The 40,642-nt window shown below is 40.9% G+C and carries 38 protein-coding genes and 3 pseudogenes (1 of these 41 running past the window's edge); 30 read left to right on the top strand and 11 right to left on the bottom strand.

Translation table 11 applies throughout. From position 1 onward, the window contains the following. Together WAX46_RS15725 and WAX46_RS03475 are read right to left on the bottom strand one after the other, a co-directional pair. A pseudogene (locus WAX46_RS15725) lies at positions 1–164 on the bottom strand (IS3 family transposase); the annotation flags it as partial. Between the two features lie 42 nt (positions 165–206). Then, positions 207–431 carry a hypothetical protein gene (locus WAX46_RS03475; RefSeq protein WP_336493358.1) on the bottom strand — a complete coding sequence of 75 codons (225 nt, stop codon included), beginning with the start codon at positions 429–431 and terminating at the stop codon, positions 207–209. Positions 432–872: 441 nt separating this feature from the next. On the opposite strand from WAX46_RS03475, the gene ftsE reads away from it, so the two are divergent. From ftsE to WAX46_RS03460, 3 genes are all read left to right on the top strand, one after another. Continuing rightward, positions 873–1,559, top strand: a complete 687-nt coding sequence (gene ftsE / locus WAX46_RS03470; protein ID WP_226567264.1) for a cell division ATP-binding protein FtsE — start codon at positions 873–875, stop codon at positions 1,557–1,559. Then, positions 1,552–2,442, top strand: a complete 891-nt coding sequence (gene ftsX, locus WAX46_RS03465; RefSeq protein ID WP_226567260.1) for a permease-like cell division protein FtsX — start codon at positions 1,552–1,554, stop codon at positions 2,440–2,442. Before ftsE ends, ftsX begins: the two co-directional genes overlap by 8 nt. Before the next feature lie 105 nt (positions 2,443–2,547). Continuing rightward, on the top strand, positions 2,548–3,816 hold the full coding sequence (locus tag WAX46_RS03460; RefSeq protein WP_226567259.1) for a murein hydrolase activator EnvC family protein: 1,269 nt from the start codon (positions 2,548–2,550) through the stop codon (positions 3,814–3,816). A 53-nt stretch (positions 3,817–3,869) separates the two neighbouring features. Here WAX46_RS03460 and WAX46_RS03455 read toward each other — a convergent pair. Continuing rightward, positions 3,870–4,329 (bottom strand): annotated as a pseudogene (locus tag WAX46_RS03455) (hypothetical protein). A gap of 151 nt (positions 4,330–4,480) precedes the next feature. On the opposite strand from WAX46_RS03455, the gene ctpB reads away from it, so the two are divergent. The 3 genes from ctpB (at position 4,481) to WAX46_RS03440 (ending at position 7,881) form a co-directional block, all read left to right on the top strand. Further along, positions 4,481–5,929: a carboxy-terminal processing protease CtpB gene (ctpB, locus tag WAX46_RS03450; RefSeq protein ID WP_336493357.1), complete on the top strand. Its 1,449-nt coding sequence runs from the start codon at positions 4,481–4,483 to the stop codon at positions 5,927–5,929. A gap of 342 nt (positions 5,930–6,271) precedes the next feature. Beyond that, complete coding sequence (locus WAX46_RS03445) at positions 6,272–6,625, top strand: swarming motility protein SwrAA (protein ID WP_226567257.1); 354 nt, start codon at positions 6,272–6,274, stop codon at positions 6,623–6,625. Between the two features lie 68 nt (positions 6,626–6,693). Further along, complete coding sequence (locus WAX46_RS03440) at positions 6,694–7,881, top strand: PDZ domain-containing protein (protein WP_226567256.1); 1,188 nt, start codon at positions 6,694–6,696, stop codon at positions 7,879–7,881. Positions 7,882–8,174: 293 nt separating this feature from the next. On the opposite strand, the gene WAX46_RS03435 is transcribed toward WAX46_RS03440, so the two are convergent. The 3 genes from WAX46_RS03435 to WAX46_RS03425 are packed head-to-tail and all read right to left on the bottom strand — an operon-like array spanning position 8,175 to position 11,283. Beyond that, positions 8,175–9,590 (bottom strand): HAMP domain-containing sensor histidine kinase, encoded by a 1,416-nt coding sequence (locus WAX46_RS03435; protein ID WP_226567255.1) that lies wholly within the window; start codon positions 9,588–9,590, stop codon positions 8,175–8,177. Further along, entirely contained in the window at positions 9,587–10,273 is a 687-nt protein-coding gene (locus WAX46_RS03430) for a response regulator transcription factor (protein WP_226567254.1), read from the bottom strand. The genes WAX46_RS03435 and WAX46_RS03430 overlap by 4 nt, the downstream gene beginning before the upstream one ends. Next, entirely contained in the window at positions 10,270–11,283 is a 1,014-nt protein-coding gene (locus WAX46_RS03425) for a YncE family protein (RefSeq protein ID WP_336493356.1), read from the bottom strand. The genes WAX46_RS03430 and WAX46_RS03425 overlap by 4 nt, the downstream gene beginning before the upstream one ends. Before the next feature lie 1,191 nt (positions 11,284–12,474). On the opposite strand from WAX46_RS03425, the gene WAX46_RS03420 reads away from it, so the two are divergent. The 3 genes from WAX46_RS03420 to uvrA all read left to right on the top strand — a co-directional run bounded on the left by WAX46_RS03420 (position 12,475) and on the right by uvrA (position 17,876). After that, the gene (locus WAX46_RS03420; protein WP_226567251.1) at positions 12,475–12,720 is read left to right on the top strand and encodes a CsbA family protein; all 246 of its coding nucleotides are present in this window, start codon (positions 12,475–12,477) and stop codon (positions 12,718–12,720) included. A 286-nt stretch (positions 12,721–13,006) separates the two neighbouring features. Further along, positions 13,007–14,992 carry an excinuclease ABC subunit UvrB gene (uvrB, locus tag WAX46_RS03415; protein WP_336493355.1) on the top strand — a complete coding sequence of 662 codons (1,986 nt, stop codon included), beginning with the start codon at positions 13,007–13,009 and terminating at the stop codon, positions 14,990–14,992. A 7-nt stretch (positions 14,993–14,999) separates the two neighbouring features. Continuing rightward, positions 15,000–17,876, top strand: coding sequence for an excinuclease ABC subunit UvrA (gene uvrA / locus WAX46_RS03410; RefSeq protein WP_336493354.1), 2,877 nt, complete (start codon positions 15,000–15,002; stop codon positions 17,874–17,876). Positions 17,877–17,909: 33 nt separating this feature from the next. Here the strand turns inward: uvrA and WAX46_RS03405 are convergent, their stop codons facing one another. Then, a complete protein-coding gene (locus WAX46_RS03405) occupies positions 17,910–18,140 on the bottom strand; it encodes a hypothetical protein (RefSeq protein ID WP_226567248.1) in 231 nt (76 codons plus the stop codon). A 195-nt stretch (positions 18,141–18,335) separates the two neighbouring features. Here WAX46_RS03405 and WAX46_RS03400 point away from each other — a divergent pair, with 195 nt between their 5' ends. From WAX46_RS03400 to WAX46_RS03380, 5 genes are all read left to right on the top strand, one after another. Further along, entirely contained in the window at positions 18,336–18,671 is a 336-nt protein-coding gene (locus WAX46_RS03400) for a hypothetical protein (RefSeq protein ID WP_226567247.1), read from the top strand. A gap of 11 nt (positions 18,672–18,682) precedes the next feature. Continuing rightward, on the top strand, positions 18,683–19,774 hold the full coding sequence (locus WAX46_RS03395; RefSeq protein WP_226567246.1) for a DUF4097 family beta strand repeat-containing protein: 1,092 nt from the start codon (positions 18,683–18,685) through the stop codon (positions 19,772–19,774). A 6-nt stretch (positions 19,775–19,780) separates the two neighbouring features. Beyond that, a complete protein-coding gene (locus tag WAX46_RS03390) occupies positions 19,781–19,981 on the top strand; it encodes a PspC domain-containing protein (protein WP_226567245.1) in 201 nt (66 codons plus the stop codon). Further along, positions 19,974–20,360: a phage holin family protein gene (locus WAX46_RS03385; RefSeq protein ID WP_226567244.1), complete on the top strand. Its 387-nt coding sequence runs from the start codon at positions 19,974–19,976 to the stop codon at positions 20,358–20,360. Before WAX46_RS03390 ends, WAX46_RS03385 begins: the two co-directional genes overlap by 8 nt. A 67-nt stretch (positions 20,361–20,427) precedes the next feature. Beyond that, the gene (locus WAX46_RS03380; protein ID WP_336493353.1) at positions 20,428–24,282 is read left to right on the top strand and encodes a metallophosphoesterase; all 3,855 of its coding nucleotides are present in this window, start codon (positions 20,428–20,430) and stop codon (positions 24,280–24,282) included. Positions 24,283–24,313: 31 nt separating this feature from the next. Here the strand turns inward: WAX46_RS03380 and WAX46_RS03375 are convergent, their stop codons facing one another. The 3 genes from WAX46_RS03375 to nagA are packed head-to-tail and all read right to left on the bottom strand — an operon-like array spanning position 24,314 to position 26,973. Further along, a complete protein-coding gene (locus WAX46_RS03375) occupies positions 24,314–25,039 on the bottom strand; it encodes a GntR family transcriptional regulator (RefSeq protein ID WP_336493352.1) in 726 nt (241 codons plus the stop codon). An 18-nt stretch (positions 25,040–25,057) separates the two neighbouring features. Then, on the bottom strand, positions 25,058–25,783 hold the full coding sequence (gene nagB / locus WAX46_RS03370) for a glucosamine-6-phosphate deaminase (RefSeq protein WP_226567241.1): 726 nt from the start codon (positions 25,781–25,783) through the stop codon (positions 25,058–25,060). After that, entirely contained in the window at positions 25,783–26,973 is a 1,191-nt protein-coding gene (gene nagA, locus WAX46_RS03365; RefSeq protein ID WP_336493351.1) for an N-acetylglucosamine-6-phosphate deacetylase, read from the bottom strand. Before nagA ends, nagB begins: the two co-directional genes overlap by 1 nt. A gap of 176 nt (positions 26,974–27,149) precedes the next feature. Between nagA and hprK the strand changes: the two genes are divergently transcribed. From hprK to WAX46_RS03330, 7 genes and pseudogenes are all read left to right on the top strand, one after another. After that, the gene (gene hprK, locus WAX46_RS03360; protein ID WP_226567239.1) at positions 27,150–28,073 is read left to right on the top strand and encodes an HPr(Ser) kinase/phosphatase; all 924 of its coding nucleotides are present in this window, start codon (positions 27,150–27,152) and stop codon (positions 28,071–28,073) included. A 20-nt stretch (positions 28,074–28,093) separates the two neighbouring features. Further along, the gene (gene lgt, locus WAX46_RS03355; protein WP_226567238.1) at positions 28,094–28,918 is read left to right on the top strand and encodes a prolipoprotein diacylglyceryl transferase; all 825 of its coding nucleotides are present in this window, start codon (positions 28,094–28,096) and stop codon (positions 28,916–28,918) included. A 15-nt stretch (positions 28,919–28,933) separates the two neighbouring features. Next, positions 28,934–29,893: a nucleoside recognition domain-containing protein gene (locus tag WAX46_RS03350; protein WP_226567237.1), complete on the top strand. Its 960-nt coding sequence runs from the start codon at positions 28,934–28,936 to the stop codon at positions 29,891–29,893. Further along, positions 29,874–30,524 (top strand): pyrophosphatase PpaX, encoded by a 651-nt coding sequence (gene ppaX / locus WAX46_RS03345; protein ID WP_226567236.1) that lies wholly within the window; start codon positions 29,874–29,876, stop codon positions 30,522–30,524. The genes WAX46_RS03350 and ppaX overlap by 20 nt, the downstream gene beginning before the upstream one ends. A 1-nt stretch (position 30,525) precedes the next feature. Next, positions 30,526–31,044, top strand: a complete 519-nt coding sequence (locus tag WAX46_RS03340) for an acyltransferase (protein ID WP_226567235.1) — start codon at positions 30,526–30,528, stop codon at positions 31,042–31,044. Positions 31,045–31,113: 69 nt separating this feature from the next. Continuing rightward, positions 31,114–31,542 carry an Rrf2 family transcriptional regulator gene (locus tag WAX46_RS03335; protein ID WP_226567234.1) on the top strand — a complete coding sequence of 143 codons (429 nt, stop codon included), beginning with the start codon at positions 31,114–31,116 and terminating at the stop codon, positions 31,540–31,542. A gap of 61 nt (positions 31,543–31,603) precedes the next feature. After that, positions 31,604–32,106: pseudogene (locus tag WAX46_RS03330) on the top strand (NAD(P)-dependent oxidoreductase); the annotation flags it as partial. 26 nt (positions 32,107–32,132) lie between these two features. On the opposite strand, the gene WAX46_RS03325 reads toward WAX46_RS03330, so the two are convergent. Continuing rightward, positions 32,133–32,894: a C39 family peptidase gene (locus WAX46_RS03325; protein WP_226567233.1), complete on the bottom strand. Its 762-nt coding sequence runs from the start codon at positions 32,892–32,894 to the stop codon at positions 32,133–32,135. A 227-nt stretch (positions 32,895–33,121) separates the two neighbouring features. Here WAX46_RS03325 and WAX46_RS03320 point away from each other — a divergent pair, with 227 nt between their 5' ends. The 9 genes from WAX46_RS03320 to WAX46_RS03280 form a co-directional block, all read left to right on the top strand. Next, positions 33,122–34,297 (top strand): ATP phosphoribosyltransferase regulatory subunit, encoded by a 1,176-nt coding sequence (locus WAX46_RS03320; protein ID WP_226567232.1) that lies wholly within the window; start codon positions 33,122–33,124, stop codon positions 34,295–34,297. Further along, positions 34,290–34,937, top strand: coding sequence for an ATP phosphoribosyltransferase (gene hisG, locus WAX46_RS03315; RefSeq protein ID WP_226567231.1), 648 nt, complete (start codon positions 34,290–34,292; stop codon positions 34,935–34,937). Before WAX46_RS03320 ends, hisG begins: the two co-directional genes overlap by 8 nt. Continuing rightward, entirely contained in the window at positions 34,934–36,223 is a 1,290-nt protein-coding gene (hisD, locus tag WAX46_RS03310) for a histidinol dehydrogenase (protein ID WP_226567230.1), read from the top strand. The genes hisG and hisD overlap by 4 nt, the downstream gene beginning before the upstream one ends. Beyond that, positions 36,220–36,804 (top strand): imidazoleglycerol-phosphate dehydratase HisB, encoded by a 585-nt coding sequence (hisB, locus tag WAX46_RS03305; protein WP_226567229.1) that lies wholly within the window; start codon positions 36,220–36,222, stop codon positions 36,802–36,804. The genes hisD and hisB overlap by 4 nt, the downstream gene beginning before the upstream one ends. Then, positions 36,804–37,442 carry an imidazole glycerol phosphate synthase subunit HisH gene (gene hisH, locus WAX46_RS03300; protein WP_226567228.1) on the top strand — a complete coding sequence of 213 codons (639 nt, stop codon included), beginning with the start codon at positions 36,804–36,806 and terminating at the stop codon, positions 37,440–37,442. Before hisB ends, hisH begins: the two co-directional genes overlap by 1 nt. Further along, entirely contained in the window at positions 37,439–38,176 is a 738-nt protein-coding gene (gene hisA, locus WAX46_RS03295) for a 1-(5-phosphoribosyl)-5-[(5-phosphoribosylamino)methylideneamino]imidazole-4-carboxamide isomerase (protein WP_336493350.1), read from the top strand. Before hisH ends, hisA begins: the two co-directional genes overlap by 4 nt. Then, complete coding sequence (gene hisF, locus WAX46_RS03290) at positions 38,173–38,931, top strand: imidazole glycerol phosphate synthase subunit HisF (protein WP_226567226.1); 759 nt, start codon at positions 38,173–38,175, stop codon at positions 38,929–38,931. The genes hisA and hisF overlap by 4 nt, the downstream gene beginning before the upstream one ends. Continuing rightward, positions 38,928–39,554, top strand: coding sequence for a bifunctional phosphoribosyl-AMP cyclohydrolase/phosphoribosyl-ATP diphosphatase HisIE (hisIE, locus tag WAX46_RS03285; protein WP_226567225.1), 627 nt, complete (start codon positions 38,928–38,930; stop codon positions 39,552–39,554). Before hisF ends, hisIE begins: the two co-directional genes overlap by 4 nt. Before the next feature lie 92 nt (positions 39,555–39,646). After that, a protein-coding gene (locus WAX46_RS03280; protein ID WP_336493349.1) for a tetratricopeptide repeat protein crosses the window boundary here: on the top strand, positions 39,647–40,642 show its 5' portion. It continues 465 nt past the right edge of the window; 996 of the gene's 1,461 nt are visible here — the first part of the coding sequence; the start codon lies at positions 39,647–39,649; its stop codon lies off the right edge, out of view.

The raw sequence follows: 40,642 nt of genomic DNA, 5'->3' as shown, positions 1-40,642 counted from the left end.
TGTTTACGCTTTTTTACTTTCACACGACACTGTAAACCGTAGGTTTGCATAATACGTTGTACCGTCTTATGATTCATTTTCATTTCTTTTTGTAGTAGAGCTGTGATTTTACGATAACCGTACGTATATTGATGTGATTTACAGAGTGATGAAATCAACTGGACTAGTTTCTGCTGCTTTGGATTCGGCTGATGATCTTGTTTTTTTCAACGATAAAATGTTAATCTTGCAAGCTCAAACATCTGACAGTGGTGAACACCATCGGTTTCATCAACCAGTCGGGAAACAATATTCATATGGGAAAGGACCTTCACTTGGGTACTATTCTTAATTCCTAGCTTGTCCATGATTTCTTTTGTTGGAATCCCTATTAACTTCATTCGAACGGCCTCTTCTTTTACGCTAATCGGATAACTTACTCTTTTTTTCATACAAAAACACCTCCAAATTGTTTTCAGGTATGCTATACCCGATGTTCAACTTAAAGGTGTTTTTATTTGTCTCATATTATGGGGTCAGTCCCAATCGACAAGGTGTTTTTGTTTTCTATATATAGAAAAAGACTTTTTTATAGTAGGGAAGCGTATCATCTTAAATTTTATTTAAAAATATTTTCGGTTTTGGTTGTTCTATTTACCTTTTATTTATAAGTTTTGAAATATAAATGTAATACCATTGCGTCGATTCATGACGTATAATTGGAGTTGTTGAAATTTAGACGATTCAATTTTTTCATCTTTTTGGATGAAAAGGACATAAATTGCTTGTGCGTATCGAAGGGTATGCGTGATCATACATAACGTTTTTTGACGATAAGTGTCAAAATCATGATAAGCTGTTTGGCAGCGAATAACAAAAGATTAGGTGATTACATGATTGAAATGAAGGAAGTCTACAAGATTTATCCTAATGGCGTAAAGGCGATCAATGGAATCAATGTCTCTATCCATCCAGGAGAGTTTGTGTATGTTGTTGGCCCCAGTGGTGCTGGTAAATCCACTTTCGTCAAAATGATGTATCGTGAAGAGAAGCCAACCAAAGGGAAAATCCTAATCAATAATAAAGATTTAGGTTCGATTAAGGAGAAAGATATTCCTTATGTGAGAAGAGAAATAGGCGTAGTATTCCAAGATTTTAAACTGCTGCCAACCCTTACAGTGTTTGAGAATGTGGCATTTGCGCTTGAAGTCATTGGTGAACAGCCTAGTATCATTAAGAAAAAAGTGCTTGATGTACTCGATTTGGTGCAATTAAAGCACAAAGCGCGCCAATTTCCTGACCAGCTGTCTGGCGGTGAACAGCAACGTGTGTCTATCGCTAGATCAATCGTCAATAGTCCTGAGGTTGTCATTGCAGACGAGCCTACTGGAAACCTTGATCCAGATACATCATGGGAAATCATGAAGACACTGGAAGAGATTAATAACCGAGGAACAACAGTCGTTATGGCGACACACAATAAAGAAATTGTAAACAGTATGAAGAAACGCGTCATCGCAATCGAAGATGGTATGATTGTGCGTGACGAAGCAAGAGGGGAGTACGGAATTTATGATTAAATCTCTCTCACGACATTTACGTGAGAGCTTCCGTTCACTTGGAAGAAACACGTGGATGACATTTGCATCAATTAGTGCGGTCACTGTCACATTGATTTTAGTTGGGGTTTTTCTTGTCATTATGCTCAACTTGAATAACATGGCATCGAACGCTGAAAAAGAAGTAGAAGTCAAAGTGTTAATCGAATTAACAGCAAATCAAAAGCAACAGGATGAATTAAAAGCAGAAATTGAGAAGATTCCTGAAATCAGTGATGTGAAATACTCATCAAAGGATGATGAACTGAAAGCACTGATTAAAAGCTTTGGTGAAAATGGACAATCCATGGGACTTGTTGATCAAGAAAATCCATTGAACGATGCATTTATTGTGAAAACAACAGACCCTCACGATACACCAAAAGTAGCGAAAAAATTAGAAAACTTAAAAGGTACGTATAAGGTGACCTATGGGAAAGAAGAGGTCAGCCGACTCTTTAATGTTGTCGGAGTGGCACGTAATGTCGGCATTGCGCTCATTATAGGGCTTTTGTTTACAGCGATGTTCTTAATCTCGAATACGATTAAAATTACAATTTTTGCTAGACGTAAAGAAATTGAGATTATGAAGCTAGTAGGTGCAACGAACTGGTTTATCCGCTGGCCATTCTTCATCGAAGGATTACTCCTTGGTGTATTTGGTTCCATTATACCGATCGCTCTATTGCTTAGCACGTATCAATATGTTGTGGGCTGGGTGGCACCGAGAGTACAAGGCTCATTTATTTCAATGCTTCCATATAATCCATTTGTCTATCAAGTATCACTGATCCTTCTATTGATCGGTGCAATCATTGGTGTGTGGGGAAGCTTAACGTCCATCCGTAAATTCTTAAAAGTATAATTTTGATGGCAGCCTTCGAGGATTCTAATAGAAGATGTGACCGGTTGATCCGATTCACCCGGTCGACTCTTCATGTCGACAGTTGTCTGGGAGGGGAATATCGTTTTGAAAAGAAAGTTGATGATGGCTGGAATGGCAGCGTTTATTGGAACAACGTGGCTATACACTCCAGAAAATGAAAATCGTGCATTCGCATACGAAGACCTAGATCAAAAACGTGAACAAATCGAAGAGAAAACATCGAAGACTGACTCAACCCTGAAAAAAAAGAAATCAGAGCTTGCAAAGCTTGAAAAGAAAGAAACAAAGCTTAAACAAGAGATTGAAAAGATTGACCAAAAGGTAAGTGATATAACTAAAAAGGTCGCTGCAAAAGAAAAAGAAGTCAAACAAACCAAAAAAGAGATCAAAAAACTGAAAAAAGACATTCAAGTCATCAATGAACGTATTGAAAAAAGAAAAGAGATTTTCAAAGACCGAATTCGATCAATGCAAAAAAGTGGCGGTACGATCAACTATTTAGATGTGCTGCTAGGTGCTCGCAGCTTTAGTGATTTTGTGAGTCGTGTTGGAGCTGTTACAACAATTGTCGAGGCAGATAAAGACATGATTACAGAACAAGAAAATGATTTAAAGCTAGTGGAGCAAAAAGAAGCAGAGCTAAATAAACAGCTAAGTGGACTTGAAACATCTCTGAAAGAGCTTGAAGTGCTGAAAAAAGACCTATCTAAGCAGCAAAAAGAAAAAGGAAAAGTTCTGGGTCATGTAACAGAGGAAAAAGAACATGCACATGATGAACTAGGTAAGCTTGAAAATGAAAAAGAAATTCTAGCGAATCAAAAAGCGGCTGTGAAATATGAGGAAGCACGTCGTCAAAAGGAAGAAGCCAAGAAAGCAAAACAAGCAGCGGCTGAGAAAAATGCACCTGCATCAAATGGTGGTGGCTCTTCGGATCAAGTGTCTGATACACCAAAAAGCAGCTCAGGTTTCATTAAACCAGCTGCAGGAAGATTCTCCTCAGGCTTCGGCCGACGTTCTGGCGGACAGCACTACGGATTAGATATTGCAGCAAAAGGTACCGTACCTGTCGTGGCAGCAGCATCTGGAACAGTCACGAATTCAAGCTACTCGTCCAGCTACGGAAATGTTGTATTTATTACACACAATATCAATGGACAGACGTATCAAACGGTATACGCTCACCTGTCAACAAGAAGTGTTTCAACAGGACAGAGAGTCGAGCAAGGGCAATTCCTTGGATACATGGGAAACACAGGTCAATCGTATGGCCAGCATCTTCATTTTGAACTTCATAAAGGATTATGGAATGGTGGAAAATCAAATGCGGTCGATCCTGCCCCATATATCCGCTAACAAAAAGCCGATAACATTAACATGATGTTATCGGCTTTTCGATTGAGATTAGATTAAAATAAAAACAGTAATCCGGCAATAATAGGTGTTAAAAGCACGGTGGATTTTAATAAGAGCTTCGGTGCAACGCGTGTAAATTTTGCGCCAATAAAAGCCCCACTTGAATAAATGGTGCTGACCCAATACCGAACATGCCTGACAGCATACCTGATACAAGACCTAAAATAATGCCCCTTATCAACAATTGACGTGAAGAAAGCGGCTGCTGCTCAGCTTCTTCATTTATGACAAACAATTTATCATCATAAAAACAGCAGATAAAAAGAGCATACCGGCTGTTAAATAGTGCAGGCTTTCCAAGTCGTAAATGCCATAGCAGCTAAAGATATCCCGAGTACTGTGGATAAGTACATCAAATATTAACGTAAGCAATGCGATGACACAACCAGCCCCGCCAGCTCCTACAAACCCTAATAAAATTCCTAATAAAAGCATCATCAATATAATATACATAGGAAGACTCCTTCTTGATCATAACAAAATAAAAAATGACACCTAATGAAATAATAGTCGAGCCTTTACGGGAGAATGTTTTTACATGAAATCCCTCCTTCTGGCATATAATAACTCAGGTCACAGGAAGAGTTGAAGAAGGAGGCCAAATATGAAAAAACAAGTCACATCCATAATGGTAATTGTCGTCCTATTAATAAGTGCAGGGGTTATGACACAAAAAGAGGGGACTCATGCGGAATCAACGAAGGCAGTAGCTACAATGACTGGACTAGCTCAATCTAGTGATCGGGCCAAAGAAAATGGAATGGAGAAAATTGAGAAAGCCTATGATCTCATTTCAAATGAATATGTAGAGGAAGTGGATCGTCAAAAGCTGCTAGAAGGCGCCATTCAAGGAATGCTTTCGACTTTAAATGATCCTTACTCTGTATACATGGACAAGCAAACCGCAAAGCAATTTTCTGATTCGCTTGATTCCTCTTTTGAGGGAATTGGTGCAGAAGTTGGGATGGATGAAGGAAAGATCATTATCGTCTCTGCCTTTAAAAAATCCCCTGCGGCGAAGGCTGGTCTTAAGCCGAAGGATGAAATTATCAGCATTGATGGTGAGCCGATGAAAGAAAAAAGCCTAAACGATGCTGTGCTTAAAATAAGAGGAAAAAAAGGAACGTCTGTCGCCATGAAAATCAGACGAAATGGGATTGAAAAGGAGTTAACCTTCCATATCAAACGAGAAGAAATCCCGCTTGAAACGGTGACTTCCTCTATGAAAGAGGTAAATGGCCATAAAACGGGCTATATTGCGATCTCTAGCTTTTCTGAAGATACTGCGAAGGATTTCACTTCAAGCCTGAATAAGCTCGAGAAAAAGGGCATAGAAGGTCTTGTACTGGATGTGAGAGGGAATCCTGGCGGTTATCTACAAAGTGTGGAAGACATTTTGAAACATTTTATTACAAAGGATCAGCCCTATATTCAGATCGCAGAACGGAACGGGGACCGGAAACGATATTTCTCAAAACGGAAAGAACAGAAACCTTATCCTGTCAATATTTTGATTGATAAAGGAAGTGCATCCGCTTCTGAGATTCTTGCCGGTGCAATGAAAGAAGCAGGAAAGTATGAAGTTGTAGGTGACGTCTCCTTTGGAAAGGGAACTGTGCAGCAGGCGGTCCCGATGGGAGATGGAAGTAACATCAAATTAACACTATATAAGTGGCTGACACCAAAAGGGAATTGGATTCACAAGAAAGGCGTCGTGCCCACCATTGCCATTCATCAGCCAGATTACTTTACCGTCGGTCCGCTCCAGTTAAAAGAACCACTTCAGCTTGATATGAACAATGAAGAGGTTAGACAAGCGCAGACGCTTTTAAAGGGATTGTCATTTGACCCTGGCAGAGTAGATGGGTATTTTGATCAAGAAACGGAAAATGCCGTACTCGCTTTTCAAAGCACATACAATCTTGATAAATCAGGCGTCATTGATTTGAAGACAGCAAAAATGATGAACAAAATGGTCGATGAAGTGAAATCCTATGAAAAAAATGATCTTCAGTTGCAAACTGCACTAAAAGCACTATATCTCAAAAAATAAAGAGGCGAATAATTGCCTCTTTTTTCGGTTCATAAGTGTCACGAACATGTAATAATTTATTCTTAAAAATAAATTATATCGAGAAATATATTCATTTATTTTACAAAAAACATAACATTCTTTCGAATTTACCCGATAACATATTTATATAAGAGACTTTCTGTTGATTTAAACATGTCATGAAAATGAAACTTTTGAAAGTTGTATGTTACATAAATAATTCTTACAATTAAAAGTAGCACTCATTTTAATATTTTATTTTTTGCGGATATTCAGCTTGAGCATTAAGCTGTACCGAGGTTTGCGCTTTTCTTAAAAGAACTAGTAAATGGGGGTACACAATTGAAAAGGGCAAGTATTGTGAGAGAGAAAAAATATTACGAGTTGGTAGAGGAGCTTAAGAGTCGTACGAAAGGTGTGACATTTTCTGCTACAAAGGCATTAAGTCTGCTCATGCTGTTAAGCAGGTATTTGGTGAATTACACAACGGTAGAATCAGTCGACGAAATTGATGAAGACTGTGCTGAGATATACTTCAATTATTTAATGGATAATCATAAGAGACTTGGTATAAACTTAACCGACATCAAGAGATCCATGCAGCTTCTCGGCGGCATACTAGATGTAGATGTCAATCACTATTTAAAAGATTTTTCACTGTCGAATGTCACACTTTGGATGAATCAGGAGAAATAAACCTGATGTCAAGCATCGATTTATTTGATAGAATAAGAGAAAATGCTTGACGTGGGCGGTGAACGTTAATGAGCTCGGAGTGGATGGGAGCCGGATTAAAAGCGGTCAGTCTGTTTTTAATCCATCCTCTTTTTTATTTCATGATATTAATCAGTCTATTGTATGGCTACATCCGCGTAAAGCGGGAGAGAAAAGCGTTTCAAACAAGAATAGAAGATGTCTACGATGAACTAAAATTTACATATTCAAAGGGGTGGATTCTAGGAATATGTCTATCCGTCATTTCAGTAGGCTTAGGGATTGCCCTCCCACCTGGATTCATCGTGCTGATTACAGCGATGACCATCGTTTTCTCTTTATTCTTTAAGGCGAGTGCGCTTTCGTCTGCATACACACTCGGTTTCAGTTTTATTGCGGCATTTGGACTGATGTATTTTCAAGTGAGTCATTCTTGGCTGCCGCAGCTCTCAATGATGAATGCTTCAGCCGTTGTCATCCTGTTAGGGCTTCTATTAATGACCGAAGGAATTCTAGTATATCGAACGGCGCATTTACGTACATCGCCTGCAATGGTGATGAGTGCGAGAGGACTTTTAATTGGCCAGCAGCGGGCAAACCATCTGTGGCTTTTACCGCTTGTTTTACTAATGCCGGCAGGTGAATTTACATCTTTTCTGCCATGGTGGCCAGTGCTTCAAGTGCACGATCAAAGCTTTTCATTTATTTGTATTCCATATATCATCGGCTTTGGCCAGCGGATTCAAGGGTCACTGCCCATTGTCAGTATTCAAATTACGGCACGTCGCATTCTCATGCTTGGACTCGCTGTTGCGTTACTAGGTGCTGCAAGTATTTGGTTTGAGCCAATTGCCTTAGGAGCTGTCGTGATTGCGATTGTCGGAAGAGCCTTCCTTTCATGGAAGCAGAGGGTCAATGACAATGCTGCGCCGTTCTTCTTCTCTAAGCGGGATCAAGGGCTTATGGTGCTTGGCATTATTCCAAATACACCCGCAGCCGATTTGAAGCTTGAAATCGGAGAAATTATTACAAAGGTGAATGGAATTGAGGTTAAAACCGTTTCAGAATTTTATGAAGCACTACAAACCAACCGTGCTTTGACAAAGCTTGAAATCATTGGCTTAAATGGTCAAACAAGATTTGAGAAACGCGCTTCTTACGAAGGGGAGCATCATCAGCTTGGTATTCTGTTTGTGAAGGATGATCCACAGCAAGAACAAACGGCGATTTCATCTTAAAAAAGCTGCTAGAGATGGCAGCTTTTTTCTTTTGTACGTGTTTTTTCCATATTACTCGCCCCCATTCACGCATGGCGAAGATGATGGGCTTTAATGTATCTCCAAGAGAAGTTAGTGAATGCTCCAACCACCGTATCTTCTTTCCAAATGTGTTAAATGTTTAAGATGGAAGATATGATCAATATGAAAATTTTTCAGGGAAATAAAAACAGCCCTTGTTAAAAAGAGCTGTTTTAAGCATAGACATATGCTAGGGAATAGTGAGGTTCGGAAAAGATTTTATGAAAAGACTGCTATTCAGTTGGCAAACTTTCGCTGAATGAAGCGTTTGGCAGTTGAATAATGGCCGTCGTACCTAGTCCAGGATCAGATTGAACATCAAAGGTGCCATGATGTTTTTTTATAATTTGATAGACAATGGCTAGTCCAAGTCCAGAGCCACCATCTTTTCTCGTTCGTGCCTTATTTACTCGATAAAATCGCTCAGATACATGCGGAAGATCTTCTTTTGGTATCCCTTTGCCCTCATCTGTTACTCTCAATTCAGAAGTGTTTTGATGAACATGTAATTCAATCGAAATCGATTTCCCAGATGGAGTGTAGTGAATGGCATTGTCTAGCAAATTACGAACCACTTGTTGAAGCCGATCGCTATCACCATAAATAATACAATCCTCTTCAAGATTCCGTTTGAGAGAAATTCCTTTTTGACTGGCGATGAATGCTACTTGATCTAAAACATCATGGATGAGCTGGGCAAAGACGATTGGATCCGATGACAGTGGATAAGAATCACCCTCTAGCTGTGCAAGGTCTAAAAGATCGTGAACAAGCCGGCTTAAACGTGTGGCCTCATCTTGGATGATTTGCATTCCTTTCTTTTGATCAATGATGCCCTCTTCTATGCCTTCTGCATATCCTTTCATATAACTTAAAGGAGTCCTAAGTTCGTGAGAGACGTTAGCAAGAAACTCCCTGCGGTGCTGTTCAACCTTTTCTAGGGTAGAAGAAAGCTTATTAAAGGAACGACTAAGTTGATTTAATTCATCCCCTTTTTTGGTCACAGCCATGCGTTTTGAAAAATCACCAGATTCCATTTCCATTGCAATTTCTTTCATTTTATTAATCGTCCTCACGATTTTATTGGAGCTTTTATAACCGATAAAGAAAATCAGCAGCAGGATACATAAAATGAATAGGATAAGTGTGAGCCTAATTTGGGCAAACGGTTCATAAACATCAGATAAAGGCATAGAAAGAAAAATCGTCCCCGACAGATCTTCTTTGTTTGAGAAAACAGGGATGGCAATACCGAGAATATCCTGATGAAACTGCGGGTGCTCCCTAATTAACACGACTGTTTTCCCTTGGAGTAGCTTTTGGCGTTCCTTGAAGGTGATGAGGTTATCGTTTGTGTTCGTATCAAAAGGAATACCACTTGAAAGCTCCATTGGGTCATCTGTAAAAATAATGTTCGCTTGACTTGACTCATTTGCCCATTTCATTCTATCTGTAAAAAACGTGTCTTTACCGTGTTTATGATAGATTTCTGCTAACTTTTTTCCTTGTAAACTTAAAGAGTCGATCTGTTTATCAATATATAAATGCTCGTATAAGTAATAGGTCAGTGCAAGAGCTGAGGCTGCAACTATTCCGATCACAGCAAGGATTAAAAAGAGTACTTTCTTTTTAATGGATAAAGGCTTCATTCTTCCTCCTCAAACTTATAGCCGACACCCCAAACGGTCTTAATATGTCGTTCCGCTCCCTTTAATTTTAGTCGTAGTGTTTTAATATGTGTATCGACTGTTCTCAAAGAGCCAATGGGGGAGTGGGATTCCCACAATTTTTGATAGAGCTGTTCACGGGAAAACACTTGGCGTTGATTGAACAGAAGAAACATGAGTAAATCATATTCTCTTCTTGTTAAATTAACAGGCTCTTGATGGAGATAAACTTGTCTTCCGTCTTGATCTATCTCCATGTCACCGATAAGCATTCGGCTGCGCTTTAGCGAAAGACCTCTAATTCTTCTTAAGGTCGTTTCAATTCTTGCTGCAAGCTCACGCAAGCTAAAAGGCTTCATAATGTAGTCATCTGCTCCAATTTCAAGCCCTCTAATTCGATCTTCCTCATAACTTCTAGCTGTTAAGAACAAAATAGGAATTTGGGATGTTTGTCGAATGTGCTGGCAGACTTCAAACCCATCCATGTCAGGCATCATGATATCCAATACAACAAGGTCAATGGGTTCCTTTTCGAGTTGACGTAAGGCATCCATTCCATTATTTGCAGTGGTAATGTGAAAGCCCTGTTTCTGCAAAAAGGTGCCAATTAACTCAATCATATCTAACTCATCGTCTACTATTAAAATATGCATCTGATCTTTCATTTCTTTTCCTCCAACATGATAGCATATGGCCCATAGGGGACATTCAGTCGGTTTTTCATCATGAATGTATGTTTGTCTATAACGGATACTGAATTGTCATCTAAGTTACTCACATATATGGATGAGGTATCGGCGGCGATATAATTCGGATTTTGACCAGTTTCAACAGAAGCGAGCTGCTTATCCGTCTTGGTATCTACTTTGTAGAGCGTATGGTCTCCATGACATAGAACATATAAAGTAGAGGAATTTCTCTCAGAAAAAAATGCAACCGGCATGACGCCTAGTTTGATTTCACGTTGCTGTTTACCAGTTTTAGCATCATAAGCAAAAATGCTTTTATTTAAGCTGCCAGGTTTTCCGTGTCCACCGATCCAAATGGACTGCCCATCAAAATGAATACCAGAAGGCCGTTCTAGCACAGAAATCGTACGAATATTTTCTTCTTTTTCAATATCTATGACTGAAACTGTATGACTTTCTGCATTTAAAACAAACAAAGTTCCTGAAGAAGATAGCGTCATGGAAGAGGGTAATTTGTCGGTCTTCACGGTCGCTTTTATTTTTTTACGCTGTGTATCAATAAAATAAACGACATTCTTCTCCGAATCTGCTACAAATAAGGTGTTAGAGGCAGTATCATATGTAAGTGTAGTCAGCCCTTTATTCACATCCATATAATCTGTTGCTGTTCCCTTTTTTAAGTCGATTTCAATGAGAGACTTCCCTTCTTTACTTGTTGCAATAATGACGTCTTTGTTAATTTGAATAAGATCAGTGAGTGGGTGTTTTAAATCAACTGAAGAAACAATTTTCTTCTTTTGTAAATCAACAATTGAAAAGGATGCTTTTTTTAATTGAGAGATCACAGCGATTGATTGAGAGCTGCCAGGTGGCGTAAATTGCTGTTCTTTACCGCAGCCTGACAGGAAAACAGTAGCACTATCAAACAGACCAAAAAATATTTTACACGTTCCATCCTTTCGCTCCTTTACGTCCTCTATTTTCAAAAAGCATACCACAAAAATTGTGAAAAAAAATCGAAGTTATTTATGCTGGAAGAAATGAAAAAAAGATTTTAGGTGGAGAAGTGCGGGAGATTTGTAGCTAAAATCTCTTTTTCGAATATATGACATTTTTTCATCTTTAAAAGATGAATTTTATGGTTTGATTAAAGTGACCCTCATAGCTTACTGTAATCAAAATAATTAAAGCTTCCCCGCCCTAAATATAAGGGAGAGAAGCGAAAATCGGATCATGTGCTTGCGCCTTTGATCGGATGGAGCTTTGCCCCGAGCAAACCACTAATCGACATGCAGAGTGAAAAGATAAAAAAAAATGATACCGCTTTGTGAATGAGAAAAGAGGCATAATGTGAAGAATGGTATACATGACAAAATGGCATAGCATGATAGAAAGATTGGCATTTGTATAAGGACTAATTTTAAATAGTGTTGATAAGTATATGATCGGATTCTTTATTTTTCATACATGTATGAAGAATAAAGGAGTGACGATCAATGCCAGAAAACCATACTTGGCTGTTTGTGAACAGAATGAGTGGGGCGATCCCGATGGTTAAGTAAAGTACAATGAACCGATGATATCTACATTTGCTTGTAAACGTGTCTGCTAATGAGTAAAACGCCTGTCATAAGTGTTAGGAACAAAAATGGGATATTCACTAGGAAAATGGAATGCCAGTCAAACCTCTGAATGATGATCGAGTCAATAAAAGGTCCAAGTACAGCTCCAAAATCAATACATCTAATAAATCCTATGTTTAAAATGATAGTGCCCACTATCATTTTATAAAATAGATAGACAAACAAACCATTGGTTATTTGGATAAGGGGGCATTTCCATGTATTCAGTTTTATTTCATGCGGCTGAATAACCGTATCACTTGCAGGAGCAAAAGGCGTGAATGGATCAAATTAAACAATCACGGCCTGCCATTCCCATGTGGATTTATTATTAAAACAACATCTAGAGCAAGACTTCCAACTCGTTTTAACTCAGTAAGAAGACTTTATTGAGACATGCACACACATTTTCATGAGAGGAACCTAAAGACCTATCGTTTTAAAGGGGAAGTTCTCATCATGGATGAAGAAAAAAAGTGAAATCGAAAACTGTGAATTGTTCATTTTGCCAATCTTTACTATAATCAAGGTAGACCATGTAGAGGGAGGGTTTTTGTGATTACAAAAGCCATATTTGCACTTGTTTTTCCTTTCCTGCTTGTTATTTTATTTTCAAAGGTTACCTATAATCATTACGTTGGCATTGCATTAACAGCGGCGCTTTTATTTGCCTCTTATATGAAAGGCTATACAGAAACCTACTTTATCGTAGGATTAGATATTATTTCTTTAGTGGCTGGGGCATTGTTTATGGCTAAGAAAGAAATCGAAAAGAGAGAGAAGGCTGATAAACATCATTGATGTCATCATCTGTGATAGGCCGAAAAGTATACTTTTTTCAAACACGTGCTGTGCTTACGATTCTAGTGAGCACAGCTTTCTTTTTTTTGATCTTTCATCTAATCGAATATCTCCCTCTAAAATGTTCCATACTGAAAGGAAGGTTTTCTTAAAAGGGTTATTTGCCAAGGCAGAGAGGGTATGAATGTATTGGAAATAAAAAACACGAACTTTAGTTCGTATTTTTGTGTACTTTTATGATAATATATTTATTAGATAGATTTCGTAACGAAACGGAGGCTTTGATGTGAGTGACCGCTTTGAATTAGTATCTAACTATCAGCCCCGAGGAGATCAGCCTAAGGCGATTGAAAAGCTTGTGGATGGAATCCATCAGGGGAAACAGCATCAAACGCTGTTAGGTGCAACAGGTACGGGAAAGACCTTTACTGTATCCAACCTGATCAAAGAAGTGAACAAACCGACACTTGTCATTGCGCATAACAAGACACTTGCCGGTCAGTTATACAGCGAGTTTAAGGCATTTTTTCCGGATAATGCTGTCGAATATTTTGTGAGTTACTATGATTATTACCAGCCTGAGGCATATGTTCCTCAAACCGATACATTTATTGAAAAGGACGCCAGCATTAATGACGAGATTGATAAGCTGAGACACTCCGCGACATCCTCGTTATTTGAGCGGAGAGATGTCATCATCATTGCCAGCGTGTCCTGTATTTATGGTTTGGGTTCGCCAGAGGAATACCGAGAGCTTGTGCTGTCTTTGCGCACTAATATGGAAATTGAACGCAATCAGCTTCTGCGTAAGCTTGTGGATATTCAGTATTCTCGTAATGATATAGATTTTCAGCGTGGAACCTTTCGAGTACGAGGTGACGTCGTTGAAATTTTTCCTGCTTCACGAGATGAGCATTGTATCAGAGTGGAGTTTTTCGGTGATGAAATTGAACGTATTCGTGAAGTGGATGCACTGACGGGAGAAATACTCGGTGATCGTGAGCATGTCGCTATTTTCCCCGCATCTCACTTCGTCACAAGAGAAGAAAAAATGGAAAAAGCGATTATCAATATTGAACAAGAGCTTGAGGAACAGCTTGAAAAGCTTCGTGAAAACGGAAAATTGCTAGAAGCGCAACGTCTTGAGCAACGGACAAGATATGACCTTGAGATGATGAGAGAGATGGGCTTTTGTTCAGGAATCGAGAACTATTCAAGACATTTGACGTTACGTCCTCCTGGTTCAACACCTTACACGCTGCTTGATTATTTCCCAGATGATTTTATGGTTGTTGTCGATGAGTCACACGTCACCATCCCGCAAATTCGCGCAATGTACAACGGTGACCAAGCTAGAAAACAAGTGTTGGTTGATCACGGATTCCGTCTGCCATCAGCACTTGACAATAGACCGCTCACTTTTGATGAATTTGAAAAACATATCAAACATATTGTGCATGTATCCGCAACGCCTGGACCGTATGAGCTTGAGAAAACGCCAGAGGTCGTGGAACAAATTATACGCCCAACTGGTTTGCTTGATCCAATCATTGAAGTTCGACCGATCGAAGGACAAATTGATGACTTAATTGGAGAAATTCATGCGAGTATTGAGAAAAATGAGCGTGTGCTTGTGACGACTTTGACAAAGAAAATGTCTGAGGATCTCACCGATTACCTAAAAGAAATCGGGATTAAGGTCAATTATTTGCATTCAGAAATTAAGACTCTTGAGCGGATTGAGATTATCCGTGATTTACGTCTCGGTAAATTTGATGTACTCGTCGGAATCAATCTTCTTCGTGAAGGATTGGATATTCCAGAGGTGTCGCTCGTGGCCATTTTAGATGCGGATAAAGAAGGCTTTTTACGCTCTGAAAGATCTCTCATCCAGACGATCGGCCGTGCAGCGAGAAATGCAGAAGGCCGGGTCATTATGTATGCGGACAATATGACGAAATCAATGGATATTGCCATTCAAGAAACGAAGCGAAGACGAGAGCAGCAAGAAGCCTATAACGAGAAATTTGGGATTACTCCGCAAACGATTCATAAGAAGATTCGAGATATCATTAAGGCAACGACAATTTATGAAGAATCGGAAGAATATGAAACAAAAACAGCACCAAAGCTGTCAAAAATGAGCAAAAAAGAACGAGAAAAAGTGATCGGAAAAGTCGAGATGGAAATGAAAGACGCAGCAAAAGCGCTTGATTTTGAAAAAGCAGCAGAATTAAGAGATCTATTGCTAGAGCTAAAAGCGGAAGGATGATTGCCTGATGGCTATGGAACGAATAGAGGTGAAAGGTGCAAGAGCACACAACCTTAAAAATATTGATGTCAATATCCCGCGTGACCAGCTAGTGGTAATTACGGGTTTATCTGGTTCAGGTAAATCGTCCCTTGCCTTTGATACCATTTATGCAGAAGGTCAGCGCAGGTACGTTGAATCTCTTTCAGCCTATGCGCGCCAGTTTCTCGGTCAAATGGACAAACCAGATGTAGATGCCATTGAAGGTCTTTCTCCGGCGATTAGTATTGACCAAAAAACGACAAGCCGGAACCCTAGATCAACGGTTGGAACTGTCACTGAAATCTATGATTACTTGCGTCTCTTATATGCTAGAGTGGGAAAACCCATTTGCCCTATACACGGGATTGAAATTACGTCACAAACGATTGAGCAAATGACAGATCAAATTTTAGAATTTCCAGAAAGAACAAAGCTGCAAGTGCTTGCGCCAGTCGTATCTGGCCGCAAAGGAACACATGTCAAAGTAATTGATCAGATTCGGAAGCAAGGCTATGTTCGAGTGAGAGTCGATGGAGAGATGGAAGATCTTTCAGAAGATATCGTGCTTGAAAAGAATAAGAAACATTCGATTGAAGTCGTGATTGACCGAATTGTTGTGAAAGAGGGGATCGCCGCTCGGCTGTCTGATTCCCTTGAAACTGCGCTTCGACTAGGTGAAGGTAGGGTGATCATTGATGTGATTGAGCAAGAAGAGCTATTATTCAGTGAACATCACGCTTGTCCGCATTGCGGATTCTCTATTGGTGAGCTTGAGCCGAGAATGTTCTCGTTTAATAGTCCTTTCGGTGCCTGCCCAAGCTGTGATGGACTCGGTTCTAAGCTGGAAGTAGACCCGGAGCTGGTCATTCATAATAAGGATTTAACTTTACGTCAGCATGCCATTGCACCATGGGAGCCGCAGAGCTCACAATATTATCCGCAGCTTCTTGAGGCCGTATGTACACACTATGGAATCGACATGGACATCCCAGTAAAAGATATACCATCGCATTTATTCGACAAAATTTTATATGGCAGCGGCTCTGAGCTGATTTATTTTAAATATGAAAATGATTTTGGCCAGGTACGTGAAAATGAAATTGAGTTTGAAGGTGTTCTTCGTAACATTGAACGTCGGTATAAGGAGACCAGCTCTGATTATATCCGTGAGCAAATGGAAAAATTTATGGCCAATCAGCCATGTCCGACATGTAAAGGGTATCGCCTGAAAAAAGAAACGCTTGCTGTTCTCATCAATGGCAAACACATCGGAGAAATCACAGATTTGTCTGTATCTGATGCTCTTGATTTCTATGAAAAAATGGAGTTATCGGAGAAAGATTTGCAGATTGCCCAGCTCATTTTACGTGAAATCAAAGAGCGCTTGTCATTCTTAAATAATGTGGGTTTAGATTATCTGACATTAAGCCGATCAGCTGGAACACTATCAGGCGGGGAGGCGCAGCGGATTCGTTTGGCGACTCAAATCGGGTCAAGACTGACGGGCGTTCTCTATATATTAGACGAACCTTCCATTGGCCTGCATCAACGTGATAATGACCGTTTGATTGGGACGTTGAAAAACATGCGTGACATCGGGAACACGCTGATTGTCGTGGAGCATGATGAAGATACAATGATTGCGGCTGATTATTTGATCGATATTGGACCAGGAGCAGGAGTTCACGGAGGAGAAGTGATTTCAGCTGGAACGCCAGAAGAAGTCATGAAGGACCCGAAATCTTTGACAGGTCAATACTTATCAGGTGAGAAATTTATCCCGCTTCCGATTGAGAGAAGGAAGCCTGATGGTCGCTTTATTGAAATAAAGGGTGCTAAAGAAAACAACCTAAAAAATGTCAATGTGAAGTTCCCTCTAGGCGTTTTTACAGCTGTGACCGGTGTGTCTGGATCAGGGAAAAGTACGCTTGTAAATGAAATCCTATTGAAGTCACTTGCGCAAAAACTGTACAGAGCGAAGGCGAAACCAGGAAAGCATAAAGAAATCAAAGGAATGGATCATTTAGATAAGGTGATTGATATTGACCAATCTCCAATTGGCCGTACGCCAAGATCTAATCCTGTCACGTATACAGGTGTGTTTGATGATGTCCGGGATATCTTTGCGCAAACCAATGAAGCGAAGGTCAGAGGCTATAAAAAGGGCAGATTTAGCTTTAACGTTAAAGGCGGCCGCTGTGAGGCGTGTCGTGGAGATGGAATCATTAAAATTGAAATGCACTTTTTACCTGATGTGTATGTTCCTTGTGAAGTATGTCACGGAAAACGTTATAACCGTGAGACACTAGAGGTCACATACAAAGGGAAAAACATTGCCGATGTCCTTGAAATGACTGTGGAGGACGCACTCCAATTTTTCGAGAATATACCGAAAATTAAGCGTAAACTTCAAACGATTTTTGATGTTGGGCTAGGGTATATTACGCTTGGTCAGCCTGCGACGACATTGTCTGGTGGAGAGGCGCAGCGTGTGAAATTGGCATCAGAGCTTCACCGTCGTTCAAACGGTAGATCTCTCTATATTTTAGACGAGCCCACAACAGGCCTTCATGTGGATGATATTGCTCGTTTATTAAAAGTGCTACAGCGTTTGGTCGAAAATGGGGATACGGTTCTGGTCATTGAGCATAACCTCGATATTATCAAGGCCGCTGATAACCTCGTTGATCTGGGACCAGAAGGCGGTGCAGGCGGTGGAACCATTATTGCCTCTGGTACACCTGAGCACATTGCAAAAGAAGAAGCTTCATACACAGGTCATTACTTGAAGCCTATTTTAGAACGTGACCGCGAACGAATGAAGCAATTGCTGCAAGAAACAGAAAGTGTGACATCATCATAAGTGAAAACCCCTCTTGCTAGAGGGTTTTTCCTTTTATTGAACATCTTCCTTAGGTATTAAATTACTTAAGTGAGTTAAATCCTTTAAGATATGGGTGCTGCTGCTGTCGAGCAGTACTTTTAAGTAACGAATATCACCATATTTCGGATGAGACGGATGAATCGTCTCCAGCTCCTTGATCATATCGCTGTTCATGCTTTTTTGTTTCTGTATAAGGTCTAAAAGCATTTGTGCCGTGTGGTTAGAGATATGATGATCTGTCAAAATAATTACCCCCTATAATGATAATCACCATCTTTTCAACATATTTTAAAGGGTAATCTGTGAAGAATCTACACTTAGGGGGAAAAAGAAATAATTTGTGTCTAAGGTCATATGTAAATCGAATGATTTGAAACTTTTTATACCAATAAACGTATGAGTAAGAAAGGAATTTTCGTCATGAAGGAGCGAATATATATGAATAGAGATCAGTCGATCATAGCATCTATTTGTTATTTTAGTGTATTTTTTATGCCGTTTATCGTACCGATTGTGGCGTATTTTGTAGTAGATCAGAAGGAAACAAAACGGCATGCGAAACGGGCATTGTGGTCACATCTGGTTCCAGTTGCAGCGTGTTGTATTCTCATTTTTGGGGCCATTCCGTTTTTACTGGCAACGCAAGTGAGTGATTCGCTTATTCCAGTCATGACGGTGCTCATCTTGTCATTTTTAGTAGCCATTAGCTTTTTGATCTCTGTTATTTGGAATATCATTCAAGGCATTAAAGTACTTCAATCTATCAAATCATAGGAGGGCTTTGTATGAATGAGAAAGAACGAATTTTAAAATTAGTGGAAGACGGGACTTTATCAGCAAAAGAAGCAATTACGCTGTTAGAAAAGCTAGAAAAAAGCCAGTCTGTATCATTAGAGAAGTCTACAGCCGACCATAACTTTCATGAAGAAAAAACTGGAGCAGAAAGCAAAGGAAACGGCACCGAGAATCTTGGGGCAAAGCTGTTTGGCTGGTTAGATTCTGCAGTAAAAAAAGTAAAAGATGTCGATCTTGATTTGAACTTTGGACAGTCAGTCGATGTTGAACACATTTTTCAATTTAAAGACGCATCGCTGTCTCATTTAGAAATTCAATTGGCCAACGGTAGTCTTAATGTGATGCCTTGGGACGATGGAGATATCCGAGCAGAGTGCCATGCGAAAATCTATCGGACAGAGGACGGAGAGCAGGCAAGACAGCAATTTCTCAATCAATTGGATTGCGGAATTGAAGGGGATAAGTTTTTTATTAGAACCGAAAAGAAAACGATGAAAGTCAATGTCACCTTATATGTACCGCATATCCAATACGATAAGATCAAGGTCAAGCTGTTTAATGGGCCAATTCGCGGGGAAAAGCTAATGACAAAAGAACTTGCTGCGAAAACAACAAACGGCGTTGTCTCTTTTGCCTCGTTACAGGCAGAAAAGGTCGGAATTGAAACAGCAAACGGACAAATTAAACTGGCTGATCATGAGTGTGGTATGATCGAGGCAGAAACCATCAATGGGCTCATTGACCTGCGTGGGAAAAGTGAATCAATTGATGCCCAGAGCTTTAACGGGAACATTGCTGTCCAGCTGTCGGACGAAAAGTGCCGTTCCATTTATGCGAAAACCACAACAGGCAGTGTGGACGTCCAGATTCCGCGTGCATGTGGATTGATTGCAGAGCTGAAAAGCAATCTTGGGTCTATCTCTCACGATTTGCTTGAAGCAGATATGATTAAAGAGAAAAATGAAACGTTACAAAAAGAGAAAATGATCAAAGCCAATCAACAGGCAGAGCACAGTTTATCCATTTTTGCAGAAACAAAAACAGGTTCTATACAAGTAAAGCACCAATCAGACAAGGAGTGATTCTACATGAAGAAGCTTTATCGTTCAGCAACAGATAAAAAAATAGCGGGCGTTGTTGGTGGGCTTGCCGAATACTTATCTGTTGATGCATCACTGCTTCGAGTTTTAACGGTCATCCTCGGATTTATGACAGTATTTATGCCGATCTTTTTGATCTACTTCATTTGGTATTTTGTTGTTCCGGAAGAAGGCACTAAAAATGCTTAGATGGATCGCCAGTATTTTAGTGAATGCATTACTTTTAATCGTCATTGCTGGATATTTTGATTCGGGCATTCTGCCAGGGCTAGGTAGTGTGTATGTTGAAGGATTTGAGGCAGCCATTGTGGCAAGTATTATTTTGTCCTTGCTCAATATTCTAGTGAAGCCGTTTTTAATTATTTTAACGCTGCCAGTGACAGTGATCTCACTAGGATTGTTCTTATTTGTCATCAATGCCATCACACTGATGATGACATCTAGCTTTATGGGTGATAGCTTTAACATTGTTGGGTTCGGAACGGCCATTTGGATGGCTATCATTTTATCTGTATTCCATCTGCTTATACAAAAGGGAATCGTGGAGCCGTTAGCGAAAAAAAGCTAGCGGTTTTTTTCTCCTGTCATAAAAACGTCCTTCCAGAGACACAATACTCAAAGGGAGGCGGTGTAAAATGGTGAACGTAAGTAGACAAATGATGTGTTTATGTTTTTTTATCATTTTTTTTTGTTTCAGTCAGCCTGCGTCAGCAGGACCCTTCATTCAAACACATGTGAATATACCAGACAAGCCTTTTTCACCTTTTATTTTTGACCGATTTCATGTAGACGTGCGTCCGATTCAAGGAAAAAGCCATGATCTTCAGTTTCGGGCAACCATAAGTCAGTCAGAGCAAATCTTGTCTGCAAACTTGTATTATAAACAAAGTGATGAACTAGGATATCGCTTGATTCCTATGGAACGGTTACCAGGAATGAAGCCAGAGTTTACAGCAAAAGTTCCTCCAAATCAATTATGGAATTCAACGGTTTATTACTATACAGAGTTTCTTACACAGAAATCTGTGATCAAAACCGCAGAAAAATCTGTTCACTTGGACGGATTTGAAGAGGACCTTTCACACATTCCCGACTTATTCATCACGGAAATTGTCGTCAATTCAAAAAACCGAAAAAGCAAAGATGCATTTGAATTTTTAGAAGTTTATAACACGACACAAGCCCCTATCTCTCTTCAGCATTATCAGCTGCGCTACCGTGATCCTACACAAGGTACCGAGATGGATGATGTTTATTCATTTCACGCTAATCCAGTCACGATTTCACCTGGAAAGCCTTATGTTTTCTGGTTAAGAAAAAAAGAGCAGGAGCATTTAACTGTAGCCGATTTTAATGCCACGTACAAAACCCAATTAAAAGAGGGAGAGCATCTATCAGTGATCGAAAGCAAGGGGCTTTCCAACTCCAAATCTCGTCTTGTCTCCATCACAACGAATATAGGTGAGGAGATCTCTTCAGCAGCATTTCGTTTGAAGCCATCATTGTTAAGCGAGCATAAATCCTTACTGTTCAAGTATCCGATGGATGGAACGCCTCAGATGAAGCTGATCTCGAAAATTGAAGAAGAGCCGACACCTGGAAAAGTGTTAAAAGCACAAATTCCATCTGAGAAAAAAGAAATTTCACGAGATATTCATAAACCTGTAATTGAAGATATGACGGATCGGAAACCGATAAAACCAACAGAAGGCATTGAAATTAAAGCGGATGTACAGGATGATCAGTTCGTCAAAACCGTCAAGCTGCGCTATCGAACGAGTCGCAAAGATGATTTTAAAGAGATTCTGCTTCAAAAAGATCATAACGACCGACTGTTCCATCACATTATTTATTCACCGGAGTTGATTGGGAAAGAACAATTAGAATATCAACTTGAAGCGTCAGACGGCGAAAATGGATCAATAACAATGAAAAAAACGATTGATGTAGAGCAAGTCAGCAAGGCCCATGGTCTTCGTTTCAATGTAGAAGAGGGAGATACGGTTTCAGGGTTATTTGCATTAAAGGCCACATCAGATCGAAAGAAAACCATTCATTTGACGGTAGATAAAAAGCGAGTTCGACAAACCTTTTCGGCCCTTGAAGCAGATCCATATGTCTCATTTGATGTCAAAGGAACAAATTTATATTTTAAAAATGGTGTGTCTATAGGTAAGCACTTACTTTCTATTTTTGATGATTCGACAAAAGTGTATCGGACCTATACAATACCAATACCAGAAGAAGTCTTGAAAAAGGCAGGCCCACAAACGATTTCTTTCCATGCTGGAACGAAGTCTTCACCGTTTGATCGCTTGCCAGGAGAGAATCACGATGATTTTGAATTGAAAAATGTCAGATTGATCCTATCAAACGGAACACAAATCATTCCATTAAATGATAAACCACAAAAAGAATGGAAGATGGGTGATGGTAGTCATGCCAAAAAGGTAAAAGCATTTCAATTTCAAATTCCGAAACAAGCATACGTTTCAACCTATATTCAGTTGGATACAAGAAGGATGAAAGAAGGCTCGCATCTTATTCAAGCCAAAACAGCCGACGAGCATGTATCTGTACATGTGAAAGTTGATAATACAGGTCCGAAAATCAAAACAAACATACAAGCAAATGACCAATATAAAGGAGCCTTTACATTAAAGGCAAAAGTCACGGATCGTTGGAGTGACATAGAGGATATTCGCACATTCTTAGATGGAAAACCGATTTCTCTGCCATATAAGACGTCTTCTAGCGAATTAACTCCTGGGCAGCACACGTTTACAATAAAAGCAAAAGATGCCGCGGGGAACAAATCGACACTAAAAAAAGAATTCAAGACGGTACATGAGCATCCTGAGACACCAGAACGCATAGCAGATAAGACAAAAATGGAATCATCTAAGCAAACGGTTTTAACAAAGGATCCAACAAATGATAAGTTAGATTACTCATTTTATCGTGCCTATCAATACACCTCTTTGCATCCATCAATGAAGATCTTTAAATATGCAGCAGAGACCGAACCGCCAAAGGCACTTAACCAAAGAGGAGAAGTGGTCTTTTCTGAACGTGAAAGAAATCGCATTGCATTTGCTGATGGTAAGGCCGTCGAAACGAAGGATTTACAGCGTTTTCCTTATCATCGTTTTCAAATCAAGGTTCATCATCACGTACGTGAGAAAGATGTCGTCGAGGCTGTGTGGAAAGGAAGCTCATTGTCAGGGAGAAAGGTGACGATGTACGCTTGGAATCATCAGCAGGAAAAGTGGGATAAAATCATTCATCACTTTGCTAAGGATCAAAAAGAATTTTACCTTAAAGGGTTGCTGTCGGTCAGACAGTACATGAAGAACCAGACGTTTGAGTTGCTCGTACAAGATGAAATCAGCAAGACCCAAAAGCCTTATAAAATGGTATGGATGTCTGATACACAATATTATGCTAAAAGCTATCCTCATATCTTCAAACAAATGGTCGAGTGGATTAGAGATCAAAGGGATCAGTTAAACATTCAGTATGTGTTCCATACTGGCGATATTGTGGATGATTCAAAGGATAAGCAGTGGAATCGTGCGGATACATTTATGCGAGTGTTAGATGAGCATCATATCCCGTATGGCGTATTGGCAGGAAATCATGATGTTAGACACAAAGACGGTTTTTATGCGGAATATGGGAAATACTTCGGTGCCAAACGATTTGCAGAAAAACCTTACTATGGTGAATCCTATCAAAACAATAAAGGGCATTATGATCTCATCTCTGCTGGGGGGAATGATTATATGATGGTATATATGGGCTGGGGGATTAAGCAAGCAGAAATCGATTGGTTAAATAGAGTGATTTCTGAGCATCCAGATCGTATCGTCATTTTAAACTTTCATGAGTATTTGTTAGTGAGTGGCAATCGAAGCCCGATTGGCGACCTTATCTTCCACCAAGTGGTGAAACGTCACCCAAATATTGTGGCAGTATTTAGCGGCCACTACCATGGAGCCAGCAGGAAAGTAGATGAGCTTGACGATGACCATGATGGAAAAGTTGACCGGAAAGTATATCAAATTCTTGCTGATTATCAGTCGGGTCCAGAAGGTGGACAAGGGTTTATGCGATTGATTACAGCAGATCAAGAAAAAAATCAACTTCATCTTACAACATACTCACCCTACCTGAATCAAGAGCATTTCTATGATCCTAAAACATATGGAGATCAGGATGAGTTTTCAATTGATGTGGATTTGACACCAAAAATGAAATCCGTTAAAACCAATTACTTTGAACTCAATGTGTATTCAAACATCCTTCTAGGAGAAGCAAGAGGTGTGAAAAGCGGCAAAAAAGCAATCTTTGAGTGGAAAGGCTTAAAGCCAAATCGAGAATATTATTGGTACACTGTCGCAAAAGATCGTTTCCAAGGGAAAGCTGTTTCACCTATATGGAAAATTCATACAAAAGATGATGATCAAACAAAATTTCTTCGGAAATAAAAAACACTGTGCTCCGCTTCAGGAGCACAGTTTACCTTTCCATTGTATGAATGAGCTTGTAACGATCTCCTCTATAAACTGAAAGAACAAACTCAAACGGAAGATCGTTTTGAAAATAAGTCGTTCTTGCAATCGATAGTACAGGAGTACCTGTTGAAATGGACAGCAGGTGTGCTTCTTCCTTTGAGGCAACAGTGGCTTCAAGCTCCTGCTTTGCGTGAGCAATGGCAAGGCCTGTGTTGTTTTCTATATATTCATATAAAGAGCCAGTGAGATGTGCCTTTGTAAAGTCTCCTGCAAATGTTTCAGGTATATAGCTTGTTTCAATGGCCATTGGTTCATCATTTGCAAGACGTATCCGTTTCAGTTCATATACAGTATCACTGTTTGACAGCTGTAAGGCTGGTCGTAAGTGCTCTGGACATGCGATTCTTTTGAAATCAATCAGATGGCTTGAAGCTTTGAGCCCGCGCTGTCGCATATCTTCTGTAAAGCTTGTTAAGCCTTGAAGCGGCTGTTCAAATTTTTTTCGGCTAACAAAGGTGCCTTTTCCTTTTTGTCGATATAAATACCCCTCGTTTACAAGGTTCGATAAGGCTTGTCTGACAGTCATTCGACTAATACCAAAGCGTTCGGCATATTCTCTTTCAGAAGGAATGAGTGTATCAGGTGATAATGTTCCATCCTCAATCTGCTTTTTCAAGTTCTCCATAATCTGATGGTACATCGGAATAGGTGACTGCTTATCAATAAACATGTGAAAACCCTCTCGTGTTTAGCGTAGTGAACCAGCTTCTCTATCAATGAAAATCGTCACATCTTGATGAAGTTTCAGGGCAGATGCAGGGAAGTCTGGGTGAATCTCCGCCTGTTCTAAATATTGTATCACTTTCGCTTTTGATTTTCCTGATGCAAGAAGGAGAATTTTTTTGCTTGAAATGATGCTTGCAATCCCCATTGTAATGGCATGTGTAGGTACTTCATCAATAGAAGAAAAGTATCTTGCGTTGGCTTGACGGGTATTTTCATCTAATTGCACAACATGAGTGTTTGAGTCGAAGGGGGTGCCAGGTTCGTTAAACCCGATATGTCCATTTTGTCCTATGCCAAGAAGCTGAAGGTCGATGCCCCCTAAATCATGAATGAGTTGATCATATCTGAAGCATTCTTCTTCTAAATTAGTTGCAGAACCATTTGGCAGGAAATACTGATCATGAGGAAGATCAATATGATCAAATAAATGACTCTTCATGTATGTCATATAGCTATTTTCATGCATTGGATCAAGTCCTGCATATTCATCCAAATTGATTGTTCTTGTTTGTTTAAAGGATAGCTGCTGTGATTGATGAAGCCGAATTAATTCTTTGTAGGTATTGATAGGCGTACCACCAGTTGCTAGACCGAGCACTGCATCTTGTTTGGATTCAATTGTATGCGCAATGAGGGTAGCAGCTTCTTTTCCTAATTGATCTTTATCTTTAAATTCAATGATGTGCATTAGTGGTTGGCCTCCTTTTTTTCAAAGACGATATGTCCGCGGCAGATCGTCATTATCAGTTCTCCAGATTCATCCCAAATGACCAAGTCAGCCAGTTTTCCAACCTCGATCGAACCGAGCTGGTGATCAAGTCCTAGCTGTTTAGCAGCATTGGTGGAGGTCATCTTAGCGATCTCTGACCATCCACAATGTGTGATCTGTTTTATCCTTTGGACTCCATCTTTCATTCGTAAGATAGATCCTGCGAGTGTACCATCTGGAAGTAATGCTTTTTCGCCGCTGACTGTGACTGTTTGCCCTCCAAATTCGTATGTTCCATCTCCTAGTCCTTTTGCCCGCATTGAATCTGTAATCATGATCAACCGATCACTTCCTTTTGCTAGATATGCCAGCTTAATGGATAGAGGATGTGAATGAATACCATCTGTTATCAACTCACTTAGAAGGTTTTCGTTTGTAAGAGCAGCACCTAGAACGTTTGGCTCACGATGCTGAAACGAACTCATCGCATTATATAGATGCGTCACATGGCGTGCACCGTGTTTTGATGCTAGTTCAATCATGTCATGATGAGCATTCGTATGTCCAATAGAAGGGACTATGTTCTTTTCTTTTAAAAGTGAAAGAAAAGCGAAGTCAGGGTCTTCTTCAGGTGCAAACGTGACAATTTGAATGAGTTGTTCAGATGAATCGAGCCATTTTTCAAAAAGAGGGAGATCAGGCTGATGAATCCATTGAGTAGGCTGTGCCCCGGCCTTTTTCTTAGAAATAAATGGACCTTCGAGATGAATCCCTAAACATTGTGCCTGACTTCCTGCTTTCTCTGCATTATATTGTTTCCACCGGGCGATATTTTTAAGTGCTTGCTCAATCTCTTGATGGTTTTTTGTAATGGTTGTGGCTAAAAAGCTTGTCGTTCCTTCTGAGGGTAAGCTATCAGCAAGTGTATTCATGGCTTCTGGTGTCGCATCCATCATGTCTGCACCATAGCCCCCGTGAATATGAATATCAATCATTCCAGGAAGTAAATAAAAGTTTTCCCGGGAAATATATACTTTTTCATAATTTCCTGTCGGTGGTGATGTTGAAATATAGTCGATCTTGCCATCGCGTAAACCGACAAAACCGTGTTCAATGATTTCTGTCTTTGTCACAATATGAATATTGGAGAGCAATAAAGAGCTGCTCATATTTGTGCCTCCTTATTCGTTGTCTGTAGTTTTAGTTTACCCTTTTTAAGTATAGTTGTCTATACCAGATGGTGAGCGAAACAGGATCAGGATAAAATACTATTTTGGGTTCATCATTGAAAGTGATAAAATAGAGCTGTATTTCTGAAACGCCTGTGATAAAAGGAGGGAAAAGGGTGCCGAAAGTTCGTACGAAGGACATAATGGAACAATTTCATCTTGAACTGGTAAGTGGGGAAGAAGGGATTAATCGTCCCATTACAATTAGTGATCTATCCAGACCAGGTATTGAAATGGCTGGATATTTTACATATTACCCAAAAGAAAGAGTTCAGCTTTTAGGGAAAACAGAGCTTTCTTTTTTTGAACAACTCCCCGAACGTGAACGAAAGCAGAGAATGATGTCTCTTTGTACAGATATTACTCCTGCCATTATTTTGTCACGAGATCGCGAAGTGCCGAAGGAATTAATTGAAGCATCAAATGAAAATGGTGTGCCTGTTTTACGATCAAGCTTGAAAACAACAAGACTTTCGAGTCGATTAACGAACTTTTTAGAAAGTAAGCTCGCACCAACGACAGCCATTCATGGCGTGCTCGTAGATGTATATGGTGTTGGTGTTTTGTTAATTGGGAAAAGCGGAGTAGGCAAAAGTGAAACAGCCTTAGAACTAGTGAAGAGGGGTCACAGACTGGTTGCAGATGATTGCGTGGAAATTCGCCAAGAGGATCAGGATACGCTAGTTGGAAGCGCACCAGAGCTGATCGAGCACCTTTTAGAAATCCGCGGATTAGGGATTATTAACGTGATGACCTTATTTGGAGCAGGCGCAGTCAGAAGCTTTAAGAGAATTACGATTGTGATGAACCTTGAGCTTTGGGAACAAGGCAAGCAGTATGATCGTTTAGGACTTGAAGAAGAGAAAATGCGGATCATTGATACAGATGTACCGAAGCTGACTATCCCTGTACGTCCAGGACGAAATTTAGCGGTCATCATTGAGGTGGCTTCGATGAACTTCAGGTTGAAACGAATGGGACATAATGCAGCTGAACAATTTACAAGTAAACTTGCCGATGTCATTAAAGATAATGGCTAGGATGAATAGGAGTTGTCTATATGAACGAAGCAATTCAACCAATTGATCCGATTGCTTTTCAGCTCGGGCCTATTTCGGTTCATTGGTATGGTGTGATCATAGGAGTCGGAGCCTTGCTTGGACTTTGGCTTGCACTAAGGGAATGTGAAAAAAGAGGAATCAATAAAGATACGTTTATTGACTTAATCTTATTTGCCATTCCAATAGCGATTATTTGTGCACGAATTTATTATGTGTCCTTTGAATGGGACTACTATCAGCAGCATCCAAATGAAATCATTAAGATTTGGAATGGCGGGATTGCGATACACGGAGGGTTGATAGGCGCAGTGCTGACAGCCATCGTATTTACAAGAGTGAGAAAGGTGTCCTTTTGGAAAATCGCCGATGTGGCAGCTCCTAGTATTTTACTAGGGCAGGCTATCGGGCGCTGGGGAAACTTTATTAATCAGGAAGCGCATGGGGAAGCTGTTTCAAGAGCCTTTTTAGAAAATTTGCACCTTCCTGAGTTTATCATTAATCAAATGTATATTGATGGTACCTATTATCACCCAACGTTCTTATACGAATCATTATGGAATCTTGCCGGCGTTGTGATGTTAATTTTATTACGCAGAACATCGCTGCGCAGAGGCGAAATCTTTTTGTCTTATTTAATCTGGTATTCAATTGGCCGTTTTTTCATTGAAGGAATGAGAACGGACAGCTTAATGCTGACAGAGCATCTTCGAATCGCACAAATAATCTCGATCGCGTTATCTGCAGTGGCCGTTTTGTTGATTGTATTTAGAAGAATTAAAGGCTACGCATCTATTCCGTACAAAGAAAATAATTCGTCAAATTAATGCAGGAGGGATAAGATGGGGGGAACATGGAAAAACGGCTTGAAAGCGGGACTATCGACGACTTGGACACTTGGAAAAGTCATTTTTCCAGTTACTATTCTTGTCAGCATCTTGCAGCATACGCCTGTAATGGATTGGATCATACAATTCATTCGTCCATTTATGGGGTTGTTTGGGCTTTCAGGGGAAGCGGCCATTCCGCTTGTATTAGGAAATATGCTGAACTTGTATGCGGGTATTGCAGCCATCTTGACATTAGAACTTCCTGTGAAGGAAGTATTCATTTTAGCGGTCATGCTATCCTTTTGTCACAACCTGATCATAGAATCGACAGTGGCAGCAAAGGTTGGGCTGAGGGTGTCTGTCATTTTGTTAGTCAGAATCAGTCTTGCCGTTGTTTCAGCTATTGTCATTCATCTCGTTTGGCAGGGAGGCGAGGGGGCGGCGCAATATGGATTGCTTACGGCAGCTCAGACGGCTGATGTGCCTTCAAGTTGGTACATGATCGTTCTTTTTGCTTTACAGAAAGCTGTTCTCGGTGTGCTCCAGCTGGCTTGTATTGTCATCCCTCTCATGATTATTATTCAATTCATGAGAGATTTAGGGTGGTTGCATACTCTGTCAAAGTGGCTGTCTCCTTTTACTAGAATGCTTGGAATGAAAGAAAATACGTCTATGACGATGGTGGCAGGTTTAACCATTGGTCTAGCCTACGGAGCAGGTGTGATGATGAAGGCAGTGGAAGAGGATGGCGTGAGTAAAAAGGATTTAACCTTGGCCTTCATTTTTCTTGTCGCTTGTCATGCTGTGGTCGAAGATACACTGATTTTTATTCCATTGGGCATTCCAGTTTGGCCGCTTCTTGTCATTCGCCTGATGTCTGCTATTTTATTGACAGCTGCCATTAGCTATATTTGGAGGAAGCGGGAACAAGCAGCTGTAGAAAGGAAGCCATATGAACGAATCAACCATTAACACAGTGCTATTTGATTTAGATGGCACGTTAATCAATACAAACGAATTAATTATTGCTTCATTTCAGCATACGCTGGACCATTATTACCCTGGTCAGTACAGCCGTGAGGATATCCTTCAATTCATTGGTCCATCGCTTTTAGATACATTTTCTGCGATGAATTCCGATCTGACGGATGACATGATTCAGATGTATCGAACGTTTAATCATGAACAGCATGATTTGCTCGTCACTGAATATGAGACAGTTTTAGATACATTAAAAGTGCTGCAGGATCGAGGGTTTAAGCTCGGAATTGTCACAACGAAGATACGTGATACGGTCTTAATGGGATTGAAGCTGACAAGTTTAGAGCCATTCTTTGAGGTCATTGTGACACTTGATGATGTACAAAATGAGAAGCCACATCCAGAACCAGTACAGCTAGCATTATCCAAGCTTGACAGTGATCCACATGAAGCGGTAATGGTCGGCGATAATTATCACGACATTTTGTCAGGACAAGCGGCAGGGACAAAAACGGCAGGTGTTGCTTGGTCCATTAAGGGAGAAAAGTCCCTTTTAAAGCATCGCCCTGATTTCATGCTGAAGAAAATGAGTGATCTTTTAGCAATTGTTGGAGCTGATTAAGTTGAGAAAAACAGATCGTTATCCTGTAAAGGGGGTCAATTCGCTTAGACAAGTCTATCGGACGGTCCCTTTTATGAAGGTTGTGAAAAACTTTATCTTTATACAAATAGCACGGTATATGCCCTTTATGGGAATGAAAAACTGGATTTATCGAACCTTTCTTCGCATAAAAGTTGGGGAGGATACGGCATTTGCCTTAATGGTTATGGTAGATCTGATGTTTCCTGAAAAAATCATTGTCGGTCGAAATAGTGTGATTGGCTATAATACAACCATCTTGTCCCATGAGTATTTGATTAAAGAGTACAGGCTTGGGGAAGTCTATATTGGAAATGAAGTCTTAATTGGAGCAAACTCAACCATTCTGCCTGGTGTGACGATTGGTGATGGTGCGATCGTATCTGCGGGTACGCTTGTTCATAAGGATGTCCCAGCAGGCTCCTTTGTTGGAGGAAATCCAATGCATATAATATATACAAAAGAAGAAATGGACGCACGTCAATCTCCGTCTGCTGAGTAGCTCGGCAGACTTTTTGGTTGACATTTTAACATGTTGTAACCATAATGATTACAATAGAGGTGAGAAAACATGAAAATCAGCAGCAGATTTACTGTCGCTGTCCATATTCTGGCCTTACTATCACTTGAAAAAGGATCATTACAGACATCGGAGGTTATCGCAGGAAGTGTGAATACAAACCCAGTGGTCATTCGCCGTATTATGAGTAAATTAAAAAAAGCAGGCCTAATTTCAACAAGTCTTGGCAAAGGCGGTTCTCAGTTGAACTGTAGTGAAGATGACATGACACTGCTCGATGTGTATAAAGCGGTTGAAGTGGTGGATGAGGGAGAATTATTTCAAATCCATGATTGCCCGAATCCTGACTGTCCAATCGGTGCAAATATTCAAGCTGTGCTAGAATTAATTTTGTGCCACGCACAAAGTGCGATGGAGCAAGTGCTTGCTGAGATCAAATTAAGTGAACTAACGCAGGTCTTAATCAAAAAAATTGGATAATCTACTCAATTTTTTATAAAAAATAAACGATATTGTAGGAGGAGTTAACATCAAAATTGGAGTAGCCGTTTTAGAGAAGGATGTGTTTCACTTTGAGGCAGAAGACGTCAAAGGTTTTGATGTCATTGTGAATGCATTTGGTGCACCTGCTGGAAAAGAGTATCTTCATGTAGAAGCTGGGAAAAGCTCATTGATATCTTGAAAGAGACACCAGACACTCGTTTAATCATTGTAGGCGATGCAGGCAGTTGATTTGTAGATAAAACAACCACACCCTAGTACCCAAAGGAATACTTTCGCTACTGCTTCATAGCAAGGGGAAAACCTAAAGGATTTTCAAAAGACTGAAGGGTTAAAATGGACATTCCTCAGTCCAACTGCATTTGTTGATCCTGCGTGCGAACGTACAGGTTCTTATGTAAAAGGAAAGAAGACCATCTCATTGTCAATTCAAAGGGTGACAGCTTTATGTCAGAATCGGACTATGCCATTGCGCTTGTCGATGAAATTGAGCAGGCTTCCTATGTTGGCGAACGGTTTACCGTTGTATCGGAAGCAAAATAAGGAGAACCCCGCTGGAGAGCGGGGTTTTATGCTTTAATGATTATCGCTTGACTGCCCATCTGTTTCCAAGAATCCTCAAACTGGTCACGATCCACTCGCTCATTCTTTTCTCCGTATGGGTTATTCAAGTAAACGTGCTTATCGTCATAGCCTGTAATGACTACACTATGCATTTTAAAGCTCACATCTACATGTCCATTTGGTGTATTCCACGTATCGATGTTATCTGTTTTCTCAAAGGTGGATGTTGTGATCACCCATACAGGATAGCCTTTTTCAAGTGATTGATAAATGGCCTTTTTGACAGGCTTTCCAGTTAAGTCTACGACTTGATCACCTGCATACTTTTTCGCAAGTTGATAAATGGGTTCATGGTACACACCAAGACCCGGTCCATTCTCCATATCCCCCACAAACCCATCATGAGGGTCTCCTTTTAAGCCATTTTCGTAATTTAGTGGAACACGTTTGATTTCATTTGCCAATGCGTTTTTTGTGACTTGCTCATAGCCGCTGTAATGAAGCAACATCGCTAAGCTCGTGACTTCGCATCCATTATAAAGCCTTGGTTCATCCATTTGATTGTAGAGGATGACATCCATGGCTTTTTTGCTTCCTTTTAAAGAAGTATGTGAGGAATCTGTGTTTTTCGTTGATCGTGTTTCTTCTGCCGCTTCATGTGAAGAAGCTGTTTTCTTGGCTTGATCGATTTGTGAAACGTAAATAAAGCCAAAGTAAACAAGACATGCGCACAAAAAAGTTAAGGTTAATGTCTGGATGATTTTCACTGTAATCTCCTGAGGTATTCAATATTTTTAAGTATTATAGCACGTTCCTTCATCGAACATAAGGAAAAGGTTCAGGTGTCAATTTAATGTGATATTTGAATTTAACGAAAAGAGGGAAGAAAATAAAATGATTGATTTAACCACTTTATTTTGTTAGCATATTATCATATTAGCGAACTAAAGGATTCAGAATTTTTCGTTTGAATGTGTTGGAGGTGCGGGAGAACATGTTGATGTTTGAGAAACCATATGGTATGCGGGATTCATTACCAGGCCTGTATGAGACAAAGAAAAAAGTGAGACATTCATTAACAAAGGTTATGAATGGTTGGGGTTACCGTTTGATGGAGACGCCAACGCTTGAATTTTACGATACAGTCGGTGTTCAATCGGCGATTACAGATATTCAGCTATTTAAGCTCCTTGATCAAAACGGTCAAACCTTGGTGCTTCGACCTGATATGACGGGGCCAATTGCGAGAGTCGCGGCTTCAAAGCTTCACGAGCAGGCGTATCCACTTCGGGTTGGTTATGCAGCCAATGTGTTTCGGGCGCAGGAAAGAGAAGGCGGGAGACCATCAGAATTTGAACAGGTCGGGATTGAATTGATTGGTGATGGTTCGATTAGTGCAGACGCTGAAGTCATCGCGCTTGTCGTGTTTGCGTTAAAAAATGCCGGTCTCCAATTCTTCAAGATAGCGATCGGGCATGTCGCTTTGGCAGAGACGTTGTTTTTAGATGTACTAGGAAATACAGAGCGTGCGAACGTTCTGCGGAGATTTTTATATGAAAAGAATTATGTAGGATACAGACAGCATGTAAAGCAATTACCGCTCTCATCTATCGATAAAATGAGGCTGTTACAGCTTTTGGATTTACGCGGCGGCCAGGAAGTTACACAGCAGGCAGAGGACATTGTGATCTCACAAGAGGGGAAAGAGGTACTCGCTGAGTTAAAGGCACTTTGGGAGACACTTCAAGATTACGGCTGTACAGAATATATCCGTTTAGATTTAAGCATGGTGAGTCATATGAGCTACTACACGGGGATTTTGTTTGAAGTATTTGCAGATCATGTTGGGTCTTTCATCGGGAGGGGAGGAAGATATGATCAATTGCTTTCTCATTTTGATGCACCCGCACCAGCTACAGGGTTCGGTCTTCGATTAGACCGCCTTTTGGAGGCATTAGATGCAAAAGAAATCAATAAGCCGCAGGAGGCAGTGATTTTTAGTAAAGAACAAAGACTAGAAGCATTTGCTTTTGCAAAAAAAGAGCGGTCAAAAGGCAAAAAGATTGTTCTGCAAGACTTAGCGGGAATTGAAAATATTGATGCGATGACCAAAGCGTTTGATCAAGTGACTTATTTTATCGGTGCAAGAAAGGAAGAGCAAGATGGGTAAAGTGTTGACGATGGCAATGCCAAAGGGCCGGATATTTGAGGAAGCAGCAGGGCTGTTAAGACAGGCGGGGTATCATCTGCCGGAGGAATTCGAGGATTCAAGAAAATTAATTATTGATGTACCGGAAGAAAACCTCCGCTTTATTTTAGCTAAGCCAAAGGATGTGACGACCTATGTAGAGTACGGTGTGGCGGATGTGGGCATTGCAGGGAAGGATGTCATGCTCGAAGAAGCACGTGATGTGTACGAAGTACTTGATTTACACATCAGCAAATGTCATTTAGCTGTAGCTGGATTACCAGAAGCCAGTTGGGTGGGTGTCGCGCCGCGTGTGGCAACGAAGTATCCAAATGTAGCCTCGTCCTATTTTAGAGAGCAAGGTGAGCAGGTAGAGATTATCAAGCTGAATGGCTCCATTGAATTGGCACCGCTCATCGGTCTTGCCGATCGTATTGTTGATATTGTCTCCACAGGTCAAACGTTAAAGGAAAATGGACTTGTGGAAACTGAGCATATTTGTGACATTACGTCACGTTTTATTGTCAATCCAGTGAGCTACCGGATGAAGGATACGGTGATCGATGAAATGGCCCAGCGTCTTGCAAGTATCATTGAAGGAGAAAGGGAGGAATCATCATGAACGTCATCTACATACAAGAAGGTGAGACAGATAATCTCTCACTCAAGCGCTCTTTAGATACAGGAACTGAAGAGCAACGTCAGGTTGTTCAGCGCATAATACAAGAGGTGAGAAAAAATGGTGATGAGGCCGTACGGTCTTTTACGAAGCAATTTGATGGTGTGTCCATTGAAGATCCGCTTGTCACAGAAGATGAAATCGCAAAGGCCTACGAACGCTTGGACCCAGCGATGATCCAGGTTATCCAAACAGCTATACGTCATATTCAAACATACCATGAGCGTCAACTGACATCCTCTTGGTTTTATCACCAACCGGACGGATCGATGCTCGGACAAAAAGTGACGCCGCTTGATGCGGTCGGTGTTTATGTCCCAGGCGGAACAGCTGCCTACCCTTCATCTGTTTTAATGAATGTGATTCCGGCACTTGTCGCTGGCGTTGAACGAATTGTCCTTGTGACACCACCTGGGACAGATGGCCGTCTGTCTGACGCTGTACTGGTTGCCTCTAAGGAGCTAGGTATTTCAAAAATGTATAAAATGGGCGGTGCGCAAGCGATTGCGGCACTTACATATGGAACTGACAATATCCAGCCAGTTGATAAAATCACAGGTCCAGGAAACATTTATGTGGCACTTGCAAAGCGGGAAGTATTTGGTCAGGTAGACATTGATATGATTGCTGGCCCAAGTGAAATTGCTGTCCTAGCAGACGAAACGGCACTTGCCCATGAGGTTGCGTCAGATTTACTTTCACAGGCAGAACATGACGCATTAGCCTCGAGTATATTAGTCACTCCGTCCAAGGCGCTTGCTGAGAAAGTCCAGGCCGAGGTGCAAGCGCAGATGGACACTTTGCCAAGAAAATCAATCGCAGCACAATCCATACAAGATCATGGCCGTATTTACGTGACAGAATCAATGGCTCGTGCAATAGATGTCGTGAACCAGTTAGCGCCAGAGCACTTAGAAGTACTGACGGTTTATCCAGAATCACTTCTTGGTCAAATCAAGCATGCCGGGGCGATTTTCTTAGGACGTTATAGTCCAGAGCCGGTGGGAGATTACTTCGCAGGACCGAATCATGTGCTGCCAACAAACGGAACAGCTAGATTTTCTAGTCCGCTGGGCGTCAGTGATTTCCAAAAGAAAACGAGCATCATTTCATATAGCAAAGAAGCTTTTGATACACATAGGGAAAGCATTGCAGCTTTTGCAAGATTAGAAGGGCTTGAAGCGCATGCAAGGTCGATTGAAGCGAGAAAGGGGGAGGAATCAAAATGAGACAGGCGGAAACAGCGAGACAAACAAATGAAACGAATATTTCGATAGCGCTAGAGATTGATGGAGAAGGAAAAGCCAATATTCAAACTGATGTCCCTTTTATGACGCATATGCTTGATTTGTTTACGAAACACGGACACTTTAATTTGACCTTAGATGCGAAAGGAGATACAGATGTCGATGATCACCACACAACAGAAGATATCGGCATCGTACTTGGCCAAATGTTTAAGGAAGCGCTTGGTGATAAAAAAGGAATTAAGCGGTACGGATCTAGCTTTGTTCCAATGGATGAAACGTTGGCCCAGGTGGTGGTCGACTTAAGCAATCGTCCTCATTTGGAAATGAGAGCGGCACTCCCAAGTCAAAAGGTCGGCACCTTTGATACAGAGCTCATTCATGAGTTTCTTTGGAAATTTGCCCTTGAAGCACGTATGAACCTTCATGTGATCGTTCACTACGGAACCAATACTCACCATATAATTGAAGCAATTTTTAAAGCAATGGCACGTGCCCTAGACGAAGCAACAACCATTGATCCACGTGTGAAAGGGATTCCGTCTACAAAGGGGATGCTCTAATGATCGGAGTCATTGATTACGGAATGGGAAATTTGTTTAGTGTATCAAAAGCACTGGAACGTGCAGGCACCCCTTATATCGTGTCCTCTGAAGTGGAGGAGCTCAAAAAGGCAGATGCTTATATTTTACCGGGTGTAGGTTCATTTCGTGATGGGATGCAGCTGTTAAGACAGTCAAGACTTGAGGCGTTTATCCACCAAGTCGTTCAGGATGGAAAGCTGTTATTTGGCATTTGCCTTGGGATGCAGCTTTTATTTGAAGAAAGTGAAGAGGCAGGGATAACAAAAGGATTGGGCCTGTTACAAGGTCGTGTCGTTCTTTTAAAGGATCGTGATCAGGACGGACAAAGGCTGAAAGTGCCTCATATGGGCTGGAACGAGCTTACATTTCACCAGTCGTCCCCATTATTTGACGGTGTGCCGGAAGGGTTTGCTTACTTTGTTCACTCTTATTATGTGAGTGACATGAATCCACAAGAGCAATTAGCAAGTGCTACCTATGGCGTACAAGTACCAGCAGTTGTCGGGAACGGAAATGTGCTTGGGGCACAGTTTCACCCTGAAAAAAGCAGTACAACGGGAATGGCACTGCTCAAACAGTTTATTCAATTATCAAACGAACAGAGGGTGAACAAATGAGTGAATTTATATTATATCCAGCGATTGATATGAGAAATGGCAAATGTGTACGCCTTGTGCAAGGAGATTATGATCAAGAAACTATTTATGGAGATTCGCCGCTAGACATGGCCGTGCGGTTTGCAAAGGAAGGAGCAAAGTGGATTCATCTCGTTGATTTAGATGGCGCAAAAGCTGGAAAACGCGTGAATCACGAGCATGTGCTGGCGATTGCTTCATCCCTAGATGTAAATGTACAAATCGGTGGCGGCATTCGGACAGAGGAAGACGTTGAATTTTATTTAAACAATGGCGTATCTAGAGTCATCCTTGGCAGCTCTGCTGTATCTAACCCAGCCTTTGTGAAAAAAATGCTGGCACAATATCATGAGAAAATAGCGATTGGAATTGATGCACGAAATGGCTTTGTATCGACAGAAGGCTGGCTTGAAACGTCCAAAGTAAAGGCTGAGGAACTCGGCAAGGAATTGGCAAAGGAAGGTGCAGAGGTCTTTATTTTCACTGATATTCAAATGGATGGCATGCTCTCAGGTCCCAATGTGGATAGTACGGTCCGATTAGCAGAAGCGACCGGCAAACAAGTCATCGCTTCAGGGGGTGTCAGCGCCTTAGCTGATATTCAAAAACTGTCAGCGCAAAAACATGTAGGGGTTTCTGGAGCGATCATTGGCAAAGCGCTGTACACAAAGCAATTTACTTTAGCGGAAGCGTTTGAGGGGCGGAACACCATATGATGACAAAACGAATCATCCCGTGTCTCGATGTGAAGGAAGGGCGTGTTGTCAAAGGTGTGAAATTCTTGGGCTTAAAGGATGCTGGTGATCCGGTAGAATTAGCGCATATCTATGATGAAGAAGGTGCGGATGAACTCGTCTTTCTCGACATATCAGCCTCCCATGAAGGACGGAAAACAATGGTGGATGTGGTCAAACAAGTTGCGTCCACTCTTGCCATACCATTTACGGTAGGTGGCGGGATTAACGATCTTGATGACATGAAGCGTATATTAAGAGTGGGTGCAGATAAGGTATCTGTGAACACGGCGGCTGTTTTAAGGCCAGAGCTGATTTCAGAAGGAGCCGATTTTTTTGGTTCTCAATGCATTGTTGTCGCTATAGATGCGAAATACAATGAAGAGAAAAAAGCATACATGGTCTATACACACGGAGGACGCCGTCAAACAGAGATAGAAGTGAGCGACTGGGCGAAAGAAGCGGTGCTGAGAGGAGCAGGGGAGATCCTGCTGACAAGCATGGATGCCGATGGTGAGAAAACAGGCTTTGACCATCGTCTGACGAAGCTTGTGTCAGAAACAGTGACAGTACCAGTCATTGCCTCTGGTGGTGCAGGCAATGCGCAGCACATACTTGAGGCCTTTACCAAGGGAGAAGCTGATGCCGCATTAGCAGCCTCCATTTTCCATTATAAAGAAACTTCCATTCAAGAGGTGAAGACATACTTGAGAGAACACGGGGTGAAGGTAAGATGAAACAGGCAAACGAATTGACCTTTAATGAGGCAGGCCTGATTCCTGCGATTGTACAGGATGCTCAGAGTAAGGAAGTACTAACGCTTGCGTATATGAATCAAGCATCCTATGAAAAAACATTGGAAACAGGAGAGACTTGGTTTTTTAGCCGTTCGAGAAACGAGCTTTGGCACAAGGGGGCAACATCTGGACATACCCAGCAAGTGACATCCATTCGCTACGACTGCGACAAGGACGCTTTGCTTCTACTCGTGACACCTAGTGGTCCAGCATGCCATACTGGAAGCTATAGCTGTTTTTCAGAAGAAGGCGTGAAGGATCAAAGCGAAAACCATCGTTTTGCTATTTTAAATGAACTTGAACAGGTCATTGCAAAGCGTCAGGCAGAAATGGATGAAGGGGCTTATACAACCTATCTTTTTGAAAAAGGGGTTGATAAAATCCTGAAAAAGGTGGGAGAAGAAGCTTCGGAGGTCATTATTGCAGGGAAGAATCGTGATCAGGAAGAATTGAAATGGGAAACAGCCGATCTCCTGTATCACCTTCTTGTGTTATTACGTGAACAGCAATTGCCGCTTGATGAAGTGTTAAAGGTATTGAAAAGGCGTCATCAAGGTGAATGAAAAACAAATCCTTCCTTTTCTTTTGTTCTATGTGAAGACTGGTGAAGTATGTTATACTACACACGGTACACTGTTCGAAATGGAGGGTATCGGTGAGTAAATACACTTCTCAAAATAATCACACACAAGTCGTCCAGCTATTGCAAGATGGGCATTACTTTTTTCATAAAGGTCTAAAAGCATATAGAGAGAGAAATTTCCCAAGGGCGAGTAAGCTGATACAGCGGGCCATTGTACTTGAACCTGAAAATGTAGAAATGCTTTCACAGCTTGCCATTATTTATACTGAAATGGGTCATTATCAACAATCAAATGAACTGCTTGATTTCATCCTTGAACATGTGGATGAGAACATGTCAGAGTGTCACTATTTTAAAGCCAATAATTATGCAAATCTCGGACTGTTCCAAGAGGCATATAAGTCAGCCACTGCCTATGCAGCTTTGGAAGAGGATGGAGAATTTGTGAATGAAAATGATGAGCTGCTCGATTTGCTCGATATGAGTGATGAAGAGGACGAAGATTTTCCTTATGATCAGGATGACCTGATTGTAAAGCAAGATCAAGCCAACCATTTGTTAGAAAGCGGCAGGCTTGATGAAGCCATTGGCACGCTTGAACAGATGATTGTTGAGTATCCAGAATTTTGGTCAGCGTATAATAATCTCGCTTTGGCCTATTTTTATTCTGGTCAAATCCATCAGGCGAAAGAGATGTTGAACCGGGTCCTTCATGAAAATCCCGGTAATCTGCATGCCCTTTGTAACCAGCTTGTCTTCTTTTATTATGAAAAAGAAGAAGAGAAGGTCGAAGTGTTAGCGAAGCAATTAATGCACGTGTATCCAATATTAAGTGAACAGCGTTATAAGCTTGGTGCGACATTTGCCCTAGTTGGAGAGTTTGAATGGGCCTTTAAATGGCTCTATTCTTTGTATAAAACAGGCTTCCAGGGAGATAGTACGTTTTTATACTGGCTTGCAAGTGCAGCCTATCAGACGGGCCACAAAACGTTGGCACAAACCGTTTGGGATAAGATGGTAGAGGAAGATATAGATGCAGATGAGATCAAGCCGTGGCAGGACAAACCA

This window comes from Bacillus sp. FJAT-53060 (genome assembly GCF_037104745.1).
Classification (GTDB): Bacteria; Bacillota; Bacilli; order Bacillales; family Bacillaceae; genus Bacillus; species Bacillus stratosphericus_B.
The sequence above is the reverse complement of the archived record's forward strand: the minus strand, read 5'-3'. Positions and strand labels throughout refer to the sequence as shown.

Bases quoted from the DNA above. Each gene is read 5' to 3' on its own strand.
- WAX46_RS03475 (WP_336493358.1), bottom strand. From the start codon at position 431: ATGAAAAAAAGAGTAAGTTATCCGATTAGCGTAAAAGAAGAGGCCGTT.
- ftsE (WP_226567264.1), top strand. From the start codon at position 873: ATGATTGAAATGAAGGAAGTCTACAAGATTTATCCTAATGGCGTAAAG.
- ftsX (WP_226567260.1), top strand. From the start codon at position 1,552: ATGATTAAATCTCTCTCACGACATTTACGTGAGAGCTTCCGTTCACTT.
- ctpB (WP_336493357.1), top strand. From the start codon at position 4,481: ATGAAAAAACAAGTCACATCCATAATGGTAATTGTCGTCCTATTAATA.
- WAX46_RS03440 (WP_226567256.1), top strand. From the start codon at position 6,694: ATGAGCTCGGAGTGGATGGGAGCCGGATTAAAAGCGGTCAGTCTGTTT.
- WAX46_RS03435 (WP_226567255.1), bottom strand. From the start codon at position 9,590: ATGAAGCCTTTATCCATTAAAAAGAAAGTACTCTTTTTAATCCTTGCT.
- WAX46_RS03430 (WP_226567254.1), bottom strand. From the start codon at position 10,273: ATGAAAGATCAGATGCATATTTTAATAGTAGACGATGAGTTAGATATG.
- uvrA (WP_336493354.1), top strand. From the start codon at position 15,000: ATGGCTATGGAACGAATAGAGGTGAAAGGTGCAAGAGCACACAACCTT.
- WAX46_RS03400 (WP_226567247.1), top strand. From the start codon at position 18,336: ATGAATAGAGATCAGTCGATCATAGCATCTATTTGTTATTTTAGTGTA.
- WAX46_RS03395 (WP_226567246.1), top strand. From the start codon at position 18,683: ATGAATGAGAAAGAACGAATTTTAAAATTAGTGGAAGACGGGACTTTA.
- WAX46_RS03390 (WP_226567245.1), top strand. From the start codon at position 19,781: ATGAAGAAGCTTTATCGTTCAGCAACAGATAAAAAAATAGCGGGCGTT.
- WAX46_RS03385 (WP_226567244.1), top strand. From the start codon at position 19,974: ATGCTTAGATGGATCGCCAGTATTTTAGTGAATGCATTACTTTTAATC.
- WAX46_RS03380 (WP_336493353.1), top strand. From the start codon at position 20,428: ATGGTGAACGTAAGTAGACAAATGATGTGTTTATGTTTTTTTATCATT.
- WAX46_RS03375 (WP_336493352.1), bottom strand. From the start codon at position 25,039: ATGTTTATTGATAAGCAGTCACCTATTCCGATGTACCATCAGATTATG.
- nagB (WP_226567241.1), bottom strand. From the start codon at position 25,783: ATGCACATCATTGAATTTAAAGATAAAGATCAATTAGGAAAAGAAGCT.
- nagA (WP_336493351.1), bottom strand. From the start codon at position 26,973: ATGAGCAGCTCTTTATTGCTCTCCAATATTCATATTGTGACAAAGACA.
- lgt (WP_226567238.1), top strand. From the start codon at position 28,094: ATGAACGAAGCAATTCAACCAATTGATCCGATTGCTTTTCAGCTCGGG.
- WAX46_RS03350 (WP_226567237.1), top strand. From the start codon at position 28,934: ATGGGGGGAACATGGAAAAACGGCTTGAAAGCGGGACTATCGACGACT.
- ppaX (WP_226567236.1), top strand. From the start codon at position 29,874: ATGAACGAATCAACCATTAACACAGTGCTATTTGATTTAGATGGCACG.
- WAX46_RS03335 (WP_226567234.1), top strand. From the start codon at position 31,114: ATGAAAATCAGCAGCAGATTTACTGTCGCTGTCCATATTCTGGCCTTA.
- WAX46_RS03320 (WP_226567232.1), top strand. From the start codon at position 33,122: ATGTTGATGTTTGAGAAACCATATGGTATGCGGGATTCATTACCAGGC.
- hisG (WP_226567231.1), top strand. From the start codon at position 34,290: ATGGGTAAAGTGTTGACGATGGCAATGCCAAAGGGCCGGATATTTGAG.
- hisD (WP_226567230.1), top strand. From the start codon at position 34,934: ATGAACGTCATCTACATACAAGAAGGTGAGACAGATAATCTCTCACTC.
- hisB (WP_226567229.1), top strand. From the start codon at position 36,220: ATGAGACAGGCGGAAACAGCGAGACAAACAAATGAAACGAATATTTCG.
- hisH (WP_226567228.1), top strand. From the start codon at position 36,804: ATGATCGGAGTCATTGATTACGGAATGGGAAATTTGTTTAGTGTATCA.
- hisA (WP_336493350.1), top strand. From the start codon at position 37,439: ATGAGTGAATTTATATTATATCCAGCGATTGATATGAGAAATGGCAAA.
- hisF (WP_226567226.1), top strand. From the start codon at position 38,173: ATGATGACAAAACGAATCATCCCGTGTCTCGATGTGAAGGAAGGGCGT.
- hisIE (WP_226567225.1), top strand. From the start codon at position 38,928: ATGAAACAGGCAAACGAATTGACCTTTAATGAGGCAGGCCTGATTCCT.